The organism is Streptomyces sp. WAC05374 (assembly GCF_004353505.1).
Taxonomy (GTDB): Bacteria; Actinomycetota; Actinomycetes; order Streptomycetales; family Streptomycetaceae; genus Streptomyces.
Genome location: NZ_SMNQ01000023.1, coordinates 57,260 through 111,674, shown reverse-complemented (window position 1 = coordinate 111,674; position 54,415 = coordinate 57,260). Strand labels below are relative to the sequence as shown.

The following is a 54,415-nucleotide window of genomic DNA, read 5'->3' as shown; positions in this document are numbered from 1 at the left end:
GTGTACATCGACGGATACACACCACGCGTGAACGGGTACGAGCCCGGCTCGCCCAGCTTCTCCCCGGGCTCCCACCCCGCAAGGGCGTCCGGCCCGTACACCGGCTCGATGGGCAGTCCCGACTCCGACTCGCGCGCCATGTGCTGTGCCTTCCGATTCGACCTACTCGCTGGTACCGACCCTCGCGACGGACTGTAGCGGCGGGCGTGCGACGGGTGGAGAGCCACTCGCTGGGACCTTGCTCACAGCATGCGCCGCGGCGCGCAACCAAGCACCTCTGGGAAGCATCCATTAGGTACAGATCATCGATTCGGGGGGCTCACATGCACCGTACGTCCGTCATACGCAGAGCAGTACTGGCCGCGGCCGCGGTCAGTCTGGCCGCCACCGGCTGCACCCAGGCCGTGGGGGCGGCCGGCGGGTCGGCCCCGGCACCGGCGGCCTCGCCCTCGGCGTCCGCCTCGCCCTCCTCCGGCGCCTCGGCCGCCGGGGGCGCGGAACCGGCGGCTTCCTCGCCGGCCGGCTCCGCCTCGCCCGGGGCGGCGAAGACGCTGATGGCGGAGGGCACGGAGAACGAGCAGGTGCGTGAGCTCCAGGCGCGGCTGCGCCAGCTCGGTCACTTCCACCGCAGCCCCACCGCCTTCTACGGCTCGATGACCGCCAAGGCGGTCTCGGCCTTCCAGAAGAAGCAGGGCCTGCCGGAGACGGGCACGGTCGACGGGACCACCTGGGAGCGGCTGACGGCCGCCTCGCGCAAGCCCACCGCCGAGGAGCTGCGGCCGCCGACGACCAACGAGCTGGACAAGCCGGACGCCCGCTGCATGACGGGCCGGGTGCTGTGCATCAGCAAGGAGAGCCGCACCCTCGCCTGGATGATCGACGGCAAGGTCGTCTCGGCCATGGACGTCCGCTTCGGCTCGGAGAACACGCCGACCCGCGAAGGCACGTTCAAGGTCGACCGCAAGGAGCGGACGTGGAAGTCGACGCTCTACCACACCTCGATGCCGTACTCGATGTTCTTCAGCGGCGGCCAGGCGGTGCACTACTCGGCGGACTTCGCGGCCCGCGGCTACAACGGCGGCTCGCACGGCTGCGTCAACGTCCGGGACATGGACCGGCTCGAGACGGTGTTCGAGCAGGTGAAGGTCGGCGACAAGGTCGTCGTCCACTGGTGATCCGAGGGGGAGAGAAGAGAGGGCGCGGGCGGGACCGGGGGAACGTGTCCCGCCCGCGCCATGTGCGCTGAGCCGTAGGTACGGGGGGAACCCCGGCTCTTCGCGCTGCCGATGACCAGTCGGCTCACTCAGTACTGCGCCGGGGGACGGAAAAACGTCACACCCTCTCGGAAAAAATTTCAAAGACGCAGGTCAGAGTGGGTGCGAGGGCGGGCGTACGGCCCCGTCGGAGGACCGGGCCGGGCGGGCGTACGGACGTGTCCGGGAGACGGGGCCGGGCGGGCGACGGACGTGTCGGGAGACGGGGCCGGGCGGGCGACGGACGTGTCGGGAGACGGGGCCGGGCGGGCGTACGGACCCGTCGGAGGCGGGCCGGGCGGGCGGACCGGCGTCAGAAGACCAGGCCGGTCCGGCGCACCGACAGCGCGGGGGCCTGGGGGTACCAGGAGACGGAGGGGCGCGCCGCGTCGGAGTCGTCGCCGCCCTTGCCGCCGGGGCCCTCGTCCTTGCCGCCGTCGCCGCCGTCGCCCGAACCGGAGCCCGACCCGGAGCCCTGCTGGGAGCCCGAGCCGGTACTGCCCTGCCACTCGGCCTCGCCGGCCAGCACCTTGTCGCAGAGGGCCTTGAGCTTGGCCGCGCCGTCGGCCGCGGCCTCCAGCTCCTCCCGCCGCTCACGGTCCATCCGCCCGTCGCGGTAGTCGCGGCAGTCCTGGACGGTCCGCGCGAACCAGGTGTCGCCCGAGTCGGACCCCGACACCGAGCCGGTACCGCCCTCCGCGCCGCCCAGGTCGCCGCCGGGCCACCCGCCCGAGGTGTCACCGTCCCCGGTGCCGCCGGTACGCCCGTGGTCCGGCCGTCCCGGTACGCGCTCCGCGCCCTCCGTGCCCGCCCCCGGCGTCCGTGACGCGGACGGCGGCACGCTCCCGGGCTCGCCCGACCTGCCGGGCGTGGCGGAGTCCGGCCCGCCGGTCGGCTCACCGGACACCGACGTCTCCGGCGAGGCGGCCGCGGACACCGACGCGGCGGGCAGCGGCTCGCTGTCGCCCCCCAGGACGGGCAGGACGCCCGTACCGGCGGCCACGGCCACCCCACCGGCCGCCAGACCGGCCACCGACGCGGCCAGGCCCCACCGCACGGGCCGCGCCCAGCGCATGCGCCGGCGGGGCACCGACCGGTCGCGCACCGCGCCCGGCTCGGGCCCGTCGGAGGCGGCCGGTCGGCCGGACGGCGCCGTCACGGCGCGCCGAGCCCCGGCCGCCCTGTCGGCCCGCGCCTCACGGAAGGCCGCCAGCGCGGCCTCCTCACCGGGAAGGGCACCCGCCGCGGGGTCGGCTGCGGCGCGCAGGGCGTCCAGTGCCCGCGCGACTCGTCTGGCCTGCTCCCGCGCGTGATCGTCGACAGGGCCGGCCGGTTCACCCCGCAGCAGTCTTTCCGCCGCGTCCTGGTCGAGCCATTCATCCCGCTCGTCGGCCATCACATGTCCTTCTGCGTCCGTGAACGCCAATGCGTCACACCGGTACGCACCGCGGACCCCACGCGTCGCTTGGGCTGTGGCGGTACGCCGCCCAGGGCACCGGTCGGGCTCCCGGCCGCCGCGCCGGCTCCCGCGTCCGCCTCCAGCAGCTCGGCCAGCCGCTTCAGGCCGCGGTGGGCGGCGGTGCGTACGGCACCGGGCCGCTTGCCCAGGGTCTGGGCGGCGCTCTTGGCGTCCAGCCCGACGACGACGCGCAGGATGACGGCCTCGGCCTGGTCCTGCGGGAGCTGGGCGATGAGGTTCATGGTGCGGCCGGTGGACAGGGCTTCCATGGCCTCGTCCGCCGTGTCGGACTCGGCCGGCTTCTCGGTGAGTTCCGTCTCGTCCCCGCCGATGGCGGGGCGCCTGCCCCGCATGCGCAGGTGGTCGAGGGCGCGGTTGCGGGCGATGCGGGCCGCCCAGCCCCGGAAGCGGTCGGCGTCCCCGCTGAAGCGGTCGAGGTCGCGGGATATCTGGAGCCAGGACTCGGACGCGACGTCCTCCGCGTCGGCGTCGCCGACCAGCGTGCGTATGTAGCCGAGCAACCGCGGGTGCACGGCGCGGTACACAGCACGGAAGGCGTCTTCGTCCCCGTCCTGTGCCGCGAGCACCGCGGTGGTCAGCTCCGCGTCGTCCCCCAGCACTCCCACTACCTGTTCGTCATCGCGGCCGGTCACCACCGTCACTACGCCCGGCGCGCAGGAGCACGCTACGTGGTCATCCGGCGTCGCGTCCACGTCTTGTACAACCTGCAACATCCCTGCGACGCAGCGCGGTGTGACAGAAACCGCACCCGTGGCGCTGATAGGAGTACGGGGCCGTACCACGGACCCGTGGACGACGGCCGGGGCCTCTCCTGTGGGGGGTGGCGGCCCCGGCCGTCCTCCGCTCCGGACGCGGGTGCTGGTCATGGCCTGCGGTTCTCGCCCTTGCCGGCCGGGCCCGCGGTGTTCGCGTCGCCGCCCCGCCCGCCGCCGGCGGACTTCCCCGACTGCTTCCCGGAGTTCCCGCTCTGCTCCGGCTTCCCGGTCTTCCCCGCCCCGCCCGGCTTCCCGGCCCCTGCGGCCCCGTGCGGCTCTCCGGCCCCCGCGGTGTTCTGCGGCTTCCCGGACCCGCCCTGCTCCCCGGAGTTCACGGCGTTCCCGGACTGGCCCGGCTTCCCGGGGTTCTGGGAGTTCACGGCGTTCCCGGACTGGCCCGGCTTCCCGGGGTTCTGGGAGTTCACGGCGTTCCCGGACTGGCCCGGCTTCCCGGCGGTCCCGGGCCTCCCCGAGTGCCCGGACTTCTCCGCCTCCGTGGCCGGCCCGCGCCCCGCCATGCCGGGACCGGCCGGGGTGCCGGGCTGCTTGCCCCCGGGGCTCCCCGACCGCGGTGCCTTGCCGCCGTCCTGGCCGGCCGGGCCGCTCCCGCCGCCCGTACCGCCGTCGGCGCCCCTGTCGGCGCCGGCGCCCTTGGTGGCCTCCTTGGCCCCCTTGCCGGCGCCCTTGTCCGGGCCGCCCGCCCGCCCGTCGCCGCCGGGTGCGCGCACCGGGCCGGTCGCCCCCGCCCCCGGGTGCCGCGACCGGTCCCGTTCCGTGAGCGGTGTCGCGGGCGTGCCGCCACCCTCCGGTGTGACCGCCGTCGAGGGGCGGGGCTCCGGCGCCGTACCGCCGTCACCGCCGCCGAACGGCGAGGGGAGCGCACCGCTCTGCGCCGCCACCGCGACACCGCCCAGCAGCACGGTCGCCGCCAGCCCCATCGCCGCGGCCCGCAGCGAACTCCGCCGGCGCCGCTCCCGGGCCGGCCGCCAGTCGTCGCGCCGACGGGTCCTGCCCGCCGCGTGCGCACCCTCGTCCCGGGCCGCGCGGAACGCCGCGACCGCCCGCTCCTCGGCCGCCGGGTCGATCCCACCGCCCCGTAGGGCAGCCGCCAGCAGCGCGGCGGGCACCGCGGCGTCGTCGTCGCCGTCGTCCAGCCGCTTGTCGTCCCTGCTCATCCCCTAGCTCCGCCCTGCGCCAGTCGCCCGGCGAGTTTCCTGAGTCCTCGGTACGCGGCGGTGCGCACCGCTCCCGGCCGCTTGCCCAGCACCCGCGCCGTCGCCGGGCCGTCCAGCCCCACGACCACACGCAGCAGCACCGCTTCCGCCTGCTCGCGCGGCAACCCGCGAATCATCGCGAGCGCCTGCTCCGTCGACAGGCTCTCCAGTGCCGCGGCGGCCGTGTCCTGGCCGCCCGGCAGGTCCAGTACGTCCTGTTCGATTAAAGAGGTACGGGGGCTCCGCCTCTGCCTGCGCAGATGGTCGAGCGCCCGGTGGCGGGCGATGGTCGCCGTCCACCCGCGGAAGCCGGCGCCGTCGCCCTGGAAGCGCCCGAGGTCCCGGGCGATCTCCAGCCACGCCTCGGCGGCCACGTCCTCGGCGTCGTCGCCGACCAGCCCGCGCACGTATCCGAGCAGCCCGGGGTGGACCAGCCGGTACGCGCGCGCGAACGCGTCCTCGTCCCCCTGCTGGGCGCGCTCGACGGCAGCGCCGAGCTCCGTGTCGTACGCCCCCACACTTCCCTCTTCGCGCCGCCCGTCACAGTTCCCCCCTCTCTCTGCGTCCGGGCACACGGAAATGTCACAGCAGCACCTTCCTGGGGGTGCGGCCGTGCAGCATGAGGTAGAAGCGCTGGACGGACTCCTCGGGGCCCACCTCGAACCGGTTGACCACCTTGCCCAGCGGGTTCCAGGCCCGCCCGTCCGGCATCACGATGCCGACCGGCTGCCCGAAGTACGCGCGCTGCGCCTCGTCGAAGTCCACCCACTCCGCCCCGGCCCGCCGCACGATGACCTCGCCGGTGTACGCGCCGAGCCCGCACAGGAACGGCTCGACCCGCGACCGGTCGGGCTGATCGCGCCGCAGCCCGTCGACCACGAGGTCGACGAGCCTCAGGCTGGCGACGCCGTAGTCGAGCGGCAGCCGGTTCCGCTCGGTCACCCGCGCCACGAACTGCGTCACATAGGCGCGGACGTGCTGAGCGCCCGGCAGTGTGCTGAAGTCCCCATCCATGCCTGACCCAGCGACGTGAACACTTCAAGCGTCACGCAAACGGAATGTGCCGCTTCTCATACGACGACTTCACCGGACTCGTACAACCATTCACATTCCTCAGCCGTCCGCGACGAGCAGCGCCCTGTACGCCCGGTTCATGGGTGCCCGGGCCGCGCTCACCGCTGTACGGGTTCGGCCCAGGCGGCGTAACCGAGCACCGTCTCGCCGTCCGACAGGTCGAGCCGGGCCCGCAGCCCGTAGTGGATGCGGTACGTGAGGCCCTCGATCTCCACGAGCCCGACGTGCGTGCCGCCGTCCCTGGGCTCCTGGAAGCCCGGGTTCTCGACCACGTCCCACCCGGCCTCGCGGGCCAGGTACACCCACTCCTGGTAGGCCACTTCGTTCCCGCCGGCATCGGGATCGGTGTCGCCGACCCGGATGAGGATCTGCACGGGGTCCACTCGCCGCGCCCTCGCCATCGCCGACCTCCCGCAGCGCCGGACCTGCACCACCTGTGGCGACGAGTGCCCCGGGAAGCCCGCTCAGAACACGCCGAACACGCCGAACTCGCGCCCCGCCCACAACACCCCGGACGACACCGACAGCCCGAGGACGCCGATGCCGCCCAGCGCGTACGCGGTCACCCCCGCCACCTTGGAGCGGCGGCGGAGGAGGAACAGGGGCGCGGCGCCGAGGCAGAGGACCCCGGCCAGCACCCGGGCGATCTCCAGGCTCCACTCGACGAGGGCGAGCAGCCCCAGCACCACCCCTGAGATCAGGATTCCCATGTGCGCTCCGCGTCCCGTCCCTGTACGTGCCTACGCGGCGTCCTCGGGGAACTCCTCCTCCGGGAAGCCCTCCTCGGGGTACTCCTCGTCGCCGAAGTCCTCCTCGTCCATCATCGCGCCGGCGAAGCCGCCCATGATCTCGTCCATGTCCAGCTCGGTGGCGCCGGCCGGGGCGGTGGGGGCCACGCTGTCGCTCATCCGCACGACCAGGCCGAACTTCTTGACCTTGGCGTTCTCGGCCAGCTTGGCGAGGTCGATGTTCACCTCGGTCAGCTCACCGTTCTTCAGCGTGAAGTCGGCCGTGACCCTGGCGTTCGGCGCGTCCTTGAGGTCCTTGTCCGTCGGCAGGTCCATGCCCGGGGGCAGGTCCTTGGCGAGCGGGCGGATCTCGCCGATCAGCTCCGTGATCAGCGTGCGGAACGGAGCGGTGGCGGTGATGTGCTCCGTGCCGTCCTTGCTGGAGGCGGTCGTGAACTCGACCTCGCGGGCGATGGTCTCCCGGAGGGCGTCCAGCAGCTTCTTCTGGGTCCTGGCGTCCAGAGTCGGCTCGGGCTCGGGCTTCGCGCCGGGCTCCGCCGCCAGCTCGGCCTGGCTCTTCTCCAGCTCCTTGGTGTTGAACTTGACCCACTCGCCCTCGAGCACCTTCTTGAGCCCGCCCGCCTCCGGCGGCAGCTCCTTCGCCGACGGCAGCGGAGCGCCGAGCGCCTTGCCGACGGCCTCCATGTCGGAGCGGATGTAGGTGTAGTCACCGATGACCCGGTACTCGATCAGGTCGCCCTCGGGGCCGGTGACCTTCATGGCCATGCCGATGAAGTCCTTCTCGCCGGACTCGTCGATCGGCTTCTTCGACTGGACCGTGAAAACGATCTTCGAGCCGCTGAGCAGCTCGGCGGCCTCGTCGGGGATCTCCTCGCCGGGCTCGGGGTCCGAGGAGGCGTCCAGCGCCTTCAGGCTCTCGGCGTCGGTGTCCAGGTCGAGCTCGAAGGAGACCGACTTCTCCTTGCTGAGCTTCTCGAAGGCCTGGTCGAGCTTCTTCCCGGCGGAGAGCTGCTCCACCGTGCCGCAGGCGGCCGAACCCGCCAGAACGGCGCCGACGACTGCGGTGGCGGTCAGGGTCTTGCGTATGGCGGTGATGATGGTCTCCTCGTCAGTGCGATCACGGTGTGATCGTTGAGGAGACTCACGAACGGCCCCGAAGGTTGCCCCCCGGCGCCGAACCACCGCCTGGCGGAGGGCGATGTGGGGGGCGGGTGCACACTGACGCCATGGGACGCGTCCGGGTGGAGTCGATGGGCGGCCCGCTCGCCGCCGTTCCCGTATCCGCGCCGGCCGCGTGGGGTGGCTGCACGGAAGCGGGGGGTGATCGTCGGCGGCACCGATACGCGGACGACTATGACCGGGCCTGCGAGGTGGAGGCACTGGCGGAGGCGGTCGCCATCGGGGGCCACGAGGCCGAAGCCCTGATCCTGGGCGACCAGCCCGCCACCACCTGCTACCTCCCGGAGCACCGCGCCTTCCTGCGATGGCTCGCGGCCTCGTCCGCAGCCGACCTGCTCGCCGCGGCCGAGCGCCTCCTGACGAACCCCGCGACCGCCTGGGAGGACTGCGGCACCTGGACGACGGACGGCCCAGCGGTGCTCATGGACTCCGTGAACGCCGGCGCCGACCTCCACGTCGAGAACCGGGGCGGCGGGCTTCCCGAGCAGGCGCCCGTCCCCCTGCCCGCCGGCGCCCGGAAGATCCGCGCCGTCCACACCGAGGCGGACGAACACACGTGGGCCGGCGTGGTCCAGCTCCTGGACTACAGCGATCCCTCGTCATCGTCTCCGATCTCGACGTCGTGCACGAAGGACGTCCAGAACCCGTCCGCGGCCTCGATACACACGGGGTCCACCGAGCGCAGGAATTCGCGGACCCGCTGCCCGGCAGCCGTCTTCACCGAGGTGTCGTCCGACTCCGAGTAAAACGAGAGCAGACCTTTCACGTCGTAGCGGTAGGTGCAGTCCTTCTTCTCGTTGTCGACGTCACCGGTGTGCGAGCGGACCAGCTTCACGCCGTCGGCGACGACCGTGCCGTCGGCCGCGTCCGTGAGGGTGATCTTCTGGGTGCCGGACGCCGCGAAGGGGTCTGCACCCGCCCGTCCGACAACTCACATCGATGCCTTTCGCATCCGCGCCCATTTCGGCGCATGCGAAAGGGGCACACCGAATCAGCCGGACGGAGGCTTCCGGAACGGCTTTGGACACAGCGGCGTGGTTTCTGATCAGGAAGTCGGAGCGCCGTCAACCGTGCGGACAATCGGGACACTTCACGGCCGGAATGCACAGCGATTCGTCCGTTTTCTCCGGTCGCTCGCGCGGCGTCGGCCGCCTGGTGTATAACCGCCCGGTTCCGCACCAGACGTCAATTCACGGAAAGCCGTACCCCCATGGCATCCAGCACGGAAACCGAAAAGCCGGAAACGGACCGGCACGGCCTGGACCGGCGCGGCCTCGCGATCGCCGCCGCCGTCCTGCTCGCCTGCGGCGGACTCGTCGGGTACGGCGCCCTGAACACCGAGGAGAGGCCGAAGCCCGCGGCCGTCCCCACCGCCGAGGTGACCTACGAGGTCACCGGGACCGGCACCGTCGACATCGAGTACCTGGGCGAGGGCGACCCCGGCCGGGCGACCGTCGTCAAGGCCGTCACCCTGCCTTGGAAGAAGACCGCGGCCGTGCCGGTCGGGGCCGCCCCGGTGATCGGCGTCGTCCTCGACGGCAAAGGCGGTCAGGCGGGCTGCACCCTCGCCATCCGTGGCAAGCACGTACAGCGCGCCACCGCTTCGGGCACATACGGACGCACCACGTGCAGTGGCCCCGAAGTGACCGTGAAGTAAACGCGCATTCATTTTCCAGCACGCCAATTTCTCCGAGGAGTGGGGCATTTGAGCCCGCGACGCAAAGCGCACGCGTACAAACCCCTGAGCATGAAACGCAGAGCCTGGCTGACCCTGGGCGCCGTCGTGGCCGGCGGCGCGGGCATGGTCACCGTCGCCGTCGCCGGCCCGTCCGGTGACTCTCCGGCCAAGGGCCCGGCCGAGCGGCCGGCGAAGCTGCGGACGCTGGGGCTGGGCGAGGGGAAGGCCGGCGAGCGGTCGCTGCCGAGCACCGAGACCGAGGAGTTCTCGCTCGTCGGCATCGGCTGGGGCGACGCGAAGACCAGGGTGACCGGCGACGCCCGCATCCGCACCCGGGACGCCGTGACCGGCAAGTGGACCGGGTGGCGGCCGCTGGACCTGGACGCCCACCTGCCCGACGGCACGGAGGTCCCCGAGCGCGGGGCGTCCGAGCCCACCTGGGTCGGCCCCTCCACCGCCGTCCAGGTCAAGGTGACCTCCGGCAAGGCCCTGCCCAAGGACCTCAGGCTGCACCTGGTCGACCCGGGTGTCACCGCCACCGAGTCGGCGAACGGCGCGGCGCTGCCCAAGGGCCGGGAGCCCGGGGCGACGGACACGGTCGAGAACGCGGCGTACGCGCTGGAGGAGACGACCGCCCCCGCGGCCACCGACCCCGCCACCACCGAGCCCACCCCGACGGGCACCGAGCCGACGGCGCCGGAGCCCACGGACACCGCGCCCACCGATCCCGCGCCCACGGACACGGCGACCACGCCCACCACGCCGCCCACCACGTCGCCGGCGCCGACCGCGACGGTCCCCGTGCCGCCGCCGTCCACCGTCAACCGGCCCCCGATCGTCTCGCGCGCCGAGTGGGGCGCCGACGAGTCGATCGTGGACGACCCGCCGGAGTACCTGGACAAGATCCAGGCGGTGTTCATCCACCACACCGTCGACACCAACAACTACAGTTGCGCCCAGTCCCCCGCCATGGTCCGCGCGATCATGACGTACCACGTGCAGTCCGAGGGCTGGAACGACCTGGGGTACAACTTCCTGGTCGACAAGTGCGGCCGGGTCTTCGAGGGCCGCGGCGGCGGCGTCGACCTGCCGGTCAAGGGCGCCCACACGTACGGCTTCAACAGCTACTCGACCGCCATCGCCTTCCTCGGCGACTTCGAGGGCGACGCCGCCGCGGGCAAGCCCGCCGGGAAGCCCACCCGGGCGGCCCTGGAGTCGGCGGCCCGCGTCGCCGCCTGGAAGCTCGGCCAGTACGGGGGCAACCCCAAGGGCAAGGTCACGCTGACCGCCCAGGGCAACACCGGCGTGTGGAACGAGGGCGAGAGCGCCACGCTCGACGTCATCTCCGGCCACCGGAACGCCTTCGCGACCGCCTGCCCCGGCAAGAACCTGTACGCGAAGCTCACCCCGATCCGGGACTTCGCCGCCGGTGCCGGCCGCAACTCCGCCGTCCCGACGGACGACATCGACCGCGACGGCATCGCCGACATGGTCGCCGCCCTGCCGAAGTACGCGTCCGGCGCCGGTCAGGTGAAGGTGGTGCGCGGCACCACCGACGGGCCGAGCCTCACCTCCCGCCTCACCATCGACCAGGACAGCGCCGGCGTGCCGGGCGACAGCGAGGCCGCCGACTCCTTCGGCACGGCCACCGCGTACGGCGACTTCAACGGTGACGGGTACGCGGACCTGGCGGTCGGCGCGCCCGGCGAGGACGACGAGTCGGGCCACACCGACACCGGTTCGGTGACCGTGCTCCACGGCCCGAAGCTCGACTCCGGTGCCTCGTACATGACGTCGCCCGCCTACCGGGTCAACGGCGACAAGCTCGGCACCGCCGTCACCATGGGCGACTTCAACGCCGACGGCAAGTCCGACGTGCTGTCCGTCGCGCCCGGCATCCCGGGCCGCTGGTGGGTGTTCGAGTCGAAGAACGCCTCGTACCCGACGAAGGCGGGGTACCTCAGCGACACGGCCAACACCTCGGTGGTGTCCTTCGCGTCCGCCGCCAGCGGCGACTTCGACAAGGACGGGTACGCGGACGCCGCCGTCACCTACCGGGACTCCTCCGGCGTCGGCCGGATCGTCGCCCTCAAGGGCTCGGCGAACGGCCTGGAGCGGATCGGTGTCCTCTACCCGCGCGGTGGCCGCTCGCTGGCCGCCGGCGACCTCAACGGCGACGGGTACGACGACCTCGCGATCGGCCAGCCCAACTCCACCGAGTCGGGCCACACCGCCGTCGGCGGGGCGGTCGCCCAGGTGCTGGGCTCGGCCACGGGCCTGACGGCAACCGGCCGTGCCACGTTCCAGCAGAACTCCACCGGTGTCCCCGACACCGACGAGTCGGGCGACACCATGGGCGCGTCCGTCTCGGTGGGCGACGTCGACCTCGACGGGTACGAGGACGTCCTGACCGGTCTGCCGGGCGAGGACCTCACCCGCGGCGGGGTCAACCAGGGCAACGCCGGACAGGCGATCCTGCTGCGCGGCTCGTCCACGGGCATGACGGCCACCGGCTCGGTCGCGTACTCGGAGGACACCACCGGGGTGCCGGGCGACTCGGCGCCCAACGAGCGGCTCGGCGCGGCCGTCGTCCTGAGCGACCTGTCCGGCTACAGCAGGGCGGACCTGGCGCTCGGCGCGGACGGCGAGGACGCGAACAACGGCGTGATCCTCCAGCTCGACAACAGCAGCACGTCCGGTGTGGTGCCGTCGTCCGGCGTCTACTACGGCGTCAACAGTCTGGGGGCCCCGACGGGGCTGAACATCGGCCGTCTGCTCTGGCCCTGAGCCGACGGCCCCCGGGTCCGGTCACGCGCCGCGTTCGCGGCGCGAGACCACGGCCCGCAGCACCCGCCGGCCTTCGGCCGACACCTCCAGCACCGGCCGGAGTCCGGCGGCGGGGCCGTCGGACTCCGTGCCGGCGAGGAACTCCAGGATCTGCACCTGGCGCCGTTCCTCGCCGTCCAGCAGCGGCCCGCCGCCGAGCAGGCCGTGCAGTTCCAGCGCCGTGACCGAGCACGCCTCGGCCCAGGCGCGCAGCGCCGTCCCGTCCCACCCGGACGGGGCGGCGCCCAGCATGGTGCGGACGCGCACCGCGAACGCGTCGTCGCCGCCCTCCGCGTGCGCGCCCCGGACCTCCCCCAGCCTGTCGGCCCAGCCCGCCCCGCCCTCGGCGACGCTCTGCCACAGGGGGCGCAGGAGGTCGTCGGGTGCGGGGCCGAGCAGGGGGAGGCAGCGGTCGAGACAGGCCAGCGCGGAGGCCGCCAGCCCCCGTTCGCCGGCCCGGGCGATCAGTTCCTGCGCGCTGTGACTCATGGACGTCTCCCGTCGCGGACGCGGTACTCCCTGTACTGCGCCGCATGGCCGGTTTTCGTCACCGCGCGTGGCGGGAAACCATGGGTTCAGCGACGACGGCCGGCCCGGGAGGCGTGCCGTGCCTCAGGTGCCGCCGCCCAGCCGGTCGGCCAGCGCCCGGAAGTCCTCCCAGGTCAGCGGGGGCCTGGCCGGGTCCCACAGCTTCTGGGACGTCGCCCGCAGCGGCATCCGGATGCCCCGCGCCACCTGGTCGGCGGTCTGGGCGTTCGGCAGGTCGCCCCAGACGGCGAAGCGGCCACCGAGGATCTGGCCCGCGTACCGCGCCGGCACGGGCGTCGAGCCGCGCAGCACCTGCGGCGTCCACTCCTGGTAGATGCGGCGGCCGGTGGGGTACGTGAACTGGTTCGGCTCACCGAGCACGTAGTAGAGGTACTCGTCGTTGAGGTTCACCACCCGGCGGCCCTCCCGCAGGTACTCCACCGGTGGCCGGGCGCCGATCTCCTTGCCGGTCCAGTACTCGACCTCGATGTCCTTGCGGGCGCTCACCACGCCCCCGCGGAAGAAGCCGTCGTTCCACGCCTTGGCCTTCTTCCTGGCGGCGTTCACGACCGCCGCGCGGTCGTTCAGCCACCCGGTCGCCAGGTCCTCCACCCCGGCCTGCGGGCCGTACTTCTGCCGGGCCGCCCTCGCGAGCTGCGGGAAGGACGCGGCCGGGTCGCGGACGGTCAGGGCCTGGTACTCGTCGGCGCCGACGTGGAACCACGGGCCGGGGAACAGCGCCGCGTACTCGCGCAGCAGGTCGTCGACGATCCGCGCCGACGCGGGCTTCGAGATGTCGATGGCGCCCCGCCGGGGCGTGCCCTGGACGTTGCGGAGCTGGAGCTGGGGGTGGGCGCGCAGGACCGCGCCGAGGTGGCCCGGGGAGTCGAACTCGGGCACGACCGTGACGTGCAGGCGCTGCGCCAGGGCGATGATCCGCCGCATCTCGGCCTTGCTGAGGTGCTGGGCCGCGACGACCTCGGGGTGCGTGTCGGACGCGATGCGGATGGCCTGGTCGTCCGCGAAGTGCAGGTGGAGCTGGTTGAGCTTGAGGTCGGCCAGGTCGCGGACGCGGTTCTCGATCCAGCCCACCGTGTAGGGCTTGCGGGCGATGTCGACCATCAGGCCGCGCTGCGGCTTGGCGGGCCGGTCGCGGATGACGCCCTCGGGGACGGCGCCGCCCGAGCGGAGGGCCTGCTTGACGGTCCGGGTGCCGTAGAAGACGCCCGCCTGGTCCGGTCCGGATATCCGTACCCGCCCGTCCCGGGTGGTGAGGGTGTACGACTCGGGGCCGCCGGCCTGCCCGGTGTTCAGGGCCAGCTCGATGTCGCCCGGGCGGGGGGCGGCCTCGCCCCGGTAGGCGGCCTTCAGCTCGTCCGCGAGGAGGCGGGCCTCGTCGGCGAGGGCGGCGCTGCCCTTGGCGATGACGACCGCGCTGCCGCCGCCCGGCCGCCAGCCAGGGCCCCGGGCGGGTTCGTGCTCGCGCACGGAGGGGATGGTGCGGGGCGCGGTGGAGAGCGGATACGTCCGTGTGGGTGATGGCGAGGGTGACGTCTCGGCCGTCGTGGCCTCCGGCGTGGCCGCCGGGGGCGTCGTCGCCGTGCCGGGCGCCGAGGTGCCCCGGTCGCCGCCGTCTCCGCCGTTGCCGCACCCCGCGGCCGTGAGGGAGAGCACCACGGCCGCGACGAGACCTCCTGGGGAATGCCGGTTCACACGCTTACCTCCGTCCATGGGCTGTCCATGGCTGTACGGAAACTCTCCCTTCCGGGTGAAATTCGCGCATCTCCCGTACAGCCCTCGCTCACCCTGGGTAATGTTGTGCCCCTTCCCTCACATCCTCCCCACACTTCCCGCGTCCTTTTCGAGGAGCCCACGATGGCCGGCGACTCCACCGCAGGCGCCCCGAAGCGACCGCCCAGGCTCCCGGCCAGGGCCGGAACGCCCACCGCGCGCCCCCGCCACGCCCCGCCGGAGACGGCCCGCGCTCCCGGCCCGGCGCGCCGCGCCACGCCCGAGACCGCACCTGGACCCGCCCGCCGCGCCACGCCCGAGACCGCACCCGGATCCCTCCGCCGTCAGGGCGCCACGCCCGAGGCGGGAGCCCCGGGCCAACGGCGCGCCGAAGCCCGCACGGGGCCCATACCTGCCCAGAGTCACGGCCCCCACGCCGCCGAGGGGCTGATCCGCCTCAACGCCGCCACGGCCCACGACGCCGAGGCCGCCCTGCTCGCCTGCTGCGGCAGCCGCCGCTGGGCGCAGCGGCTCGCCGCCCACCGCCCGTACCCCACGCTGGACGCCCTGCTCGCCGCCGCCGACGAGGCCAGCTACGACCTGTCCGGTGCCGACCTCGACGAGGCGCTGGCCGACGAGACCTCGGCCTGCCTGCCCCCGGGCACCCCCGCGGCCGCGCGCACGGCCTGGCGGGCGGCACACGCCGAGTACGAGAGCCGCTTCCGTCACGCGTTCGTGATCTGCCTGGACGGGCACCGTCCGGAGGAGCGGCTCAATCAGGCGCTGTCGGCCATCCACACGCGGATGAGCCACCCGGCGGAGACCGAGCGGGCGATCGCCGCGGACGAGCTGCGCCGCCTGGCTCGCTCAAGATTGTCCCGTCTTGTCACCGGTCCTGGGCACCCCAATAGCCCGTCCGTGCTCGTTTGATTGCCTGTTTGATCACACTGGCGGACCCCGAGCGAGCGAACCGACAACTCGTCGCTACGATGACCGGGGCCGGTGGACCGTACCCGGCCGGGCCAGACCGACAGAGAAGCCGGCCGGCCCCAATCCCGCTCCCGGAGGGTTTTTCCGTGCCGGCTGGAACGCTGTACCGCGGCCGGGAAGGCATGTGGTCGTGGGTGGCTCATCGAGTCACCGGCGTCCTCATCTTCTTCTTCCTGTTCGTACACGTGCTGGACACCGCTCTCGTCCGCGTCTCCCCGGAGGCCTACGACGAGGTGGTCGCCACCTACAAGACGCCGATCGTCGCGCTGCTGGAGTACGGCCTCGTGGCCGCCATCCTCTTCCACGCGCTCAACGGTCTCCGCGTGATCGCCGTGGACTTCTGGTCCAAGGGCCCGCGCTACCAGAAGCAGATGCTCTGGACCGTGATGGCCATCTGGTTCGTGCTGATGGTCGGGGCGATCTACCCCGTCCTGGGCCACGCCGCACGTGAATGGTTCGGGAGCTGACGCCAGACATGTCCACTGACCTCACCAAGTCCGCTGTCGGTCCCGTCGAGGGCGAGAGCCTGTACGACGTGGACAACCCGGCGCCGCTCATCGAGCCGCCCCGGGCCCGGACGAAGAAGACCCCGAAGTCGACCCGCGGCAACTTCGAGATGGCCGCGTGGCTCTTCATGCGCCTGTCCGGCATCGTGCTGGTCGTCCTCGTCATCGGCCACCTGCTGATCCAGCTCGTGCTGGACGGCGGCGTCTCCAAGATCGGCTTCGCCTTCGTGGCGGGCCGCTGGGCGTCCCCGTTCTGGCAGGTCTGGGACCTGCTGATGCTGTGGCTGGCGATGCTGCACGGCGCCAACGGCCTGCGTACCGTCATCAACGACTACGCCGAGCGTCCGAACACGCGCCTGTGGCTCAAGGGCCTGCTGTACACCGCCACGGTGTTCACCATCCTTCTGGGCACGCTGGTGATCTTCACCTTCGACCCGAACATCCGCTAGGCACGGGGCTGAGGAAATCCGCATGAAGATCCACAAGTACGACACCGTCATCGTCGGCGCCGGTGGCGCGGGCATGCGCGCCGCCATCGAGGCGACGAAGCGCAGCCGTACCGCCGTGCTGACGAAGCTCTACCCGACCCGGTCCCACACGGGCGCCGCGCAGGGCGGCATGGCCGCCGCGCTGGCGAACGTGGAGGAGGACAACTGGGAGTGGCACACCTTCGACACGGTCAAGGGCGGTGACTACCTGGTCGACCAGGACGCCGCCGAGATCCTGGCGAAGGAGGCCATCGACGCCGTCCTCGACCTGGAGAAGATGGGCCTGCCGTTCAACCGGACTCCGGACGGCACCATCGACCAGCGCCGCTTCGGCGGTCACTCCCGCAACCACGGCGAGGCGCCGGTGCGCCGGTCCTGCTACGCCGCGGACCGCACCGGCCACATGATCCTCCAGACGCTGTACCAGAACTGCGTCAAGGAGGGCGTGGAGTTCTTCAACGAGTTCTACGTCCTCGACCAGCTCATCACCGAGGTCGACGGCGTCAAGAAGTCCGCCGGCGTCGTCGCGTACGAGCTGGCCACCGGTGAGATCCACGTCTTCCAGGCGAAGGCCGTGATCTACGCGTCCGGTGGCACCGGCAAGTTCTTCAAGGTGACCTCCAACGCGCACACCCTCACGGGTGACGGCCAGGCGGCCTGCTACCGCCGCGGCCTGCCGCTGGAGGACATGGAGTTCTTCCAGTTCCACCCGACGGGCATCTGGCGCATGGGCATCCTGCTGACGGAGGGCGCCCGCGGTGAGGGCGGCATCCTCCGCAACAAGGACGGCGAGCGCTTCATGGAGAAGTACGCGCCGGTCATGAAGGACCTCGCGTCCCGTGACGTCGTCTCCCGCTCCATCTACACGGAGATCCGCGAGGGCCGCGGCTGCGGCCCCGAGGGCGACCACGTGTACCTGGACCTGACGCACCTGCCGCCGGAGCAGCTCGACGCCAAGCTCCCGGACATCACCGAGTTCGCGCGGACGTACCTCGGCATCGAGCCCTACACGGACCCGATCCCGATCCAGCCGACCGCGCACTACGCCATGGGCGGCATCCCGACCAACGTCCAGGGTGAGGTCCTCAGCGACAACACCACCGTCGTGCCGGGCCTGTACGCCGCCGGTGAGGTCGCCTGCGTGTCGGTGCACGGCGCCAACCGCCTGGGCACCAACTCGCTGCTGGACATCAACGTCTTCGGCAAGCGCGCCGGTATCGCCGCCGCCGAGTACTCCGCCAAGGCCGACTACGTCGAGCTGCCGGAGGACCCGGCCTCCTTCGTGCGGGAGCAGGTCGAGCGGCTCCGCAACTCCACCGGCAGCGAGCGGGTCTCGGTGCTGCGCAAGGAGCTGCAGGAGACCATGGACGCCAACGTCATGGTGTTCCGCACCGAGCAGACGATCAAGACGGCGGTCGAGAAGATCACCGAGCTGCGCGAGCGGTACAAGAACGTGGCCATCCAGGACAAGGGCAAGCGGTTCAACACGGACCTGCTGGAGGCCATCGAGCTGGGCAACCTGCTCGACCTGGCCGAGGTCATGGCCGTCTCGGCGCTGGCCCGCAAGGAGTCGCGCGGCGGTCACTACCGCGAGGACTACCCGAACCGCGACGACGTCAACTTCATGCGCCACACCATGGCGTACCGCGAGGTCGGCGCCGACGGCTCCGAGACCGTGCGTCTCGACTACAAGCCCGTCGTCCAGACCCGCTACCAGCCGATGGAGCGTAAGTACTGATGGCTACCCCCGTACTGGACAAGACGGAGAAGGACTCCGCCGCCTCCCCGTACATCACGGTCACCTTCCGGATCCGCCGGTTCAACCCGGAGGTCTCCGACGAGGCGCAGTGGCAGGACTTCCAGATCGAGATCGACCCGAAGGAGCGCGTGCTCGACGGTCTCCACAAGATCAAGTGGGACGTCGACGGCTCGCTGACCTTCCGGCGCTCCTGCGCGCACGGCATCTGCGGCTCCGACGCGATGCGGATCAACGGCAAGAACAGGCTCGCCTGCAAGACGCTGATCAAGGACATCAACCCGGAGAAGCCCATCACGATCGAGGCCATCAAGGGCCTGACGGTCCTCAAGGACCTGGTCGTGGACATGGAGCCGTTCTTCCAGGCGTACCGCGACGTGATGCCCTTCCTCGTCACCAAGGGCAACGAGCCGACGCGTGAGCGCATCCAGTCCGCCGAGGACCGCGAGCGGTTCGACGACACCACCAAGTGCATCCTGTGCGCGGCGTGCACGTCGTCCTGCCCGGTGTTCTGGAACGACGGCCAGTACTTCGGTCCGGCCGCGATCGTCAACGCCCACCGCTTCATCTTCGACTCGCGCGACGAGGCCGGCGAGCAGCGGCTGGAGATCCTCAACGACAAGGACGGCGTGTGGCGCTGCCGCACGACGTTCAACTGCACCGAGGCGTGCCCGCGTGGCATCGAGATCACCAAGGCGATCCAGGAAGTGAAGCGTGCGCTGATCACGCGCCGCTACTGACGCTTCGCGACGTCCCGCCCGAAGGGCCCGTTTCCTCATGGAGACGGGCCCTTCGGCCTTGTGGGTCGCCCGTACCGGTGGTTTGGCCGGTCTGCGCGTAGACCGGATGGATGCCTGGGGCATGTAGTGGTGATCGGCAGTCCGCATCATCCTCCGATCCGCCGCCGATTCGTCGCTTGCGAGGCCACCATGACGGAAGCCGTCGCGTTCCCCCAGGACCGCACCTGCCCCTACCACCCGCCCGCCGCCTACCAGCCGCTGCGCGAAGAGCGGCCGCTGTCCCGCGTCACCCTCTACGACGGCCGCTCGGTGTGGGTCGTCACCGGGCACGCCACCGCGCGCCGGCTCCTGTCCGACCAGCGGCTGTCCACCGACTCCACCCATGAGGCGTTCCCGATACCGACGGAACGCTTCGCGGCCGTACGCAGCCGCCGGCGCGCCGCCCTGGTGGGCATGGACGACCCCGAGCACAACGTCCAGCGGCGGATGCTCATCCCGAGCTTCACGCTCAAGCGGACGGCCGACCTGCGGCCTCGCATCCAGCGGACGGTGGACGAACTGATCGACGCGATGACCGAGCAGGGGCCGCCGGCCGAGCTGGTGTCGGCGTTCGCGCTTCCGGTGCCGTCCATCGTCATCTGCGACCTGCTGGGCGTGCCGTACACCGACCACGAGTTCTTCGAGTCCCAGTCGCGCCGGCTGCTGCGGGGCCCGGGGGTCGAGGACCTGGAGGACGCCCGCGACCAGCTCGAGGGCTACTTGGGCGACCTGGTTGAGCGGAAACGCGACAAACCCGGGGAGGGCGTCCTCGACGACCTGATCGCGCAGCAGCTCTCCCAGGGCCACCTGGACAAGCAGTCGCTCGTCGAGCTGGCCACGATCCTGCTCGTCGCGGGGCACGAGACCACGGCGAACATGATCTCGCTCGGGGTGTTCACCCTGCTCCAGCACCCGGAGCAGCTCGCGGAGCTGAAGGCCGGCCCGGAGCTGATGCCGGTCGCCGTGGAGGAGTTGCTGCGGTTCCTGTCGATCGCGGACGGGATGCTGCGCGTGGCGAGGGAGGACATCGCGATCGCGGGAGTGACGATCAGGGCGGACGAGGGTGTCGTCTTCTCCACGTCGGTCATCAACCGGGACACTGACGCCTACGCCGAGCCGGACCGACTGGACTGGCACCGGCCGGCCCGCCACCACGTCGCGTTCGGCTTCGGGATCCACCAGTGCCTGGGGCAGAACCTGGCCCGGGCGGAGATGGAGATCGCCCTGCGGACGCTCTTCACGCGCCTGCCGGGGCTGCGGCTGGCGGCGCCGGCCGGGGACATCCCCTTCAAACCGGGGGACACGATCCAGGGGATGCTGGAGCTCCCCGTCGAGTGGTGAGGACGAGGACGAGGCACATGGACATCGCGATCGACAGGGACGTCTGCATCGGCGCGGGGCAGTGCGCCCTGACCGCGCCGGGCGTCTTCACGCAGGACGACGACGGCTTCGGCGCACTCGTGCGCGGGAGCGAGGACGGCGCCGGCGGCCCGCTGGTGCGGGAGGCCGCCCGCGCCTGCCCGGTGGGTGCCATCGAGGTGGCCCCGTAGCGGTGGGACCCGACGCCCGGCGGAGCGCGCTCCGCCGGGCGTCGTCATGCGTGCGGCAGGTCACCCCCGGGGCGAGTTGAACATGTTCAAAGACGGGTCTACAGTCATGGACATCACCATTTGAACGCGTTCAAAGGAGGGTGGGGGATGGACCTCACCGTTATCGCGTACGTCATCTACCTGCTGATCAGCGTGGCGCTCACCGTCTGGGTCGCCCGCACGCTGAGCCGCAACGGGCGGATCTTCCTCGCCGATGTGCTGCGGGGGAACGAGAAGCTCGCCGAGGCCGTGAACCACCTGCTGGTGGTCGGCTTCTACCTGGTCAACTTCGGCTTCGTCGCCCTCTACCTGAGCCAGGACGAGAGCGTCGCGGACGCCCGGCACCTGTTCGAGGCGCTGTCGGTGAAGCTCGGCGTCGTCCTGCTCGTCCTCGGCGTGATGCACCTCGGCAACGTCTACGTGCTCAACAGGATCCGCCGGCGCGGCGCCCTGGAGCGGGAGCAGACGCCGCCGGTGCCGCCGCAGGGCTGGACCGCTCCGGCCACCGCGCCCGGTGTGTGAGGCGACGGTGAGCGTGCCGGTGGCGGGCACCCCGGTGGCGAGCCCGCCCGTGCGACGGCTGACCGTGCTGTACGACGCGCACTGCCCGCTCTGCGTCCACCTGCGGCACTGGCTGGCGCGGCAGGCGCAGCTCGTCCCGCTGGACCTGGTGCCCGCCGCCTCGGCCGAGGCCCGGCGCCGGTTCCCGGGGCTCGACCACCGGTCCACGCTCGCGGAGATCACGGTGGTCGGGGACGGCGGACAGGTCTACCGCTCCACCGCCGCCTTCATCGTGTGCCTGTGGGCTCTGGCCGCGCACCGGTCCAGGGCCCACTGGCTGGCCACCCCGGCCGGGATGCCGTTCGCCCGCGTCACCGTCCTCGCCGCCGCCCGGTGGCGCGAGGGGCGCGCCCCCGGCGGCCGGGGGTGCGGGGACGGCCGGTGCGGCGTACCGTACGCGCCCCATTAGGCTCGGGGACCGTGAAGGACGTGAACGACGTGACGGACGCCCGGACTCCGGAGCCGGCGAAGCCCGCCCGGCCCGCCAAGGCCCCCAAGAGCGAGCAGACCCGCACCCTCATCCTCGAAACCGCGCTCCGGCTCTTCCAGGAGCGCGGGTACGACCGGACGACGATGCGGGCCATCGCCCAGGAGGCGGGCGTCTCCGTCGGCAACGCCTACTACTACTTCTCCTCCAAGGAGCACCTGGTCCAGGGCTTCTACGACCGGCTCGCCGCCGAGCACGAGGCCGCGGTCCGGCCGGTCCTGTCCGGCGACAGGGACCTGGCGGTACGGATCAGGGACTCGATGCTGGTCTGGCTGGACGTGGCGGAGCAGTACCACCCCTTCGCGACCCAGTTCTTCAAGAACGCCGCCGACCCGGAGAGCCCGCTCAGCCCCTTCTCGGCCGAGTCGGTCGCGGCCCGCGAGGCCGCCATCTCCATCCACGAGCGGGTCCTGTCCGGCTCCGACACCAAGACCGCCCCGGAACTGGCCGAGCTGCTCCCCCACCTGATGTGGCTGATGCACATGGGACTCGTGCTGTTCTGGGTGTACGACCGGACGGAGGGCACCGAGCGCAGCCGCCGCCTCGTCGAGCGCACGGCACCCATCGCCGCGCGCGCGATCGCGCTGTCGCGGTTCCGGGTGCTGAGGCCGCTGGTGCGCCAGGTGCACGAGGTGCTGGAGGAGTTCATGCCGACCGCCGCCGCCGGGACCCGGGCGGCCGGTTCTAGATCCAACTGAGCCGCCACAGGCGCCAGATGCCCGTACCGTCCGACAGGTACGGCGAACCCGCGACGTCGGTGGTGCTCACGACGTAGTCCTTCTTCTGCCACAGCGGGATGAGCGGCACGTCCGCGGCCACCTCGCGCTGGATCGTCTCGAAGTCCTTCATCGCCCGGCCGCGGTCACCGTACTGCTGGGTGGAGGCGATCAGCCGGTCGACGCGTGGGCTCGCGTAGCCGTTGTGGAGGGTGTTGCCCCGGCCGACCAACGGCTGGGTGAAGCTGTCCGGGTCGGGGAAGTCCGGCACCCAGCCCAGCCCGTAGGCGTCGTAGGCGCCGCTCGTGTACCCCTTCTGGAACGCCCGCCACTCCACTTCGAGGACCTTCACCTCGAACAGGCCGCCGGCCTCGAGCTGCCTGCGCAGCTCGGCGGCCTCGGCGGCGTAGGTGGGACCGGTGCGGTGGGCGTAGGTGAACCGCACGGGCGTCTCCACGCCCGCCTCCCGCAGCAGCGTCCTCGCCCGCTCGGCGCTGGGTTCCGGGTCCACGTCGTGGAAGGCGGTGTTGTGGCCGGCGTAGCCCCGGGGGATCAGCGAGTAGAGGGGCTCCACGGTGGAGTGGTACGCGCCGGTGACGAGCGCGGGGCGGTCGACGAGCGCGGCGACGGCCCTGCGCACCGCCTTGTCCGCCATCGGGGAGCCGGGCCGCACGTTGAAGACGAGGTTGCGGGTCTCCGCGCTGCCGGCCTCCGTCATCTGCACGCCCTCCGCGCTGGCGTCCATCCCGGCCACGGTCCTGGGCGGCAACTGGCGGTGGGTGACGTCGACCTGCCGGGCCTTCCAGGCGGCGGCGAGGCCGTCGGAGTCCTTGAAGTACCGGATCTCCACCGGGCCGCCGGGCTTGCGGACGGCGCCCCTGTAGCGCGGGTTGGGTTCCAGCAGGGCGCGGACCCCGGGCTCGTACGCCGCGAGGACGTAGGGCCCCGATCCGTCGACGCCGTGCCCCTCGCGCAGGGCGCCCCTGGGGTAGCGGTCGCGGTCGACGATGGCGCCGGCACCGGTGGCCAGCTTCTGCGGGAACGTGGCGTCCCGGGCGCCGAGGTGGAAGGTGACGGTCGAACCGTCGGCGTCGACGCGCCTGAGGGCGGGGAACAGGGCCCGGGGGCCGACGTCCGCCCCTATGGCGAGCACACGGTCGAAGGAGTACTTGACGTCCTCCGCGGTGACCTGGCGGCCGCTGGAGAACCGGAGGTCGTCGCGGAGTTCGCAGCGGTACGTCTGGAGGTTCAGCCCGGTGAACTCGCAGCCCTCGGCGGCGTCCGGGACGGGGACCGGGGAGCCCGGCTCGAAGGTCAGCAGCGACTGGAAGACGTTGCTGTACAGGGCCCAGGAGCCGGCGTCGTACGCCCCGGCGGGGTCGAGGGACGTGACCTCGTCCGTCGTTCCCACGGTGATCGGGTCGTCCCGGGCACCGGCCGAGGGAAGTAACTGCCAGGCCCCGGCACCGGCGGCCAGTAACACGACGCACAAGACGATGTACCGAAGACGCACCGAGCGCATGCCGTGATTCCCTTCACGCCACCCCTGCCGCGACGCAGTCACCCAATCACACGCTGTTGGCCGGTGGAAGCCTGAACCTTCACGCCGTCACCACAAGTTCACTTACGCCTGCTTGGACGCCAGCTCCACCAGTGTGATGTCGGAGGGAGCGCCGACGCGGACGGGCGGGCCCCAGGCGCCCGCGCCCCGGGACACGTAGAGCTGGGTGTCGCCGTACCGTTCGAGTCCGGCGAGCGTGGGGTTGGCCAGGTCGGCGAGGAAGTTGCCGGGCCAGAGCTGACCGCCGTGGGTGTGCCCGGACAACTGGAGGTCCACCCCGTGCCGTACGGCGTCGTGGATGACGACCGGCTGGTGCGCGAGGAGCACGGAGGCGCGTGCCCGGTCGCGGTCGCCGAGGGCGGCGGCGAAGTCGGGGCCGTCGCCGTAGTTCTCGCCCGCGACGTCGTTGACCCCGGCGAGGTCGAACCCGGCGATCTCCACGCGCTCGTTGCGCAGCGGGCGCAGGCCGAGCTCGCGCACGTGGTCGACCCACTCCTCGGCACCGGAGAAGTACTCGTGGTTGCCGGTCACGAAGAACGAGCCGTCCCGGGCCCGGAGGCGGGCGAGCGGCTCGGCGGCCGTGCCCAGGTTCTCGACGCTGCCGTCGACGAGGTCGCCCACCACGGCGATGAGGTCCGGCTGGGTGGCGTTGATCGCGTCGACGATGCGCTGGGTGTGGGCCCGGCCCAGGACGGGCCCCAGGTGGATGTCGCTCACGACCGCTATCCGGTACCCGTGGGCCGCGCGGCCCAGCTTCGCCAGCGGCACGGTCACCCGCGTGACCCGGGGCCCGCGCAGGACGCCGTACGTTCCGTACCCGACGGTGCCGAGCGCGGCCGTGGCGGCGGCCCCGCCGACGACGCGGGACACGAACAGCCGCCGGGACAGGGCGGGCGCGGGGGCGGGGGCGGCCACCGGCGCGGTGCCGGGCTCGGGCGCCCCGGGCTCGGGCGCCGGTGCCTCGGGCGCGGCCTGGGCGGGTGCCTCGGGCGCGGCCTGGGCGGCGGCGGGGGCGGCGACCGGCGCGGTGCCGGCCACCGGCGCGGAGGCTGCCTGGGCGGCACCCGCCAGAGCGCCGGCGGCCTTGGGGGCGGCGACCGGCGCGGGCGAACCGTCCGGCGCGGGCGAACCGTCCGGCGCGGGGGAACCGTCCGGCGCGGGCCGCCCGGAGGCCGCCCGGCGCTCCAGGGCGCGCCGCAGCAGCGGCCGTACCGCCTCACCCACGAGCAGGGCGAGCACCACGTACAGCAGCAGCGCCAGCCACAGGTAGCCCGGCCAGGCCACGGCCTGCTGGAGCAGGAACGGCGCCCCCGCGCGCCCCGCCGTCAGCGCGCCCACCGACAGCAGCGGCAGCACGACCAGGGCGACCGTGCCCACCCGCCGCGCCACGCCGCCCGGCCGCGTCACATCGCGGACCAGGCGCCGCCACACGTACCAGTGCACCGCCGCGAGCAGGGCGAGCACGACCACGAACACCAGCAGGACGACCAGCACGACCCCGTACTCCCCTTATCCGCGGTCGCGGCGCAACGCGCGTACGCCACGCAACCCGATGGCGCCCACCACCGTCCCCAGAACAAAGGACGTGATGGCGAGCAGCAGATGAACCCAGAAGTAGGCAGTCGGGTCGCCCGCGTCGTCGAAGGCGAGACCGCTCCCGTCGTTCCAGAGATTCTTGACGAAAGTGATCCAGATGAACCAGCTCCAGACCCCGAAAGCGAGCAGGAACCAGGAGGCGGAGCGGCTGAGCTTCATGCGTTCAGTATCGCCACCGCCGGTCGGGGGCCTCCTGCGGGGTGTGGTGTCGGCTCCGGTGACCGCTCCCTGTACGTTTCCGACCGTGTCCGCTTTGAAAAAGACCGTGCTGACGGTCGCCGCCGCCGCGTTGGTCCCCGTCCTCACCGCCGCCCCGGCCCTGGCGAGCCCGGCGGCGGACAAGGAGGACAAGCAGCCGCAGCCGCCCGCCGCCATGTCCACGGTCGGCGGGGCGAAGCTGGGCAGGCCCGGCACCCAGGTGAACCTGGCCCCCGGGGTGCCCGTGCTGCCCAAGGAGGTGACCGGCCGGTCCTGGATCGTGGCGGACGCGGAGAGCGGCGACGTGCTGGCCTCGCACAACGCCCACTGGCGGCTGCCCCCCGCCTCCACGCTGAAGATGCTGTTCGCGGACACGGTGCTGCCCAAGCTGCCCCGGGACAGGTCGTACGTGGTCACGCCCCAGGACCTGGCGAGGGTCGGCGAGGGTTCCAGTCTGGTCGGGGTGAAGGAGAAGCAGGCGTACACGGTCCACGACCTGTGGCTGGGCGTCTTCCTCCGCTCCGGCAACGACGCCGTGCACGTCCTGTCGTCGATGAACGGCGGCGTCGGCAAGACGGTCCGGGAGATGAACGACCGCGCCGACGAGCTCCAGGCACTGGACACGCACGTCGTCTCGCCGGACGGGTACGACGCGGTGGGCCAGGTCTCGTCCGCGTACGACCTCACGCTGATCGCCCGCAGCGGCATGCAGAACAAGGACTTCCGGGAGTACTGCTCGACGCCCCGCGCGAAGTTCCCCGGGGAGGTCAAGCCCGGCAACAAGAAGCGCTCGACGTTCGAGATCCAGAACACCAACCGGCTGCTGACCGGTGACTACGGCATCCCGGCCTACCAGGGCATCGCGGGGGTCAAGAACGGCAGCACGACGCACGCCGGTGCCACCTTCACCGGCGTCGCCGAGCGGAACGGCAAGGTCCTGCTGGTCACCGTCATGAACCCGTCGGCCAAGGAGAGCCACGCCGTCTACAAGGAGGCGGCCCGCCTGCTGGACTGGGGCTTCTCGGCCGCCGGGAAGGTGAGGCCGGTCGGTGAGCTGGTGCCGCCGAAGTCGGCGCGCACCGGCACCGGGACCGGGGAGAGCGGCGGCAACGGGCAGACCGGTTCCGGCGGCGGCGACCAGGCCGCCGGGGACAGCGGCGGCAGGGCGACGGTCGCGGCGGCCGGTGGCTCGGGCGGCGCCGGGACGGCGCTGGCGGTGACCGGCGGGGTGCTGGTGCTGCTGGCGGGCGGGGTGTTCCTCGTCAACCGCCGCTGGCCGCTTCCGGAACTCGTACGCCGTCGGCGGCAGCAGCCTCCTTCCTAGAGCCCGTCGCCGTCCACGCGGCGCAGAAGAGCAGCAGTTTGGCGGTGAAGTTGATCCACAGCAGGAGCGCGACGGGCACCCCGAACGCCCCGTACATCGACTTCGTCGCCACACCGCTCATATAGCCGCCGAGCAGCAGTTTCAGCGCCTCGAAGCCGACCGCGCCGATGAGTGCGGCCACGACGAGGCGGCGGCGCGGCGGCTGCACGCCGGGCAGCAGCGTCAGCACGTACAGCAGGATCAGGAAGTCGGCGAGGACGGCGACCGCGAGGGCCCCGGCCTGGAGGAGCACGCCACCGGCCCCGCCGCCGGAGATGCCGAGCCGGTCGGCGCTCCAGTCGACGGCGGTGGAGCCGAGGCCGGACGCGGCGAGCGAGGCCAGGCCGGTCGCGCCGAGGCCGAGCAGGACCACCGCGTCCTTGCCCTTGCGGACGAGCGGGTTGTCGTCGTCGCTGTCGTCGAGGCCCCAGACCACGCGCAGGCACTCGCGCATGGAGCCCACCCAGCCGATGCCGGTGAACAGCAGCACGGCGCCCGCGACGACCCCGACCGTGCCGGCGTTGGCGACGAGCCTGTCCAGGTCGAGCTGTTCGGAGATGCCCGGCACCTGCTCGGCGAGCCTCTCCTCGATGTCGCGGAGCTGCGCGTCGCTCAGCAGCGCGGCACCGACGGCGGCGGCGACGGCGATCAGCGGGAAGAGGGCGAGGAAGCTGATGAACGTGATGGCCGCGGCCAGCCGGGTCCAGTGGGCGTGGTCGAGGGTCTCGTACGAGCGCCAGGCGTGCGTCCGCATGAGGCGGGCGGCCCAGGGGCCGATGACGGGGAGCTTGGTCAGCCAGTCCATGCCGTCCCCCTACCCCCGTGATCCGGCTGATCCGAAGACCAGCGTGCGCGTCCCCCAGAAACGCAGGCAGGTGGCGAGGACCATGCCCACGCCCAGCCCGGAGAGGGTGTCGGCGAGCGGGGAGGTGAGCCCGAGCCCGTAGTGCGAGGCGCCGAGGCACGCGAGCTGCACGGCCGCGCCCGCCAGGTTCACCCCGAAGAACGCCCCGTACTCGCGCAGGTGGACGCTCCGGCGGCGGTAGGTGCCGAGGGCGTTGCCGAGGTAGGCCACGGTGCAGCCCGCCAGGAAGGCGAGCGCCTTGGCGGACAGCGGGTCGAGGTGCGGGCGGAGCAGGACGAAGAGGGTCAGGTCGGCGGCGTACGCGACCCCGCCCGCGATCAGGAAACCGGCCGCCTCCCGCTTCACGGGTCCGCCACCGCCGTCCCCTCCACGGGCCCGCCCACCGCCGTCCCGTTCACAGGTCGGCCACCGCCATCCCGTACATCGCCAGCCAGGCCAGGCCGATGACGGCGAGCGGGCGGTCGCGCAGGACGACGTCCTCGGGGGCGCCGGCGGTGCCGCGGTCGGCGAAGACGGCGTACCGCAGGACGGCCAGGATGAAGGCGATGGTGGAGAGCTGGCGCCAGGTGCCGCTGTTCTCCAGGGCCCACAGGCAGTAGCCGAGCACGGCGACCCCGGCGGCGAGCTGCCAGACGAAGCGGAGGTAGCCGGTCGTGTACTCGGTCAGGAGCACCCGCGTCGCTCCCCCGCCCTTCATCTGCACGGCCTCGGAGTACCGCTTGGCGGCGACCATGAACAGGGCGCCGAAGCCGGTGGTGATGAGGAACCAGCGGGAGAGCGGGATGCCGAGCGCCACTCCGCCGATCATGGCGCGCATCACGAAGCCGGTCGTGACGACCGCGAGGTCGACGACGAGGACGTGCTTGAGGCGGAGGCAGTAGGCGAACTGCATGGCGAGGTACGCGGCCAGCAGCGCGGCCGTCAGGGTGTTGCACAGCGCGGCGCCGCCGGCCAGCGCCCCGAGGGCGAGCACTCCTCCGGTGCCGTACGCCACGGACACCGGGACGTCCCCGGCGGCCACGGGGCGGCGGCACTTGACCGGGTGGGCGCGGTCGGCGTCGGCGTCACGGGCGTCGTTCACCAGGTAGACGGCGGCGGCCGCGGCGGTGAACAGCAGGAACACAATGCCCAGTTGGACCGCGGTGTGGCGGGACGCGAGCTGCCCGGCGGCGGCGGGCGCGGCCACCACGAGCACGTTCTTCACCCACTGGCGGGGCCGCGCGGCCCGTACGAGCCCCAGGGGCACGGAGACGAGCTGGGGCACCGGGCGGGTGGCGGGCGCCGCCGCGACGGTCGGCTCAGCCACGGCGGGTTCCCGGGTGGGCGCAGAAACGATTCGTCGCCGCCTGGCGGAGCCGCCGGGCCGTGACGGCACCCAGCAGGGCGCCGGCCACCACGTCGGTCGGGTAGTGCACGCCCAGCACGAGGCGGGACACGCACATGGCCACGGCCACCGGCACGCCCACCCACCGCGCGCCCGGCCGCACCGCCCCGAACGCCACGGCGGCGGCGGCCGCGGACGCGGCATGCGAGCTGGGGAACGAGTACCGCCCCACCACGGGCCCGAACACCCGTACCGCCCGCCCCGCCGCACGCCTCCCGGCACCGGGGCGCCGCCCCCCGCCGGGCGCGGACGCGGCGCACGCGCAGGGACCGGCGACGGGTGTCCGGCCGCCCGCCAGGTGCTGGGCGCCCGGGCTCGGTCCACCCACCACGTACGGGCCGCCCACCGGATGCGCGTCGCCCGCCAGGTCCAGTCCGCCCACGGCGGCCGGGTCGGCCACCGGGGCCAGGACGCCCGGCGCGGACGCGGCGCAGGAGCAGGAGCCCGCCACCGGGGCCGGGCCGGCAGGTGCGGACGCCTCCCCCGCCGGGGCCGGGCCGCCCACCGGAAGGCGCGGGGCGGGCCCGCCGCCGGGCACGGGCGCGGGACGGGGACGGCGGACGAGGGGTTTCAGGGACATGGCGGCCACATGGGCCGTGGCCGTCAGGGCCGTGGCGCGGAGCCAGGGGCCCCGGCGGGCACGGTCGGCCGCCGCGGCGACCAGGCCGGCCCCAATCCAGAGCGCGGCGTGCTCACCGGCGTACGACAGTGACCGCGCGGCCGCCGCCACGGCCGGCCGGCGACGTCCCCAGGCGTACAGCGCGCCCACCAGTCGGTGATCGGCGGCGCCTTCCCACCCGGCCCCCGCGTATCGCATCCTCCGCCACCCTTTCGTCTCCGTGGACGGGTCCACCACGGGCGACTCTGGCGCGCCGCACGCCGGAGGGCGCGGCAATCTTTGATGACACTCGTTTAATCACCCATTTCGGCGAGCCGAGCGACGCGGACGACAAACCCGTCAAACACCCCAAGCGCGGCGATACGGTCGCATCCATGCCTGATGCCGACACCTTCACCGAGCCGGCCGAGCCGGTGACCGGCTGGGGCCGCACCGCCCCCACCGTCGCCCGTGTCCTGCGCCCCCGCAGCTACGAGGAGGCCGCCGAGGCGGTCCGGGCCTGCGGCGCACGCGGCGGCATCGCCCGCGGTCTCGGCCGCGCCTACGGCGACGCCGCGCAGAACGCCGGCGGAGACGTCCTGGACATGACCGCCCTCGCCCGCATCCGCTCCATCGACGCGGAGGCGGGCGTCGTGGTCTGCGACGCGGGCGTCAGCCTGCACCGTCTGATGGAGGTGCTGCTGCCGCTCGGCTGGTTCGTCCCGGTGACCCCCGGCACCCGCTACGTGACCGTCGGCGGAGCCATCGGCGCCGACATCCACGGCAAGAACCACCACGTCTCCGGCTCCTTCGGCCGCCACGTCCGCGCCTTCGACCTCCTCACCGCCGACGGGACGATCCGCACCGTCGTCCCCGGCACCGACCTGTTCGACGCCACCACCGGCGGCATGGGGCTGACGGGGGTGATCCTGTCCGCCACGGTCCAGCTCCTCCCGGTCGAGACGTCGCTGATGTCCGTCGACACCGAGCGCGCCGCCGACCTCGACGACCTCATGGCCCGCCTGACCGCCAACGACCACGGTTACCGCTACTCCGTCGCCTGGATCGACCTCCTCGCGCGCGGCGCCGCCACCGGGCGCGCCGTCCTGACGCGCGGGGACCACGCCCCGTACGACGCGCTCCCGCGCCGCGCCCGGCGCGACCCGCTCGCGTTCCGCCCGGGCAGGCTGCCGGCCGCCCCCGCGCTGCTGCCCGAAGGGCTCCTCAGCCGCGCGACCGTCGGGCTGTTCAACGAGCTCTGGTACCGCAAGGCGCCCCGCCACCGCACCGGCGAGCTGCAACGGCTGTCCGCCTTCTTCCACCCCCTGGACGGGGTCCCGCACTGGAACCGGGTGTACGGGCGCGGGGGGTTCGTCCAGTACCAGTTCGTCGTCGGGTACGGGCGGGAGGACACCCTGCGCCGCATCGTGCGCCGGATCGCGCGCCGGGGCTGCCCGTCGTTCCTGGCCGTCCTGAAGCGGTTCGGGGAGGGCGACCCGGGCTGGCTGTCGTTCCCCATGCCGGGCTGGACGCTGGCGCTGGACATCCCGGCCGGGCTCAGCGGCCTGGGCGCGTTCCTGGACGAGCTCGACGAGGAGGTCGCGGGCGCGGGCGGGCGCGTCTACCTCGCCAAGGACTCGCGGCTGCGCCCGGACGCGCTGCGCGCCATGTACCCGAGACTGCCGGACTTCCTGGCGCTGCGGGCGGAGCTGGACCCGCGCGCGGTGTTCACCTCGGACCTCTCCCGCCGCCTGTCCCTCTGACCCCGGCGGGTCGGCACGCGCCCCCTCGCCCGCCCCGCCTCACCACCCGTCCCGACCCGACGCAAGGAGTACGACGTCATGAAGGACGCCTTCGGCGCCCCGCAGTCCCTGCTCGTCCTCGGCGGCACGTCCGAGATCGCCCTGGCCACCGCCCGCCGTCTGATCGCCCGCCGTACGCGGACGGTCTGGCTGGCCGGGCGCCCCTCCCCCGCCCTGGACGCCGCCGCCGCGTCCCTCGGGCAGCTCCGCGCCGGTGTCGTGGTCCGCACGGTGCCGTTCGACGCGCTCGACCCCGCCTCGCACGAGGAGGCCCTGGGGAAGGTCTTCGCCGAGGGCGACATCGACGTCGTGCTGCTCGCCTTCGGCGTCCTGGGCGACCAGGCGCACGACGAGGCGGCGCCGCTCGCGGCCGTCCAGGTCGCCCAGACCAACTACACCGGCGCCGTCTCGGCCGGCCTGACCTGCGGGAACGCTCTCCAGACGCAGGGCCACGGCTCCCTGGTCGTGCTGTCGTCGGTGGCCGGTGAGCGCGCCCGGCGCGCCAACTTCATCTACGGCTCCAGCAAGGCCGGCCTGGACGCCTTCGCGCAGGGCCTGGGCGACGCCCTGCACGGCACGGGGGTCCATGTGATGGTCGTCAGGCCCGGCTTCGTGCGGACCAGGATGACCGCCGGGCTGGCCGACCCGCCGCTCGCGACCACACCGGAGGCGGTCGCGCACGCCATCGAGCTGGGGCTGTGGCGCCGGTCGGAGACGGTGTGGGTGCCGGGAGCGCTGCGCGTGGTGATGTCGGCGCTCCGGCACCTGCCGCGCCCGGTCTTCCGCCGCCTGCCGCTGTGACGGGCGGCGCCTCGGGTGCGGCTCGCCTCAGGTGCGGCTGGTGGCCGGTTCGTCGACCGGTGAGCCCTGGGCGGGCACGGACGGCGCCGTACGCCCGGCACCGAACTCGTACTCGGACAGCTTCCGCCACACCCCGTCCGCGCCCTGCTCGTACAGGGCGAAGGAGCCGACGGTCCACGACGCCTCGAAGTCGGCCAGCTCCTCGTACGCCCGGTCCATCGCCTCCTCGGTGATGCCGTGCGCCACCGTGACGTGCGGGTGGTACGGGAACTGGAGCTCCCGCTCCAGCGGGCCGGACGTGTCACGGACCCGCTTCTGGAGCCAGGAGCACGCCGCCGCGCCCTCCACGACCCGGACGAAGACGACCGGCGACAGCGGCCGGAAGGTCCCCGTGCCCGACAGCCTCATCGGGAACGCCCGGCAGGCCGCGGCGACCTCGGCGAGGTGCGTCCGGACCGCCGGCAGCCGCGCCGCCTCGACCTCGGTCGGCGGGAGCAGCGTGACGTGCGTGGGGATGCCGTGGGCGGCGGGATCACCGAAGCCCGCGCGCCGCTCCTGGAGCAGGCTGCCATAGGGCTCCGGGACCGCGATCGAAACGCCGAGCGTTACGGTCCCCACGTCGTTCTCCTCATGTGTCGGTCATCGGCTTCAGCCGCCAGTGTGGCGGCTGGACCCGTCGCGTGGCCAGAGTCGTTGGATCCGGCACCGGAGCAGCGCCGGTGCCGTACCGGTCGCGCACCGGCGCTCGCGCCGGTCTCAGTGCTTGGCGGGCAGGAAGCCCACCTTCTCGTACGTCTGCGCGAGCGTCTCTCCGGCGACCGCGCGGGCCTTCTCCGCGCCCTTCGCCAGGATCGAGTCCAGCGTCTCGGGGTCGTCCAGATATTCCTGGGTGCGGGTCTTGAAGGGGGTCACGAAGTCGACCATGACCTCGGCGAGGTCGGTCTTCAGCGCGCCGTACAGCTTGCCCTCGTAGCTCCGCTCCAGGTCGGGGACGGAGGTGCCGGTGAGGGTGGACATGATCGTCAGCAGGTTGCTGACGCCCGGCTTGTCCTCGGGGTCGAAGCGGATCACGGTGTCGGTGTCGGTCACCGCGCTCTTCACCTTCTTCGCGGTCGCCTTCGGCTCGTCGAGCAGGTTGATCAGGCCCTTCGGGGTGGAGGCCGACTTGCTCATCTTGACCGAGGGGTCCTGAAGGTCGTAGATCTTCGCGGTCTCCTTCAGGATGTACGGCGCCGGGACGGTGAACGTCTCACCGAAGCGGGCGTTGAACCGCTCCGCGAGGTCGCGGGTGAGCTCGATGTGCTGGCGCTGGTCCTCGCCGACCGGGACCTCGTTGGCCTGGTACAGCAGGATGTCCGCGACCTGGAGGATCGGGTACGTGAACAGGCCGACCGTGGCCCGCTCGGCGCCGTGCTTGGCGGACTTGTCCTTGAACTGGGTCATGCGGGAGGCCTCGCCGAACCCGGTCAGGCAGTTCATGACCCAGCCGAGCTGGGCGTGCTCGGGGACGTGGCTCTGGACGAAGAGGGTGCACCGCTCCGGGTCGAGGCCCGCGGCGAGGAGCTGGGCGGCGGCGAGCCGGGTGTTGGCGCGCAGCTCCGCCGGGTCCTGCGGAACGGTGATCGCGTGCAGGTCGACGACCATGTAGAAGGCGTCGTGGGTCTCCTGGAGCGCGACCCACTGACGGACCGCACCGAGGTAGTTGCCGAGGTGGAACGAGCCTGCGGTGGGCTGGATTCCGGAAAGCACACGAGGACGATCAGAGGCCATGTTCCTCATTCTCTCAGGTGCCACCGACAGCTCGGGAACGGATGCCGACAGCCCGGGAACGGATGCCGCCGGGGGGCCGGGGTGGGTGCCGGGGTGGGAACCGATCGGGGGCGGCCGGTGTATTCAGGGTGTGAGGACGCGGGAGGGGGGCCGCATCGTCGTCGACGAGGCCGCGGTGATCGCACGGGTACGCGCCGGGGAGGCGGAGGCGTACGCGGAGCTGGTCCGCGCCTTCACCCCGGTCGCGCTGCGGGCGGCGGTCGCGTTCGGCGCGGGGGCGGAGGCGGAGGACGTGGTGCAGCAGGCGTTCATCAAGGCGTACTGCTCGCTGGGGCGGTTCCAGGACGGCTCGGCCTTCCAGCCGTGGCTGCTGCGGATCGTCATGAATGAGACGAGAAACACAGTGCGCTCGGCGGTCCGGCAGCGGGCCGTCGCCGGGCGGGAGGCGGAGCTGCTGGCCGCCGAGCCGCTGATACCGGAGTCGGCCGACCCGGCGGTGGCGGCCGTGGAGGAGGAGCGGCGCGCGCTGCTGGCGGCGGCGCTGCGGGGGCTGAGCGAGGAGCAGCGCCGGGTCGTCACCTGCCGGTACCTGCTGGAGATGGACGAGGCGGAGACGGCCGCGGCGCTGGGCTGGCCGCGGGGCACGGTGAAGTCGCGGCTGAGCCGTGCGCTGAAGAAGCTGGGCCGGATGCTGCCCGGCGGACCGGACGGGACCGGGGGGGACGCGTGGGAGGGGGTGAGTGATGCGCGCGGGTGAGGAGCCGGACCCGGCGCTGGAGCGGCGGCTGCGGGAGCTGGGGCGCGGGCTGCGGGTGCCGGAGGTGGACGGGGAGTCGATGGCCGAGCGGGTGCTGGCGCGGCTGCTGGCGGAGGCGGTGCCGGTGCCGGTGGCGGAGCCGCCGGGGCGGGGCGAGCGGATGCGGGCGTGGGCCCGGCGGCGGTGGCGGGCGCTGGGTGTGGTGCTGTCCGGGGCGCTGGTCGTGCTGGTGCTGACGCCCCCGGTGCGGGCGGCGGTGGCGGAGTGGTTCGGCTTCGGGGGCGTGCAGGTGCGGTACGACCCCTCGGCGACGCCCGCGCCGGGGGCCGGCCCGGTGGTGCCCGGCTGCTCCTCGCCGGTGCCCCTGGCGGAGGCGGGCCGGCGGGCCGGGTTCGCGCCCCGGGTGCCGGGGGTCCTGGGGCCGCCGGACGCGGTGTCGGTCGGTGAGGCGCCGGGCGGCCCGCGGGTGGTGAGCCTGTGCTGGCACGAGCCGGGGCGGACGATACGGCTGGACGCGTTCCCGGCCCGGTTGGACGTCGGCTTCGGCAAGACGGTGCGCGAGCACCCGGAGTACGTGGAGGTCGCGGGCGTCGGCCCGGCGTACTGGTTCGCGCGGCCGCACCTGCTGACGTTCCCGATGACGGACGGCCGGGGCAGGGCGTGGACCCGCTCGGAACGCACGGCGGGCCCCACGCTGCTGTGGACGCGCCCGGACGGTACGACCCTCCGCCTGGAGGGCGAGCCGTCCCGGGACCGGGCCGTGGAGATCGCCGGGTCCACGTGAGCGCGGGGCTCCGGGCCCGGCACCGGTGCGGTGCCTGTACGGGCCCGGGCCCGGCACCGGACCCGGCGCGGTGCCGTGCCGGTGCCGGGGCCGGGCGGGGTCGCGTCAGACGGGGATGCCGGGGGCCGGGTGGGCGGCCATCAGGTCGGCGACCTCCGCGCGGATCGTGGCGAGGGCGGCCTCGTCGCCGGTGCGTGCCGCGGTGACGCCCCGGTCGATCCAGTCGGCGACGGCCGCCATGTGCTGCGTACCGAGACCGCGGGAGGTGAGGGAGGGGGTGCCGATGCGGATGCCGGACGGGTCGAAGGGCTTGCGCGGGTCGTAGGGGACGGTGTTGTAGTTCACGACGATCCCCGCCCGGTCCAGGGCCTTGGCGGCGACCTTGCCGGGGACGTCCTTGGGGGTGAGGTCCATCAGGATCAGGTGGTTGTCCGTGCCGCCGGAGACCAGGTCGAAGCCGCGGGCGAGGAGTGCGTCCGCGAGGGCCCTGGCGTTGGCGACGACCGCGTGCGCGTAGTCACGGAAGGAGGGCAGGCCCGCCTCGTGGAGGGCGACGGCGATGGCGGCGGTGGTCTGGTTGTGGGGGCCGCCCTGGAGGCCGGGGAAGACCGCCTTGTCGAGCGGCTTGGCGTACTGCTCGCGGCACATGAGCATCGCGCCGCGCGGTCCGCGCAGGGTCTTGTGGGTGGTCGTGGAGATCACGTCCGCGTGCGGCACCGGCGACGGGTGGGCGCCGCCCGCGATCAGGCCGGCGATGTGGGCGACGTCGGCCACCAGGACGGCGCCCGCCTCACGGGCGATCTCGGCGAACGCCGCGAAGTCGATGGTCCGGGGCAGCGCGGTGCCACCGCAGAAGATGACCTTGGGGCGCTCCTTGAGCGCGAGGTCGCGCACCTCGTCGAAGTCGATCAGCCCCGTGTCGTGGCGGACGCCGTACTGGACGCCGCGGAACCAGGTGCCGGTGGCCGAGACGCCCCAGCCGTGGGTGAGGTGGCCGCCCATGGGGAGGGCCATGCCCATCACGGTGTCGCCGGGTTCGGCGAAGGCGAGGTAGACGGCGAGGTTCGCCGGGGAGCCGGAGTAGGGCTGGACGTTGGCGTGGTCGACGCCGAAGAGGGCCTTGGCGCGGCCGATGGCGAGCCGTTCGACCTGGTCGATGTTCTGCTGGCCCTCGTAGTAGCGCCGGCCTGCGTAGCCCTCGCTGTACTTGTTCTGCAGGACGGTGCCCGAGGCCTCCAGGACGGCGTGCGAGACGTAGTTCTCGCTCGGGATCAGCCGCAGCGTCTCGGCCTGGAGCCGCTCCTCCGCGCCGACGAGCGCGGCGAGTTCGGGATCGGAGGCGGACAGGGCGGGGTGGTGGGCGGGAAGGGGAAGGCTGGTCATGGCGTCCTCCAAGGGGGCCGGCAGCACGGACGTGGTCTGCGGGTGCCCAGGCGGGCGGCACCCTCGTGTGGTCTGCCGCGCACGGCTCCCCCGGGGTCGCTTCCCCGTACGCCAGTCGCCGTGCGTGAACCCCACCCTAGCCGCCGCGCCCGGGGCGAGGTTTCTTCGTCCGCATGGCGAGCGACGATAGAAAGGGGCGCCACTCCCGCCCCACGCCGCAGGACGAACGGAGATCCCGTGTCGAGCACACAAGACGCGATCGCTTCCGCCGAGGCGCACAGCGCGCACAACTACCACCCGTTGCCCGTCGTCGTGTCGTCGGCGGACGGCGCCTGGATGACCGATGTGGAGGGGCGGCGCTACCTCGACATGCTCGCCGGCTACTCGGCGCTCAACTTCGGCCATGGCAACCGGCGGCTGATCGAGGCCGCGAAGGCGCAGCTCGAGCGGGTGACGCTGACGTCCCGCGCGTTCCACCACGACAGGTTCGCCGACTTCTGCGAGCGGCTCGCTCAGTTGTGCGGCATGGAGATGGTGCTGCCGATGAACACCGGGGCGGAGGCGGTGGAGACCGCCGTGAAGACCGCCCGCAAGTGGGGCTACCGCGTCAAGGGCGTGCCGGACGGCATGGCCAAGATCATCGTGGCGGCGAACAACTTCCACGGCCGGACGACCACAATCATCAGCTTCTCCACCGACCCCGAGGCGCGGGCGGACCACGGCCCGTACACGCCGGGCTTCGAGATCGTGCCGTACGGGGACCTGACGGCGATGGAGGAGGCCATGACGGAGAACACCGTGGCCGTCCTGCTGGAGCCGATCCAGGGCGAGGCCGGGGTGCTGGTGCCGCCGCCCGGGTACCTGCCGGCGGTCCGGGAGCTGACCCGGCGGCGGGACGTGCTGTTCATCGCGGACGAGATCCAGTCGGGCCTGGGCCGCACCGGCCGGACGTTCGCGTGCGAACACGAGGGCGTCGTCCCGGACATGTACCTGCTGGGCAAGGCGCTGGGCGGCGGTGTGGTGCCGGTGTCGGCGGTCGTGTCGAGCGCGGCGGTCCTCGGGGTGCACCGGCCGGGCGAGCACGGGTCGACGTTCGGCGGGAACCCGCTGGCGTGCGCGGTGGCCCTGGAGGTCGTGGCGATGCTGCGCACCGGCGAGTACCAGCAGCGGGCGGCCGAGCTGGGCGACCATCTCCACCACGAGCTGGGGCTGATGGTGGGCGGGGGCGCCGTGGAGGCGGTGCGCGGCCGGGGCCTGTGGGCCGGGGTGGACGTCGTGCCCGCCCTGGGCACGGGGCGGGAGATCTCGGAGCGGCTGATGGAGCGCGGGGTCCTGGTGAAGGACACCCACGGCTCGACGATCCGCATCGCCCCGCCGCTGGTGATCAGCAAGGAGGACCTGGACTGGGGCCTGGAGCAGTTGCGCCAGGTGCTGCGCTGACGGTTCAGGGCAGCGCGCGGCACAGGGCGTCCAGGGCGCCCGCCCAGGCGCTGTCGGTCGGGGTGGCGTAGCCCACCACCAGGGCGTCGCGGCCGGGCGGCACGTCGGGGTGGCGGAAGCGGTCCAGGCCCTGGACGGCCAGGCCCTGCCACGCGGCGGCCTGGACGACGGACCGCTCCGTGCCGGGCGGCAGCTCCAGCACGGCGTGGAGCCCGGCCGCGATGCCGCTGACGCGGATGTCGGGCGCCCGGTCGGCGAGCGCGGCCACGAGCTGGTCGCGCCGCCGCCGGTAGCGCAGCCGCATGCCCCGTACGTGCCGGTCGTACGCGCCGGAGCGGATGAACTCCGCCAGCGTCAGTTGGTCCAGCGCGCTCGACACCCAGTCGGAGTGGTCCTTCGCCGCCAGGACGTCCCCCACGAGGGCCTCCGGGAGCACCATCCAGCCCAGCCGTATCCCGGGCGTCAGCGACTTGCTCGCCGTGCCGAGGTAGACCACCCGCTCGGGGTCCAGGCCCTGGAGGGCGCCGACCGGCTGGCGGTCGTAGCGGAACTCGCCGTCGTAGTCGTCCTCCAGGATCAGCGCGCCCGTGCGCCGCGCCCAGTCGACGGCCTCGGCACGCCGGTCCGGCGGCAGTGCGCCACCGAGCGGGAACTGGTGGGCGGCCGTCATCAGGACCGCGCCCTCCCGGCCCAGCGCCCCGACCCTCGTGCCGGTCTCGTCGAAGGGCAGGGCGGGCGTGCGCAGACCGGCCTCGCCGAGCAGGTCCCAGTGGATGTCGAGCCCGTAGGACTCGACGGCCACGTCCCGCACCTGACGCCCCCGCAGCACCCGGGCCATCAGCCGCAGCCCGTGGACGAAGCCGGAGCAGATGACGATGCGGCCGGGGTCGGCGTACACGCCCCGGGCCCGTGCCAGGTAGTCGGCGAGGACGGTACGCAGCTCGATGCGGCCGTGCGGTTCGCCGTAGCCGAACGCCTCGTGCGGGGCGGACGTCAGCGCGCGGCGGGCCGCCTTGAGCCACTCGCCGCGCGGGAAGGACCCGAGGTCGGGCGTGCCGGGGTGCAGGGTGTGGGCGGCGGTGCGGCGCACGGGCGGGCGCCGGGCCGGTGCGGGGCGGGCCGGCGCGCCCCTGTGGGCACCGCCGCGGGGTGCCTGGCCCGGGCCGGGGCGCGGGGTGGCGCGCGGCGCGACGCGCGTGCCGGAGCCCTGCCGGGCGGTGAGCCAGCCCTCGGCCACGAGCTCGGCGTACGCGTCGGCGACCGTGTTGCGGGCGATGCCGAGGTCGGCGGCGAGCGAGCGGGAGGACGGCAGCCGTGTCCCGGGCGCGAGCCGCCCGGTCCGCACGGCCTCCCGCAGCGCGTCCATCAGGCCGGACCGCAGCCCGGGGCCGCGCAGGTCCAGGTGGAGGTCGGCGCCGAAAGCGGCCCAGGAATCCGTCATGGAAATGGACCATACCCGTGCGCCATCCACCCCGTACGGTCGTGGCCATGACGACAGAGACGACGACGCAGACCCAGCCCCACCCGCAGACCCCGGCGGACGCGTACGCCACCGAGCACTGCCCCCGCCTCGCCTGGACCGAGCACGCCCCCGAGGTCTTCAAGGCCATGATCCGGCTGGACGCGGCCGCCCGCCGGGGCGTGGACCCGGTCCTCCTCGAGCTCGTCAAGATCCGGGCCTCGCAGCTCAACCACTGCGCCTACTGCCTGGACATGCACACCAAGGACGCGCTGGCGGCCGGCGAGTCGGTCGAGCGGATCGTCCAGCTCAGCGCCTGGGAGGAGTCGCGGCACTTCTACACCGAGAAGGAGCTCGCGGCGATCGAACTGACGGAGGCGGTCACGGTCCTGACGGACGGTTTCGTCCCGGACGAGGTGTACGAGAGGGCCGCCGGGCACTTCGACGAGACGGAACTGGCCCAGCTCATCGCCGCGATCACGGTCATCAACGCCTGGAACCGCTTCGGTGTCGCCACCCGCCAGTCCCCGGGCCACTACACCCCCGGCCAGTTCAAGAGCGGCGCCAAGTGACGGACGCCGTCGCCGCGTTCCGCGCCCTGCACCATGGCCGGGCACCGGGCGACCCCTTGGTGCTGCCCGGCCCGTGGGACGCGGCCAGTGCCCGCGCCTTCGAGGAGGCCGGGTTCCCGGCCCTGGCCACGCCGTCCGCGGGGGTGGCGGCGTCCCTGGGGTACGAGGACGGTGCGACCCCCGCCGGTGAGATGTTCGCGGCCGTCCGCCGGATCACCCGGGCGGTCTCCGTGCCGGTGTCGGCGGACGTGGAGGGCGGTTACGGGCTCGCGCCGAAGGAGCTGGTCGCCCGCGTCCTGGAGGCCGGCGCGGTGGGCGTGAACCTGGAGGACTCCCGGGCCGGTGTGCTGCGGGAGCCGCGGGCGCACGCCGACTGGCTGGCCCGGGTACGGGCGGAGGCGGGCGACCGGCTGTTCCTGAACGCCCGCGTGGACTCCTTCCTCCGGGGCGTCACCGACCCGGAGGACGCCATCGCCCGGGCGCGGCTGTACGTGGCGGCGGGCGCCGACTGCGTGTACCCCATCGGCGTGCCGCCCGCGCACCTGCCGCTCCTGCGCGCGGAGATCGCGGGCCCCCTCAACGTGGCACCGCTCCCGGGCGGCCCGCCGGTCGCGGAGCTGGGGCGCCTGGGTGCCACGCGCGTCACGTTCGGCCCGGGGCTGCTGCACCGCGCGATGGACGCGGTGCGGGACATCGCCGGTCAGCTTCGGCGCAGTTCGTAGACCGTGCCGTCGTCGGTGTCGGTGACCGGGGTGAACCCGGCGCGGGTGACGACCGCGTGCGAGGGGGCGTTGCCGTGGTCGACGGTGGCGCGCAGCACGCTCACCCCGGGCTGGGCGAGGGCCCAGTCGGTGAGGGCGCGCACGGCCTCGGTGGCGTAGCCGTGGCCGCGGGCGCCCTCGACGAGGTCGTAGCCGATCTCGGCGCGGCCGTCGGCGTCCGGGGCGGCGTGGAAGCCGATGGCGCCCACCGCCCGGCGGTCGGCGGCCCGGACGATGGCGTACGTGCCCCAGCCCGGGCGGTACGTCCCCGCCTCGCGGGCCTCGGTCACCATGCCGGCGGCGAACCGGGTGCCCTCCGGCGGGCCGCCGTCGGCCCAGGTGAAGCCGCCGTCGCCGCCGCCGTGCAGGTCGGCCGCGACCAGCGGGGAGACCTCGCACAGCACCAGGCGCTCGGCGGCCACCGGGTCGGCGTACCAGCGCCAGACGGCCGGGCGCGGCCGGTCGTCGACGGCCGTGCGGCCCGTCGCCCGGAGCAGGGTCCGCCACGGGTCGTCCGTGCGCGGGACGTGGGGGAAGAGCGTGTCCAGGACGCGGGCGGCCAGGTGGCCGGGCGGCTGCCAGCCGGGAGTGCCGAGGGCGCCGAGGATGTCGTACGTGTGCAGCAGCGTCTCGACGACGCCCATGGCCGCGAAGCCGTCGGCCCCGGCCATGCCGTACGGGTGCCAGGCGCGGACGCCGTGGGGCGTGGTGCGGACGACGGCGGACAGCAGCCCGCCGGTCACCTCGATGACGCGGACGAGTCCGGCCGGGTCGGTGCCGGGCTCGGCGCTGAGGACGAAGGGGGCGTAGGAGTCGGTGGCCCGGCCGGTCAACTGCGTGGCGTAGCCGGTGAAGTCCTCGGCGATGTGGACCGCCGTGTCGTAACAGCTCCACTCCAGGCCGGCCGCCGGGCCGGACCAGTCCCGGTCCGCCACCGTGCGCAGCGCCGCGCTCGTGATCGCCACCGCTTCGTCGACGTCGTGCGCTCCCATGATCGTCATACCGGCGACCCTAGGGGCCCGTGCCCGGCCGGGGCCACCGGTTTTTCCCCCGGGGTGAACGTCCGCCGGGCCGTGCCGTTTCCGCCGGGCGCCGATATCCGCTGGGCCGTGCCGCCGTGGTGATCCATCCTGGGTCGCGAGCACGTGCCCGCCGCACCCGTCGAAGGGATTCCGCCGTGACCACGGAACGCACCGGCCCGCCTCTGGTCGGGGACGAACGCGCGATGCTGCGCGCCTTCCTGGACTACCACCGCGCCACTCTGGCCATGAAGTGCGACGGCCTGTCCGACGAGGACCTGCGCCGCCGTTCGATGCCGCCGTCGGCGCTCTCCCTGCTGGGCCTGGTCCGGCACATGGCCGAGGTGGAACGCGCCTGGTTCCGCCGGACCATGGCCGGCGAGGACGTCCCGCTCGTCTGGTCGCCCGAGGGCGACTACCAGGTGGCGTACGACGCGACGGGCGCCACGCGCGCGGAGGCGTTCGCCGCCTGGGAGGCGGAGGTCGAACACGCCCGCCGTGTCGAGGCGTCGGCCCCGTCGCTCGATGTCACGGGCCACAACGCCCGCTGGGGCATCGACGTCTCCCTGCGGCACGTGATGCTGCACCTGATCCACGAGTACGCGCGTCACAACGGGCACGCGGACCTGCTGCGCGAGGGTGTCGACGGCACGGTCGGGGCCTGACGCCCAAGCCGGTTGACATCAACCGCGGTCGAGGTTGAAAGCTGGACGGCGCAACGAACCCCTCACCCCGGGAGACATCATGAACCCGCAGGTCACCGGCGTACCGGTCCCGCAGGAGGACGTGGACGCCATCGTCGCGTTCGTCGCCGGCGTGCAGCACGCCCAGCAGAACGCCCTCCCCGGCGCCTTCATGGGCGGCTTCCGCCGGGACGCGTTCTGGACCACCGCCCACGGCAAGCGGCTGACCGGCTTCGACGAGATCAGCGCCTTCACGCACAAGGTCCTGCCCGGCACGATCGACCACGACGTGACCGCCACCTACGAGGTGGAGCACATCCTGTTCGTGCGGCCCGACGTCGCCGCGGTCAAGGTGCGCCAGCGGCCGGTCACCCGCGGTGGCGAGCGGCTCGACGAGGTGTTCCGGGGGCAGGCCGACCCGGCGTCCCTGGTGGCGGACAACCCGGACGCCGTGCCGGGCACCCCGCTGTACGTACTGGCCAAGGACGACGGGGTGTGGCGGGTCGCCGCCGCCCAGAACACCAAGGTCATCGACCCGGAGACGCTGGCCGCGGGCTGAGGGCCCGGCCCCGGGGCCCCGGGGCCGCGAGGGGCGATTCGCCCGATTATCCTGGTTTTGTGGATGATCGCGGTGAGCAGAGGCCGCCCGTCGGCGGAGTGCGTCCGGAGATCCTCGCCTCCTGGCAGCGCTCACGGTCCCTGGGGATCGACACCGAGGGTGCCGCCCTGCCGGTCGAGAGCGACCTCGATCCGGAGTCCCGGCTCGTCAGGGCCGCCGCACCGGTGCTGGAGCACCTGTGCGAACGGTTCTCCGGCCTGCCCGTCACGGTGACGCTGGCCGACGCCCGGGCGCACATCGTCGACCGGCGCGGCGACCCCGTCGGGCTGGACCTCATGGACGCCGCCTCGCTGGTCCCGGGCGCCAACGTCGACGAGCGGTTCATGGGCACCAGCAGCGTCAGCATGGTGCTGAGCACCCGGTCACCCTTCGTGGTCGTCGGCCACGAGCACTTCCTGCACAACCTCAAGGAGCTGACCTGTATGGCCGCCCCGGTGCGGGACCCGGTGGGCGGCAGCGTCCAGGGCGCGGTCAACCTCTCCATACCCAGGGAACTGGCCCGGCCCGGCATGGCGCTCGCCCTCCACGAGGCCACCGACCGGATCGCCGAACGCCTGCTGGAACTGAGCACCGCCAGGGAACGGAACCTGATGAGCTCCTTCCTGCACGCCCGCGAGCGCGGCGGCCACGGGCGGCTGCACCTGGAAACCGGCGAGCTCACGCCGCTCGGCGCGGCGGCGCCCCGGCTGGCCCCGCAGGAGCGGCTGGCGCTGCTGGAGAGCGCCATCGAGCTGATCTCCTCCGGCGGTGAGGCGTTCGCCGAGGTGGCGCTCGCGGGCGGCCGCGTGGCCACGCTGCGCCGCCGGGAGCTGCACCACGGCGAGGCGGAGGGCGCGGCCGTGGAGGTCAGCTTCGCCGACCCGGGCCGCGAGGGCCCGCGTGACCGGGCCGGCTCCGCCGCCGGCGGTACGACGGTCACCGCGACCGCCCCGGACGGCCGGGACGTGCCCCTGCTGCACCGCCCGCCCGGCCGGCCGGAGCAGCCCGGCGAGGCGGAGGGGGCCGGTGCGCGGCCCGACGCGTGGCTGCTGCTGGTGGGCGAGCCGGGGGTCGGCCGCCTGGCCGCCGAGGCGCGCGGGCGGCTGGCGCTGCTGAACGAGGCGGGCGCCCGCCTCGGCACCACCCTGGACGCGCGGCGCACCGCCGAGGAGCTGGCCGAGATCGCCGTACCGCGCTTCGCCGACGTCGTGGTGGTCGACCTCGTCGAGGGCGCCCTCGCGGGCGAGGAGCCCCCGGGCGGGCGCGCCGCCCCGAAGGCGGCCCTGCGCAGGGCGGCGGCCTGGGCGGGCGAGGACTCCCGCGACGCACCGGTCGGCCGGGTGGACGAGCCGGTCGCCTACCCGCCCGGCAGCCCGCAGGCCCGGTGCCTGGGCACCGGCAGGCCGGTGACGGACACGGTGCTGACCGCCGCCCTGACCGGTCCGCCGGCCGGTGACGAGCACCCCGTCGACCTGCTCGGCGAGGGCGTGCACTCCTACCTGGGCGCCCCGCTGTCCGCGCGGGGAGCCGTCCTGGGCCTGGTGGGGTTCTACCGGCGCGGCAGGACCTGGCCGTACGAGGAGGACGACCTGGCGCTGGCGGGCGAGCTGGCGGCGCGCGCCGCGATCAGCGTGGACAACGCCCGCCGCTACAGCCAGGAGCACCAGGCGTCCCTGACGCTCCAGCGGAGCCTGCTGCCGCGTGACACGCCCCGGCTGACGGCCGTGGAGCTGGCGTCCCGCTATCTGCCCGCCGACGCCCGGGCGGGCGTGGGCGGCGACTGGTTCGACGCGATCCCGCTGTCGGGGCTGCGCGTGGCCCTGGTCGTCGGGGACGTGGCCGGGCACGGGCTCCAGGCGGCGGCCACCATGGGCCGGCTGCGGACGGCCGTCCACACGCTGGCCGCCCTGGACCTGCCGCCCGAGGAGGTGCTGACCCACCTGGACGACCTGGTCAGCCGCACCTCCGGCGCCTCCCTGGAGGAGGACCCCGCCACGGCGGCGACCTGCCTGTACGCCGTGTACGACCCGGTGTCGTGCCGCTGCACGGCCGCCCGGGCCGGTCACCCGCCGCCCGCGCTGCTGGTGCCGGACGGCCCGGCGCGGCTGCTCGACCTGCCGGCCGGCCCGCCGCTGGGGCTCGGCGGGCTCCAGCCGTACGAACCGGGCACGGTCGACCTGCCGGAGGGCAGCCTGCTGGCGCTGTACACCGACGGCCTGCTCAAGGAGAGCCGCGGCTTCGGCGACACCGACACCGACGCCCGCACCAAGCAGCTCCTGGACGCGCTCGACGTGCCGGAGCCCTCCCTGGAGCGGATCTGCGACCGGGTCACCCGCACCCTGCTCCCCGACGGCCCCCGCGACGACGTGGCCCTGCTCCTGGCCCGCGTGCACGCGCTGCCCGACGACCGGGTGGCGTCCTGGGAGCTGCCCTCCGACCCCTCGGTGGTGGCCCGGGCCCGCGCCCTGACGCACCACCAGCTCGCCGAGTGGGACCTGACCGAGCTGGACTTCAGCACCGGCCTGGTGGTCAGCGAGCTGGTCACCAACGCCGTGCGGTACGGCGGCCAGGGGCCCGTGTCCCTGCGCCTGCTCCGCGACGGCTCGCTGATCTGCGAGGTGTCCGACCGCAGCAACACCTCGCCCCGTATCCGCCGCGCGGCGACCACCGAGGAGGGCGGCCGGGGCCTGTTCCTGGTCGCCCGGTTCACCAAGAGCTGGGGCGCCCGGTTCATGCCCCAGGGCAAGACGGTCTGGGCCGAACAGGTCCCGCCGGGCCGGCACACCACCCCCGAACCGGACGAGCAGACCCTGCTGGACATGTTCGGCGACCTCTAGACGCCCGGCCCCCGCCCTACTTCGGCAGCCAGGCCCGCCACGTCGACTCGTTGGCCTCGACCCACTTCTCGGCCGCCTCCTCGGGCGCGAGCTTCTGCTCGGCGATCATCAGCGCGACGTCGTTCTGCGCCTCGGTCGTCCAGCGGAAGTTCTTCAGGAAGGCGGCCGCCTTCCCGCCCTTCTTCGCGAAGTCGGCGTTGAGGAACTTCTGGAGCGGGGTGTGCGGGTAGGCACAGGCGACCTTCTCGGGGTCGGCGTCGCAGCCCTCCTTGTAGGCGGGCAGCTTCACCTCCGTCATCGGCACCTTCTCGAACAGCCACTGCGGCTTGTACCAGTACGTCAGGAAGGGCTTCTTCTCCTTGGCGAACTGCTTGATCTGGGTGATCTGCGCCGCCTCGGAGCCGGCGAAGACGACCTTGTAGTCCAGGCCGAGGTTCTTCACCAGCGCCTTGTCGTTGGTGACGTAGGACGGCGAGCCGTCCATGAGCTGGCCCTTGCCGCCGCTCTCCGCCGTGCGGAACTGGTCCGCGTACTTGTTGAGGTTCTTCCAGTCGGTGACGTCCGGGTGCTTCTCGGCGAAGTACGTGGGGACGAACCAGCCGATGTGGCCGGTCACGCCCAGGTCCCCGCCGCGGGCGATGGTCTTCTTGTCCTCGACGTACCGCTGCTCCTGCTCCGGGTGGCCCCAGTCCTCCATGAGGGCGTCCACCCGGCCCTGGCTGAGGGCGTCCCAGGCGGGGACCTCGTCGACCTGGACGGTGTCGACGCGGTAGCCCAGCTCGTGCTCGAGCAGGTACTTGGCCACGGCCACGTTGGCCTGGGCTCCCACCCAGGACTGGAGCGACAGGGTGACCGTCTTCGCGCCCTGGGCGGCGGCGTACGGGGACGCCTGCCTGGTCATGTCGGCGGCGCCGCAGGCGGTCAGGGGCAGCAGGGTCACTGCCGCGAACAGGGGGGCCAGGATGCGCTTACGCACGCTCGGCCTCCTTTCCGGTGGGCTGGGTGACCCGGTCGAGCATCAGGCCCAGGCAGACGATGGCGGCGCCGGCGACCAGGCCGGTCGCCAGGTCGCCCTGGGCGAGGCCGAAGACGACGTCGTAACCGAGGGCGCCACCGCCGACCAGGCCGCCGATGATGACGACGGCGAGGACGAGGACGACCGCCTGGTTGACGGCCAGCAGCAGGGCGGGCCGGGCCAGCGGGAGCTGGACCTGGAGCAGTTGCTGCCGACCCGTGGCGCCCAGCGAGCGGGCGGACTCCATCGCGACCGGGTCGACGTTCCTGAGGCCCTGGGTGGTGATGCGGACGACGGCGGGCAGGGCGTACACCACGGCGGCGGCGACCGCCGGGGCGCGGCCCACGCCGAAAAGGGCGACCACGGGGATCAGGTACACGAACTGCGGCATGGTCTGGAAGACGTCCAGGACCGGGCGCAGGCAGCGCTCCACCCGGGCGCTGCGGGCCGCCGCCACGGCGATGGCGAACCCCAGCACGAGTGTGACCGCGACGGCGGCCAGGACCTGCGAGAGCGTGTCGAGGGACGCGTCCCACACGCCCAGCACGCCGATGGCGGCCATGGCGGCGACGGCGGTCAGCGCGGTGCGCCAGGTGCCGACGAGCAGCGCCAGCACACCGACGACCAGCAGCAGCGACCACCAGGGCAGCGCCTGGAGCCCGTCCCGTACGGGGTCGAGGACCCAGCCGGTGAAGTGGGCCGCCCAGTCGGCGGTGCCGCCGATGACGGGGACGCCCGAGTAGAGGTGGGCGGTCATCCAGTCGACGGCCCGGTTGACCGGGTCGGCGATGCCGACGTGCCAGGCCGCGGGCCAGGTGTCCCCGCCGATGAGCCGGCCGGTCACGGCGGCGGCCACCACGGCGACCGCGCAGGCCGCCCAGTCCCGGCCGCGCACGGCGCGCGCGCCGGTGGCCGTGCGGTCCAGCACCACGGCGAGCAGCACGATGGGGATGCCGGCGGCGAGGGCGGCGCCCACGTCGACGGAGGCGAGCGCCTGGTAGACCCGGTCGCCGAGGCCGCCGGCGCCGATGACGGACGCGATGACCGCCATCGACAGGGCCATCATGATCGACTGGTTGACGCCGAGGAGGAGTTCCTTGCGCGCGAGCGGCAGCCGGGCGGTCAGCAGCCGCTGCGTGCCCGTCGCGCCCAGGGAGGCGGAGGCCTCCAGGACGCCCGGGTCGGCGCCGCGCAGGCCGAGCGCGGTGAGGCGTGCCATGGGCGGGGCGGCGTAGACGACGGTCGCGAGGACGGCGGCGGGGACGCCGATGCCGAAGACCAGGACGACGGGGAGCAGGTAGGCGAACGCGGGCAGCACCTGCATGGTGTCGAGGACGGGCCGCAGCGCCCGGTACGTGCGGTCCGACAGCCCGGCGGCGAGGCCGAGCAGGGCGCCCAGCGCGACGGACGCGGCCACCGCGACGACCATCAGGGCGAGGGTCTGCATGGTGGGCACCCACATGCCGAGCAGCCCGCACACGGCGAACGAGGCGACGGCGGTGAGCGCGAGGCGCACGCCCGCCACCCGCCAGGCGATCAGCCCGGCGGCGGCGGTGACTCCGGCCCATCCGGCGGCGAGGAGCACCAGGTAGACGCCGCGCACGGACAGGACGACGGCGTTGCTGACGTGCCCGAAGAAGTAGAGGAACAGCGGGTGGCTGTCGCGGTTGTCGACGATCCAGTCGCTGGCGGAGCCGAGCGGCCCGGACAGGTCGGCTTCGAGCGCGGCGGGCCAGCTTCCGCCGCCGGCCAGGAGGAGCCCGAGCGGCACGAGGGCCAGGGCGGCGGCCAGCGGCCAGTACCTGCGGGCGACGGCCGGCAGGCGCGGCTGGGCGGGGGCGGTGACGGCTGCGGTCATGCCGCCGCCTTCCCCACGGGGACGCCCGCAACGACGGACAGCAGCCCCTCGTGGTCCACGACGCCCACGCAGCGGCCGGAGTCGACGACGCGCACCGGGCCGCCGCTGCGGGCGACCGCCTCGATGGCCTCGGAGACGGTCGCGCCGGGGGTGACGGCCGGGCCGGAGTCGGCGTCGCCGTCGCAGGGCGGCCGCATGGCGGTGCGTACGGTGATGACCTGCTCGCGCGGCACGTCCCGCACGAAGTCGCGTACGTAGTCGTCGGCGGGCGAGCCGACGATCTCCTCGGGCGTGCCGCACTGCACGATGCGGCCGTCGCGCATCAGGGCGATGCGGTCGCCGAGGCGCAGCGCCTCGTTGAGGTCATGGGTGATGAAGATCATCGTGCGGCCCTCCTCGCGGTGGAGCCGGACGACCTCCTCCTGCATGTCGCGCCGGATCAGCGGGTCGAGCGCGCTGAACGGCTCGTCGAACAGCAGTACTTCGGGGTCGACGGCCAGTGCGCGGGCGAGGCCGACGCGCTGCTGCTGGCCGCCGGAGAGCTGGCCGGGTTTGCGGTCCTCCATGCCCTCCAGGCCGACCTTGGCGACGACCTCGGCGGCCCTGGCGCGCCGCTCGGCGCGGCTCATGCCCTGGATCTCCAGCCCGTAGGCGACGTTGTCGACGACCGAGCGGTGGGGCAGCAGGCCGAAGTGCTGGAAGACCATGGCGGCGCGGTGGCGGCGCAGTTCACGCAGCCGGGCCTTGTCCATGGACAGGATGTCCTCGCCGTCGATGGCGACGGTGCCGGAGGTCGGCTCGATGAGCCGGGTCAGGCAGCGCACGAGGGTGGACTTGCCGGAGCCGGACAGGCCCATGACGACGAACACCTCGCCCTTGCGGACGTCGAAGGAGACGTCCCGGACGGCGGCGGTGCAGCCGGTGCGCTCGCGCAGTTCGGCGGCGGGCAGTCCGGCGAGGTCCGAGCCGGGTACCCGGTCGGCCTTGGGGCCGAAGACCTTCCACAGGTTCTCGACGGAGAAGACGGGTGTCGTGTCGACCGGTGCCGTACTCATCGGGCACCACCTCCCAGCAGTTCGGCGGCTTTTTCGCCGACCATCAGCACCCCGATCATCGGGTTGACGGCGGGCATGGTCGGGAAGACGGACGCGTCGGCGATGCGGATGCCGTCGAGCCCGCGGATCGTCAGGTCGGGTCCCACGACGGCCTGTTCGTCGTCGACGGCGCCCATGCGGCAGGTGCCGGCGGGGTGGTACACGGTGTGCGCGACCTTGCGGGCGTACTCGCTGAGCTCCTCGTCGCCGGTCACCTCGGGGCCGGGGCAGACCTCGCGCTTGAGCCAGCCGGCGAGCGGCTCGGCCTTGGCGATCTCGCGGGCGATGCGGATGCCGTCCACGAGGGTCCGGCCGTCGTAGTCGTCCTCGTCGGTGAAGTACCGGAAGTCGAGGGCGGGCTTGACCTCGGGGTCGGCGCTGGTGAGGTAGAGGCGGCCGCGGCTGCGCGGCTTGGGGATGTTCGGCGTCATCGACACGCCGTGCGCGGGGCGTTCGTAGCCCAGCCGCTCGGGGTTGTCGGTGAACGGTATCTGGTAGAAGTGGAACATCAGGTCCGGTCCCTTGGACGCGGGGTCGCGGCGCACGAAGAGACCGGCGTCGCTGTCCATGGCGGAGTTCTCCGGGATGGGCCCGTTCGTCTCCCAGACGATGACCGACTCGGGGTGGTCGAGCAGGTTCTCGCCGACGCCCGGCAGGTCGTGGACGACCGGGATGCCCAGCTTCTCGAGGTCCTCCCGGGGGCCGATGCCGGAGTGCAGCAGCAGCCGGGGCGTGTCCACGGCTCCCGCGCAGAGGAGGACCTCGCGCCGGGCGGTGACGAGCCGCTCGGTCCCGTCCTTGGCGCGGACGTGGACGCCGGTCGCCCTCGTGCCGTCGAGCCGGAGCTTGTACGCCCAGGTCTCCAGCATCAGGTGGAGGTTGGGGCGTTCGTCCATGACGGGGTGGAGGTACGCGACGGAGGCGGACGAGCGCTTGTTGTTCTCCGGGTGGTAGGCCAGGTCGAAGAACCCGACGCCCTCGTGGAACGGCTTCTTGTTGAAGCCCTCGACGCGCGGGACGCCGAGCGCGGCCTGGGCGGCGTCGACGAAGTCGCGGGCGATGGCGTTCCGGTCCTTCTCGTCGACGGAGACGATGTTGTTGAGGAGCTTGTCGAAGTACGGGTCCATGGCGGTGGCGTTCCAGCCGTCGGCCCCGGCCTCCTCCCACTCGTCCCAGTCGGAGGGCAGCGGCTTGAAGGAGATCAGCGTGTTGTGCGACGAGCAGCCGCCGAGGACGCGGGCGCGGCTGTGGCGGATGTGGGAGTTGCCGCGCGGCTGCTCGGTGGTGGGGTAGTCGTAGTCGAGGTCGCCGCCGAGCAGGCCCATCCAGCGGCGCAGGGTCAGGACGTCGGGGCGGTCGACGTCGGAGGGGCCGCCCTCGATGACGGCGACGGTGACGCCGGGGTCGGCGCTGAGCCGGTGGGCGATGACGCTGCCGGCGGTGCCGCCGCCGACGATGACGTAGTCGTACACGGTGTCGGACATGGTGGGTTCCCTGTTTCCGGCTCAGCCCGCGAACCAGCGCACGGGGCGCGGGGCGAGGTTCTGATAGACGTGCTTGGTCTCGCGGTATTCGGCGAGCCCGGCGGGGCCCAGTTCGCGGCCGATGCCGCTCTTGCCGAATCCGCCCCACTCCGCCTGCGGCAGGTAGGGGTGGAAGTCGTTGATCCAGACGGTGCCGTGGCGCAGCCGTCCGGCGACGCGGCGGGCACGGCCGGGGTCGGCGGACCAGACGCCGCCGGCCAGGCCGTACTCGGTGTCGTTGGCGAGCGCGACGGCCTCGTCCTCGGTGCGGAAGGTCTCGACGGTGAGGACCGGGCCGAAGACCTCTTCGCGGACGACGCGCATGGAGCGGTCGCAGCGGTCGAGGACGGTGGGGCGGTAGAAGTAGCCGTCCCCGTACGCCGGTCCGGTGGGGCGCTCGCCGCCGGCGCGCAGGACGGCGCCCTCGGCGAGGGCGGAGGCGACGTACTCCTCGGTGCGGGCGAGCTGCTGGGCGGAGACGAGGGGGCCGCACTCGACGCCCTTCTCGGTGCCCCGGCCGATGCGGATCCTCTCGGCGCGGCGGGCGAGTTCGGCGACGAACCGCTCGCGCAGGGACTCCTCGACGATGAGGCGGGAGCCGGCGGAGCAGACCTGGCCGCTGTGGATGAACGCGGCGTTGAGCGCTTGGTCGACGGCGGTGTCGAAGCCCTCGTCGGTGGCGCAGGCGTCGGCGAAGACGACGTTGGGGTTCTTGCCGCCCAGTTCGAGGGCGACCTTCTTGACGCTGTCGGCGGCGGCGCGCATCACCTTCGTACCGCTGACGAGTCCGCCGGTGAAGGACACCAGGTCCACGTCGGGGTGTTCGGACATGCGGGCGCCGACGGGGTCGCCCGGGCCGGTGACGAGGTTGGCCACGCCGGCGGGCAGCCCGGCCTCCGTCAGGAGCCGGATGAGGGCGACGGTGGTGAGGGGGGTGATCTCGCTGGGCTTGATCACGAAGGTGTTGCCCGCCGCCAGGGCCGGGGCGATCTTCCAACTGGCCTGGAGGAGGGGGTAGTTCCAGGGGGTGATCAGCGCGCAGACGCCGACGGGTTCGTGGACGACGACGCTGTGGATGTCGGGTGATCCGGCGTCGACGACCCGCCCGCCGCTCTCGTTCATCACGAGGTCGGCGAAGTAGCGGAAGGCGTCGGTGACGCAGTCGACGTCGACGCGGCCCTCTTCCAGGGTCTTTCCGGCGTCGCGGCTCTCCAGCAGGCCGATCTCCTCGCGGTCCCGCTGGAGCAGGTCGGCGACGCGCCGCAGCAGCGCGGCCCGCTCGGCCACCGGGGTGCGGGGCCAGGGGCCCTGGTCGAACGCGGCGCGGGCGGCGGCGACGGCGGCGTCGGTGTCCTCGAGCCCGCCCTCCGCGACGACCGCGAGGGTCGTGGCGTCGGCGGGGTCGAGGATCTCGCGTGTGGCGCCGTTGGCGGCTGCCCGCCACTCCCCGCCCACGTGGATGGTCTGTTGGTCCGACACGTCGCGTTTGCCTTCCGTTCCCGATCTTTTCGTCACCGACGGTGGTCGGCGACCCGGGTCCCTGCCCCGGGGAACGGAAAGCATGCGCGAAAGTGGGTTTGCTCACTCCCGGCCGGGGTAGCCGGGGCGTCGCGCTCAGTGGCCGTGCGGCGCCTCGTCCACCTCGTCGGGGGCGTCGTCCTGCACCCGCAGGCAGGCCACCCACGAGGGCAGCAGCCAGTGCGTGACCAGCAGCGCGAACAGTGCCGGGAACAGCAGCGCGCCGTCGAAACGGACGCCGCCGAGCCAGGTGGCGAGCCCCACTCCGGCCGCCCCGGCGAAGAGCAGTCCCAGGGTGATCCGGTGGGCGATCGCCCGGACCCGGTCGCGCTCCACGAGCTGACGCTCGTCCAGCATGTGGCCGCGCAACTGGAGCAGCCCCCGCGTGGCGCCGTTGAGGACGCCCATCGCCACCGACCAGGGCGCGACGAGGACGAGGATCGCGACCGCGTACCAGACGGAGACGCCGTGGACGGCCCCGAGCCAGCCCGCCACCGTCGCCGCGGTCAGCGCGATGTGCGCGGCGACGGCCGTGCGCCGCCGCGCGGCGGTGGCGTACATGGCGGCCCCGGCGTCCCGGTTCATGATCATGTACATGCGCCGGTCGTTGCGCGTCGCGGTGATGGTCACTGCTTCCTCCCGTGTGCCCCGTAGATCTCGTCGGTGAGCGGCTGGAACGGCTCCAGCGAGAACAGTGCCTCCACCGGCAGCCCGAAGTACCGGGCCGCCTTCAGAGCCAGGTCGAGGCTCGGGTTGTACTGGCCCCGCTCGATGTAGCCGATGGTCTGGTAGTGGACGCCGAGCGCGTCCGCCAGTGCCTGGCGCGACACCTTCCGC

At 73.3% G+C, this 54,415-nt stretch carries 54 protein-coding genes, 1 pseudogene and 1 riboswitch (1 of these 56 only partly in view); of the genes and pseudogenes, 25 read left to right on the top strand and 30 right to left on the bottom strand.

Translation table 11 applies throughout. The annotated features are described in order from the left end of the window. Positions 1 to 140: methylmalonyl-CoA mutase family protein (locus E2B92_RS29570; protein ID WP_133087761.1), on the bottom strand; the 140-nt coding region annotated here is incomplete at its 3' end. A gap of 183 nt (positions 141 to 323) precedes the next feature. On the opposite strand from E2B92_RS29570, the gene E2B92_RS29565 reads away from it, so the two are divergent. Beyond that, complete coding sequence (locus E2B92_RS29565) at positions 324 to 1,175, top strand: L,D-transpeptidase family protein (protein WP_126889624.1); 852 nt, start codon at positions 324 to 326, stop codon at positions 1,173 to 1,175. Between the two features lie 391 nt (positions 1,176 to 1,566). Here E2B92_RS29565 and E2B92_RS29560 read toward each other — a convergent pair whose 3' ends face one another. The 8 genes from E2B92_RS29560 to E2B92_RS29525 all read right to left on the bottom strand — a co-directional run bounded on the left by E2B92_RS29560 (position 1,567) and on the right by E2B92_RS29525 (position 7,542). Continuing rightward, the gene (locus E2B92_RS29560) at positions 1,567 to 2,649 is read right to left on the bottom strand and encodes a hypothetical protein (RefSeq protein WP_133087760.1); all 1,083 of its coding nucleotides are present in this window, start codon (positions 2,647 to 2,649) and stop codon (positions 1,567 to 1,569) included. Next, complete coding sequence (locus E2B92_RS29555) at positions 2,649 to 3,332, bottom strand: RNA polymerase sigma factor (protein WP_126889559.1); 684 nt, start codon at positions 3,330 to 3,332, stop codon at positions 2,649 to 2,651. The genes E2B92_RS29560 and E2B92_RS29555 overlap by 1 nt, the downstream gene beginning before the upstream one ends. A 263-nt stretch (positions 3,333 to 3,595) precedes the next feature. Next, a complete protein-coding gene (locus tag E2B92_RS29550) occupies positions 3,596 to 4,663 on the bottom strand; it encodes a hypothetical protein (RefSeq protein ID WP_133087759.1) in 1,068 nt (355 codons plus the stop codon). Continuing rightward, positions 4,660 to 5,220 carry an RNA polymerase sigma factor gene (locus tag E2B92_RS29545; RefSeq protein ID WP_126885927.1) on the bottom strand — a complete coding sequence of 187 codons (561 nt, stop codon included), beginning with the start codon at positions 5,218 to 5,220 and terminating at the stop codon, positions 4,660 to 4,662. The genes E2B92_RS29550 and E2B92_RS29545 overlap by 4 nt, the downstream gene beginning before the upstream one ends. 64 nt (positions 5,221 to 5,284) lie before the next feature. Then, positions 5,285 to 5,716, bottom strand: a complete 432-nt coding sequence (locus E2B92_RS29540; RefSeq protein WP_126885928.1) for a hypothetical protein — start codon at positions 5,714 to 5,716, stop codon at positions 5,285 to 5,287. A 158-nt stretch (positions 5,717 to 5,874) separates the two neighbouring features. Continuing rightward, positions 5,875 to 6,150, bottom strand: coding sequence for a hypothetical protein (locus E2B92_RS29535; protein ID WP_133087758.1), 276 nt, complete (start codon positions 6,148 to 6,150; stop codon positions 5,875 to 5,877). Positions 6,151 to 6,240: 90 nt separating this feature from the next. Then, a complete protein-coding gene (locus E2B92_RS29530) occupies positions 6,241 to 6,486 on the bottom strand; it encodes a hypothetical protein (protein ID WP_126885932.1) in 246 nt (81 codons plus the stop codon). Positions 6,487 to 6,516: 30 nt separating this feature from the next. Beyond that, entirely contained in the window at positions 6,517 to 7,542 is a 1,026-nt protein-coding gene (locus E2B92_RS29525) for a hypothetical protein (protein ID WP_126885934.1), read from the bottom strand. Positions 7,543 to 7,751: 209 nt separating this feature from the next. On the opposite strand from E2B92_RS29525, the gene E2B92_RS29520 reads away from it, so the two are divergent. From E2B92_RS29520 to E2B92_RS29510, 3 genes are all read left to right on the top strand, one after another. Beyond that, positions 7,752 to 8,450, top strand: a complete 699-nt coding sequence (locus E2B92_RS29520) for an Imm21 family immunity protein (protein WP_312846066.1) — start codon at positions 7,752 to 7,754, stop codon at positions 8,448 to 8,450. A 464-nt stretch (positions 8,451 to 8,914) separates the two neighbouring features. Continuing rightward, positions 8,915 to 9,361 (top strand): MmpS family transport accessory protein, encoded by a 447-nt coding sequence (locus E2B92_RS29515; protein ID WP_126885936.1) that lies wholly within the window; start codon positions 8,915 to 8,917, stop codon positions 9,359 to 9,361. A 90-nt stretch (positions 9,362 to 9,451) separates the two neighbouring features. Continuing rightward, positions 9,452 to 12,169, top strand: coding sequence for an FG-GAP-like repeat-containing protein (locus E2B92_RS29510; RefSeq protein WP_185923613.1), 2,718 nt, complete (start codon positions 9,452 to 9,454; stop codon positions 12,167 to 12,169). Between the two features lie 21 nt (positions 12,170 to 12,190). Here E2B92_RS29510 and E2B92_RS29505 read toward each other — a convergent pair whose 3' ends face one another. Continuing rightward, entirely contained in the window at positions 12,191 to 12,697 is a 507-nt protein-coding gene (locus E2B92_RS29505) for a hypothetical protein (RefSeq protein WP_126885940.1), read from the bottom strand. 123 nt (positions 12,698 to 12,820) lie between these two features. Beyond that, on the bottom strand, positions 12,821 to 14,449 hold the full coding sequence (locus tag E2B92_RS29500) for a beta-N-acetylhexosaminidase (protein ID WP_235024033.1): 1,629 nt from the start codon (positions 14,447 to 14,449) through the stop codon (positions 12,821 to 12,823). 162 nt (positions 14,450 to 14,611) lie between these two features. Between E2B92_RS29500 and E2B92_RS34010 the strand changes: the two genes are divergently transcribed. The 10 genes from E2B92_RS34010 (at position 14,612) to E2B92_RS29450 (ending at position 22,321) form a co-directional block, all read left to right on the top strand. After that, complete coding sequence (locus tag E2B92_RS34010) at positions 14,612 to 15,397, top strand: 2-oxo-4-hydroxy-4-carboxy-5-ureidoimidazoline decarboxylase (protein WP_126885943.1); 786 nt, start codon at positions 14,612 to 14,614, stop codon at positions 15,395 to 15,397. Between the two features lie 146 nt (positions 15,398 to 15,543). Continuing rightward, positions 15,544 to 15,924, top strand: coding sequence for a succinate dehydrogenase, cytochrome b556 subunit (gene sdhC / locus E2B92_RS29490; protein WP_126885945.1), 381 nt, complete (start codon positions 15,544 to 15,546; stop codon positions 15,922 to 15,924). Between the two features lie 8 nt (positions 15,925 to 15,932). Continuing rightward, a complete protein-coding gene (locus tag E2B92_RS29485; protein ID WP_126885946.1) occupies positions 15,933 to 16,412 on the top strand; it encodes a succinate dehydrogenase hydrophobic membrane anchor subunit in 480 nt (159 codons plus the stop codon). A 22-nt stretch (positions 16,413 to 16,434) separates the two neighbouring features. Further along, complete coding sequence (gene sdhA / locus E2B92_RS29480; protein ID WP_126885948.1) at positions 16,435 to 18,189, top strand: succinate dehydrogenase flavoprotein subunit; 1,755 nt, start codon at positions 16,435 to 16,437, stop codon at positions 18,187 to 18,189. Next, on the top strand, positions 18,189 to 18,947 hold the full coding sequence (locus E2B92_RS29475; RefSeq protein WP_126885950.1) for a succinate dehydrogenase iron-sulfur subunit: 759 nt from the start codon (positions 18,189 to 18,191) through the stop codon (positions 18,945 to 18,947). Before sdhA ends, E2B92_RS29475 begins: the two co-directional genes overlap by 1 nt. 189 nt (positions 18,948 to 19,136) lie before the next feature. Further along, positions 19,137 to 20,327, top strand: coding sequence for a cytochrome P450 (locus tag E2B92_RS29470; RefSeq protein ID WP_126885952.1), 1,191 nt, complete (start codon positions 19,137 to 19,139; stop codon positions 20,325 to 20,327). A 17-nt stretch (positions 20,328 to 20,344) separates the two neighbouring features. Next, positions 20,345 to 20,536 (top strand): ferredoxin, encoded by a 192-nt coding sequence (locus E2B92_RS29465; RefSeq protein WP_126885953.1) that lies wholly within the window; start codon positions 20,345 to 20,347, stop codon positions 20,534 to 20,536. 147 nt (positions 20,537 to 20,683) lie between these two features. Continuing rightward, positions 20,684 to 21,097, top strand: coding sequence for a hypothetical protein (locus tag E2B92_RS29460; protein ID WP_126885955.1), 414 nt, complete (start codon positions 20,684 to 20,686; stop codon positions 21,095 to 21,097). A gap of 7 nt (positions 21,098 to 21,104) precedes the next feature. Next, positions 21,105 to 21,545, top strand: coding sequence for a thiol-disulfide oxidoreductase DCC family protein (locus E2B92_RS29455; RefSeq protein WP_235024032.1), 441 nt, complete (start codon positions 21,105 to 21,107; stop codon positions 21,543 to 21,545). Positions 21,546 to 21,565: 20 nt separating this feature from the next. Continuing rightward, a complete protein-coding gene (locus tag E2B92_RS29450) occupies positions 21,566 to 22,321 on the top strand; it encodes a TetR/AcrR family transcriptional regulator (RefSeq protein ID WP_235024035.1) in 756 nt (251 codons plus the stop codon). Here E2B92_RS29450 and E2B92_RS29445 read toward each other — a convergent pair. From E2B92_RS29445 to E2B92_RS29435, 3 genes are all read right to left on the bottom strand, one after another. Next, complete coding sequence (locus tag E2B92_RS29445) at positions 22,308 to 23,861, bottom strand: ABC transporter substrate-binding protein (RefSeq protein ID WP_126885959.1); 1,554 nt, start codon at positions 23,859 to 23,861, stop codon at positions 22,308 to 22,310. The genes E2B92_RS29450 and E2B92_RS29445 overlap by 14 nt on opposite strands. A 102-nt stretch (positions 23,862 to 23,963) precedes the next feature. After that, a complete protein-coding gene (locus E2B92_RS29440) occupies positions 23,964 to 25,394 on the bottom strand; it encodes a metallophosphoesterase (RefSeq protein WP_126885961.1) in 1,431 nt (476 codons plus the stop codon). A gap of 15 nt (positions 25,395 to 25,409) precedes the next feature. Next, positions 25,410 to 25,655: an SCO4848 family membrane protein gene (locus E2B92_RS29435; protein ID WP_126885962.1), complete on the bottom strand. Its 246-nt coding sequence runs from the start codon at positions 25,653 to 25,655 to the stop codon at positions 25,410 to 25,412. A gap of 85 nt (positions 25,656 to 25,740) precedes the next feature. Between E2B92_RS29435 and E2B92_RS29430 the strand changes: the two genes are divergently transcribed. Then, positions 25,741 to 27,018 (top strand): D-alanyl-D-alanine carboxypeptidase family protein, encoded by a 1,278-nt coding sequence (locus E2B92_RS29430; RefSeq protein WP_235024031.1) that lies wholly within the window; start codon positions 25,741 to 25,743, stop codon positions 27,016 to 27,018. Here the strand turns inward: E2B92_RS29430 and E2B92_RS29425 are convergent. From E2B92_RS29425 to E2B92_RS33625, 4 genes and pseudogenes are all read right to left on the bottom strand, one after another. Further along, positions 26,957 to 27,862 (bottom strand): YihY/virulence factor BrkB family protein, encoded by a 906-nt coding sequence (locus tag E2B92_RS29425; protein ID WP_126885966.1) that lies wholly within the window; start codon positions 27,860 to 27,862, stop codon positions 26,957 to 26,959. The two genes, E2B92_RS29430 and E2B92_RS29425, sit on opposite strands and share 62 nt — an antisense overlap. A 9-nt stretch (positions 27,863 to 27,871) precedes the next feature. Further along, positions 27,872 to 28,267, bottom strand: a complete 396-nt coding sequence (locus E2B92_RS29420; RefSeq protein ID WP_126885968.1) for a GtrA family protein — start codon at positions 28,265 to 28,267, stop codon at positions 27,872 to 27,874. Between the two features lie 49 nt (positions 28,268 to 28,316). Beyond that, positions 28,317 to 29,228, bottom strand: a complete 912-nt coding sequence (locus E2B92_RS29415) for a decaprenyl-phosphate phosphoribosyltransferase (RefSeq protein WP_185923615.1) — start codon at positions 29,226 to 29,228, stop codon at positions 28,317 to 28,319. Next, positions 29,221 to 29,475 (bottom strand): annotated as a pseudogene (locus E2B92_RS33625) (phosphatase PAP2 family protein); the annotation flags it as partial. The gene E2B92_RS29415 and the pseudogene E2B92_RS33625, both read right to left, overlap by 8 nt. An 824-nt stretch (positions 29,476 to 30,299) precedes the next feature. On the opposite strand from E2B92_RS33625, the gene E2B92_RS29405 reads away from it, so the two are divergent. Both E2B92_RS29405 and E2B92_RS29400 read left to right on the top strand, forming a co-directional pair. Then, positions 30,300 to 31,667, top strand: a complete 1,368-nt coding sequence (locus E2B92_RS29405; RefSeq protein ID WP_126885969.1) for an FAD-binding oxidoreductase — start codon at positions 30,300 to 30,302, stop codon at positions 31,665 to 31,667. A gap of 78 nt (positions 31,668 to 31,745) precedes the next feature. Beyond that, positions 31,746 to 32,507 carry a decaprenylphospho-beta-D-erythro-pentofuranosid-2-ulose 2-reductase gene (locus E2B92_RS29400; RefSeq protein ID WP_126885971.1) on the top strand — a complete coding sequence of 254 codons (762 nt, stop codon included), beginning with the start codon at positions 31,746 to 31,748 and terminating at the stop codon, positions 32,505 to 32,507. 27 nt (positions 32,508 to 32,534) lie between these two features. Here the strand turns inward: E2B92_RS29400 and E2B92_RS29395 are convergent, their stop codons facing one another. Next, the gene (locus tag E2B92_RS29395; protein ID WP_126885973.1) at positions 32,535 to 33,125 is read right to left on the bottom strand and encodes a 2'-5' RNA ligase family protein; all 591 of its coding nucleotides are present in this window, start codon (positions 33,123 to 33,125) and stop codon (positions 32,535 to 32,537) included. Between the two features lie 138 nt (positions 33,126 to 33,263). Further along, positions 33,264 to 34,277, bottom strand: coding sequence for a tryptophan--tRNA ligase (gene trpS / locus E2B92_RS29390; RefSeq protein WP_126885975.1), 1,014 nt, complete (start codon positions 34,275 to 34,277; stop codon positions 33,264 to 33,266). A gap of 130 nt (positions 34,278 to 34,407) precedes the next feature. Between trpS and E2B92_RS29385 the strand changes: the two genes are divergently transcribed. Both E2B92_RS29385 and E2B92_RS32775 read left to right on the top strand, forming a co-directional pair. Beyond that, positions 34,408 to 35,034, top strand: a complete 627-nt coding sequence (locus tag E2B92_RS29385) for an RNA polymerase sigma factor (protein WP_126889530.1) — start codon at positions 34,408 to 34,410, stop codon at positions 35,032 to 35,034. Continuing rightward, entirely contained in the window at positions 35,021 to 35,818 is a 798-nt protein-coding gene (locus E2B92_RS32775) for a hypothetical protein (RefSeq protein ID WP_160159801.1), read from the top strand. Before E2B92_RS29385 ends, E2B92_RS32775 begins: the two co-directional genes overlap by 14 nt. Before the next feature lie 105 nt (positions 35,819 to 35,923). On the opposite strand, the gene glyA is transcribed toward E2B92_RS32775, so the two are convergent. Further along, entirely contained in the window at positions 35,924 to 37,201 is a 1,278-nt protein-coding gene (glyA, locus tag E2B92_RS29370) for a serine hydroxymethyltransferase (protein WP_133087757.1), read from the bottom strand. Between the two features lie 37 nt (positions 37,202 to 37,238). Then, positions 37,239 to 37,330: riboswitch (ZMP/ZTP riboswitch) on the bottom strand. Positions 37,331 to 37,438: 108 nt separating this feature from the next. Between glyA and rocD the strand changes: the two genes are divergently transcribed. Then, complete coding sequence (gene rocD, locus E2B92_RS29365; RefSeq protein WP_126886221.1) at positions 37,439 to 38,641, top strand: ornithine--oxo-acid transaminase; 1,203 nt, start codon at positions 37,439 to 37,441, stop codon at positions 38,639 to 38,641. Positions 38,642 to 38,645: 4 nt separating this feature from the next. Here the strand turns inward: rocD and pdxR are convergent, their stop codons facing one another. Continuing rightward, the gene (pdxR, locus tag E2B92_RS29360) at positions 38,646 to 40,082 is read right to left on the bottom strand and encodes a MocR-like pyridoxine biosynthesis transcription factor PdxR (protein WP_126886219.1); all 1,437 of its coding nucleotides are present in this window, start codon (positions 40,080 to 40,082) and stop codon (positions 38,646 to 38,648) included. Positions 40,083 to 40,129: 47 nt separating this feature from the next. On the opposite strand from pdxR, the gene E2B92_RS29355 reads away from it, so the two are divergent. Together E2B92_RS29355 and E2B92_RS29350 are read left to right on the top strand one after the other, a co-directional pair. Beyond that, the gene (locus tag E2B92_RS29355; protein ID WP_126886217.1) at positions 40,130 to 40,672 is read left to right on the top strand and encodes a carboxymuconolactone decarboxylase family protein; all 543 of its coding nucleotides are present in this window, start codon (positions 40,130 to 40,132) and stop codon (positions 40,670 to 40,672) included. Beyond that, positions 40,669 to 41,394, top strand: coding sequence for an isocitrate lyase/PEP mutase family protein (locus tag E2B92_RS29350; protein ID WP_126886215.1), 726 nt, complete (start codon positions 40,669 to 40,671; stop codon positions 41,392 to 41,394). Before E2B92_RS29355 ends, E2B92_RS29350 begins: the two co-directional genes overlap by 4 nt. On the opposite strand, the gene E2B92_RS29345 is transcribed toward E2B92_RS29350, so the two are convergent. Further along, on the bottom strand, positions 41,373 to 42,434 hold the full coding sequence (locus E2B92_RS29345) for a GNAT family N-acetyltransferase (protein ID WP_126886213.1): 1,062 nt from the start codon (positions 42,432 to 42,434) through the stop codon (positions 41,373 to 41,375). The two genes, E2B92_RS29350 and E2B92_RS29345, sit on opposite strands and share 22 nt — an antisense overlap. A 176-nt stretch (positions 42,435 to 42,610) precedes the next feature. On the opposite strand from E2B92_RS29345, the gene E2B92_RS29340 reads away from it, so the two are divergent. The 3 genes from E2B92_RS29340 (at position 42,611) to E2B92_RS29330 (ending at position 46,570) form a co-directional block, all read left to right on the top strand. Beyond that, a complete protein-coding gene (locus tag E2B92_RS29340; protein WP_185923623.1) occupies positions 42,611 to 43,117 on the top strand; it encodes a DinB family protein in 507 nt (168 codons plus the stop codon). Between the two features lie 79 nt (positions 43,118 to 43,196). Then, positions 43,197 to 43,694 carry an SgcJ/EcaC family oxidoreductase gene (locus E2B92_RS29335; RefSeq protein WP_126886211.1) on the top strand — a complete coding sequence of 166 codons (498 nt, stop codon included), beginning with the start codon at positions 43,197 to 43,199 and terminating at the stop codon, positions 43,692 to 43,694. Between the two features lie 59 nt (positions 43,695 to 43,753). After that, positions 43,754 to 46,570 carry a SpoIIE family protein phosphatase gene (locus tag E2B92_RS29330; protein WP_235024030.1) on the top strand — a complete coding sequence of 939 codons (2,817 nt, stop codon included), beginning with the start codon at positions 43,754 to 43,756 and terminating at the stop codon, positions 46,568 to 46,570. Positions 46,571 to 46,586: 16 nt separating this feature from the next. Here E2B92_RS29330 and E2B92_RS29325 read toward each other — a convergent pair whose 3' ends face one another. The 7 genes from E2B92_RS29325 to E2B92_RS29295 form a co-directional block, all read right to left on the bottom strand. Continuing rightward, positions 46,587 to 47,546 carry an ABC transporter substrate-binding protein gene (locus E2B92_RS29325; RefSeq protein ID WP_399431754.1) on the bottom strand — a complete coding sequence of 320 codons (960 nt, stop codon included), beginning with the start codon at positions 47,544 to 47,546 and terminating at the stop codon, positions 46,587 to 46,589. Beyond that, positions 47,539 to 49,443 carry an ABC transporter permease subunit gene (locus E2B92_RS29320; protein WP_126886209.1) on the bottom strand — a complete coding sequence of 635 codons (1,905 nt, stop codon included), beginning with the start codon at positions 49,441 to 49,443 and terminating at the stop codon, positions 47,539 to 47,541. The genes E2B92_RS29325 and E2B92_RS29320 overlap by 8 nt, the downstream gene beginning before the upstream one ends. After that, a complete protein-coding gene (locus E2B92_RS29315) occupies positions 49,440 to 50,498 on the bottom strand; it encodes a quaternary amine ABC transporter ATP-binding protein (protein WP_126886207.1) in 1,059 nt (352 codons plus the stop codon). The genes E2B92_RS29320 and E2B92_RS29315 overlap by 4 nt, the downstream gene beginning before the upstream one ends. Beyond that, positions 50,495 to 52,021, bottom strand: coding sequence for a GMC family oxidoreductase (locus E2B92_RS29310; protein ID WP_126886206.1), 1,527 nt, complete (start codon positions 52,019 to 52,021; stop codon positions 50,495 to 50,497). Before E2B92_RS29310 ends, E2B92_RS29315 begins: the two co-directional genes overlap by 4 nt. A 21-nt stretch (positions 52,022 to 52,042) precedes the next feature. Then, complete coding sequence (locus E2B92_RS29305) at positions 52,043 to 53,539, bottom strand: aldehyde dehydrogenase family protein (RefSeq protein WP_126886204.1); 1,497 nt, start codon at positions 53,537 to 53,539, stop codon at positions 52,043 to 52,045. 135 nt (positions 53,540 to 53,674) lie between these two features. Then, a complete protein-coding gene (locus E2B92_RS29300) occupies positions 53,675 to 54,208 on the bottom strand; it encodes a hypothetical protein (protein ID WP_235024029.1) in 534 nt (177 codons plus the stop codon). After that, positions 54,205 to 54,415 carry the 3' portion of a helix-turn-helix transcriptional regulator gene (locus E2B92_RS29295; protein ID WP_126886202.1) on the bottom strand. 44 nt of this gene lie beyond the right edge of the window, so 211 of the gene's 255 nt are visible here — the last part of the coding sequence; its start codon lies off the right edge, out of view; it ends in the stop codon at positions 54,205 to 54,207. Before E2B92_RS29295 ends, E2B92_RS29300 begins: the two co-directional genes overlap by 4 nt.

Bases quoted from the DNA above. Each gene is read 5' to 3' on its own strand.
- E2B92_RS29335 (WP_126886211.1), top strand. From the start codon at position 43,197: ATGAACCCGCAGGTCACCGGCGTACCGGTCCCGCAGGAGGACGTGGAC.
- trpS (WP_126885975.1), bottom strand. From the start codon at position 34,277: ATGGCCTCTGATCGTCCTCGTGTGCTTTCCGGAATCCAGCCCACCGCA.
- E2B92_RS29515 (WP_126885936.1), top strand. From the start codon at position 8,915: ATGGCATCCAGCACGGAAACCGAAAAGCCGGAAACGGACCGGCACGGC.
- E2B92_RS29560 (WP_133087760.1), bottom strand. From the start codon at position 2,649: ATGGCCGACGAGCGGGATGAATGGCTCGACCAGGACGCGGCGGAAAGA.
- E2B92_RS29345 (WP_126886213.1), bottom strand. From the start codon at position 42,434: ATGACGATCATGGGAGCGCACGACGTCGACGAAGCGGTGGCGATCACG.
- E2B92_RS32775 (WP_160159801.1), top strand. From the start codon at position 35,021: ATGCGCGCGGGTGAGGAGCCGGACCCGGCGCTGGAGCGGCGGCTGCGG.
- E2B92_RS29405 (WP_126885969.1), top strand. From the start codon at position 30,300: ATGCCTGATGCCGACACCTTCACCGAGCCGGCCGAGCCGGTGACCGGC.
- E2B92_RS29550 (WP_133087759.1), bottom strand. From the start codon at position 4,663: ATGAGCAGGGACGACAAGCGGCTGGACGACGGCGACGACGACGCCGCG.
- E2B92_RS29540 (WP_126885928.1), bottom strand. From the start codon at position 5,716: ATGGATGGGGACTTCAGCACACTGCCGGGCGCTCAGCACGTCCGCGCC.
- glyA (WP_133087757.1), bottom strand. From the start codon at position 37,201: ATGACCAGCCTTCCCCTTCCCGCCCACCACCCCGCCCTGTCCGCCTCC.
- E2B92_RS29565 (WP_126889624.1), top strand. From the start codon at position 324: ATGCACCGTACGTCCGTCATACGCAGAGCAGTACTGGCCGCGGCCGCG.
- E2B92_RS29425 (WP_126885966.1), bottom strand. From the start codon at position 27,862: ATGGACTGGCTGACCAAGCTCCCCGTCATCGGCCCCTGGGCCGCCCGC.
- E2B92_RS29400 (WP_126885971.1), top strand. From the start codon at position 31,746: ATGAAGGACGCCTTCGGCGCCCCGCAGTCCCTGCTCGTCCTCGGCGGC.
- E2B92_RS29465 (WP_126885953.1), top strand. From the start codon at position 20,345: ATGGACATCGCGATCGACAGGGACGTCTGCATCGGCGCGGGGCAGTGC.
- E2B92_RS29530 (WP_126885932.1), bottom strand. From the start codon at position 6,486: ATGGGAATCCTGATCTCAGGGGTGGTGCTGGGGCTGCTCGCCCTCGTC.
- E2B92_RS29320 (WP_126886209.1), bottom strand. From the start codon at position 49,443: ATGACCGCAGCCGTCACCGCCCCCGCCCAGCCGCGCCTGCCGGCCGTC.
- E2B92_RS29460 (WP_126885955.1), top strand. From the start codon at position 20,684: ATGGACCTCACCGTTATCGCGTACGTCATCTACCTGCTGATCAGCGTG.
- E2B92_RS29355 (WP_126886217.1), top strand. From the start codon at position 40,130: ATGACGACAGAGACGACGACGCAGACCCAGCCCCACCCGCAGACCCCG.
- pdxR (WP_126886219.1), bottom strand. From the start codon at position 40,082: ATGACGGATTCCTGGGCCGCTTTCGGCGCCGACCTCCACCTGGACCTG.
- E2B92_RS29505 (WP_126885940.1), bottom strand. From the start codon at position 12,697: ATGAGTCACAGCGCGCAGGAACTGATCGCCCGGGCCGGCGAACGGGGG.
- E2B92_RS29445 (WP_126885959.1), bottom strand. From the start codon at position 23,861: ATGCGCTCGGTGCGTCTTCGGTACATCGTCTTGTGCGTCGTGTTACTG.
- E2B92_RS29315 (WP_126886207.1), bottom strand. From the start codon at position 50,498: ATGAGTACGGCACCGGTCGACACGACACCCGTCTTCTCCGTCGAGAAC.
- E2B92_RS34010 (WP_126885943.1), top strand. From the start codon at position 14,612: ATGGCCGGCGACTCCACCGCAGGCGCCCCGAAGCGACCGCCCAGGCTC.
- E2B92_RS29475 (WP_126885950.1), top strand. From the start codon at position 18,189: ATGGCTACCCCCGTACTGGACAAGACGGAGAAGGACTCCGCCGCCTCC.
- E2B92_RS29435 (WP_126885962.1), bottom strand. From the start codon at position 25,655: ATGAAGCTCAGCCGCTCCGCCTCCTGGTTCCTGCTCGCTTTCGGGGTC.
- E2B92_RS29510 (WP_185923613.1), top strand. From the start codon at position 9,452: ATGAAACGCAGAGCCTGGCTGACCCTGGGCGCCGTCGTGGCCGGCGGC.
- E2B92_RS29470 (WP_126885952.1), top strand. From the start codon at position 19,137: ATGACGGAAGCCGTCGCGTTCCCCCAGGACCGCACCTGCCCCTACCAC.
- E2B92_RS29485 (WP_126885946.1), top strand. From the start codon at position 15,933: ATGTCCACTGACCTCACCAAGTCCGCTGTCGGTCCCGTCGAGGGCGAG.
- sdhA (WP_126885948.1), top strand. From the start codon at position 16,435: ATGAAGATCCACAAGTACGACACCGTCATCGTCGGCGCCGGTGGCGCG.
- E2B92_RS29520 (WP_312846066.1), top strand. From the start codon at position 7,752: ATGGGACGCGTCCGGGTGGAGTCGATGGGCGGCCCGCTCGCCGCCGTT.
- E2B92_RS29310 (WP_126886206.1), bottom strand. From the start codon at position 52,021: ATGTCCGACACCGTGTACGACTACGTCATCGTCGGCGGCGGCACCGCC.